At 51.8% G+C, this 57,671-nt stretch carries 41 protein-coding genes and 1 tRNA gene (2 of these 42 cut by a window edge); 1 reads left to right on the top strand and 41 read right to left on the bottom strand.

From position 1 onward, the window contains the following. Positions 1-277, top strand: the 3' end of a protein-coding gene (locus tag UCI88_RS11165; RefSeq protein ID WP_256180101.1) for a DUF362 domain-containing protein. 764 nt of this gene lie to the left of the window's left edge; only the last 277 of its 1,041 coding nucleotides appear in the window; the start codon falls outside the window, past its left edge; it ends in the stop codon at positions 275-277. 217 nt (positions 278-494) lie between these two features. Here the strand turns inward: UCI88_RS11165 and UCI88_RS11160 are convergent, their stop codons facing one another. From UCI88_RS11160 to rsmH, 41 genes are all read right to left on the bottom strand, one after another. Continuing rightward, positions 495-15,182: an S-layer homology domain-containing protein gene (locus tag UCI88_RS11160; RefSeq protein ID WP_256180100.1), complete on the bottom strand. Its 14,688-nt coding sequence runs from the start codon at positions 15,180-15,182 to the stop codon at positions 495-497. Then, positions 15,179-16,873 (bottom strand): ESPR-type extended signal peptide-containing protein, encoded by a 1,695-nt coding sequence (locus UCI88_RS11155; protein WP_256180099.1) that lies wholly within the window; start codon positions 16,871-16,873, stop codon positions 15,179-15,181. The genes UCI88_RS11160 and UCI88_RS11155 overlap by 4 nt, the downstream gene beginning before the upstream one ends. Before the next feature lie 884 nt (positions 16,874-17,757). Beyond that, positions 17,758-17,834, bottom strand: a tRNA-Val gene (locus UCI88_RS11150). A 66-nt stretch (positions 17,835-17,900) separates the two neighbouring features. Continuing rightward, positions 17,901-18,443, bottom strand: coding sequence for a TlpA family protein disulfide reductase (locus tag UCI88_RS11145; protein ID WP_256180098.1), 543 nt, complete (start codon positions 18,441-18,443; stop codon positions 17,901-17,903). Positions 18,444-18,573: 130 nt separating this feature from the next. Then, positions 18,574-19,779, bottom strand: coding sequence for an MFS transporter (locus tag UCI88_RS11140; protein ID WP_330024232.1), 1,206 nt, complete (start codon positions 19,777-19,779; stop codon positions 18,574-18,576). 121 nt (positions 19,780-19,900) lie between these two features. Next, positions 19,901-20,794, bottom strand: coding sequence for a LysR family transcriptional regulator (locus tag UCI88_RS11135; protein WP_256180097.1), 894 nt, complete (start codon positions 20,792-20,794; stop codon positions 19,901-19,903). Between the two features lie 134 nt (positions 20,795-20,928). Next, positions 20,929-21,216, bottom strand: a complete 288-nt coding sequence (locus UCI88_RS11130) for a DUF1292 domain-containing protein (protein ID WP_256180096.1) — start codon at positions 21,214-21,216, stop codon at positions 20,929-20,931. An 11-nt stretch (positions 21,217-21,227) separates the two neighbouring features. Then, entirely contained in the window at positions 21,228-21,644 is a 417-nt protein-coding gene (gene ruvX / locus UCI88_RS11125) for a Holliday junction resolvase RuvX (RefSeq protein ID WP_044504191.1), read from the bottom strand. Between the two features lie 7 nt (positions 21,645-21,651). Further along, the gene (locus UCI88_RS11120) at positions 21,652-21,912 is read right to left on the bottom strand and encodes an IreB family regulatory phosphoprotein (RefSeq protein WP_044504192.1); all 261 of its coding nucleotides are present in this window, start codon (positions 21,910-21,912) and stop codon (positions 21,652-21,654) included. A gap of 45 nt (positions 21,913-21,957) precedes the next feature. Further along, positions 21,958-24,555, bottom strand: a complete 2,598-nt coding sequence (gene alaS, locus UCI88_RS11115; RefSeq protein WP_256180126.1) for an alanine--tRNA ligase — start codon at positions 24,553-24,555, stop codon at positions 21,958-21,960. A 157-nt stretch (positions 24,556-24,712) separates the two neighbouring features. Then, on the bottom strand, positions 24,713-25,471 hold the full coding sequence (locus UCI88_RS11110; RefSeq protein WP_044504195.1) for a C40 family peptidase: 759 nt from the start codon (positions 25,469-25,471) through the stop codon (positions 24,713-24,715). 43 nt (positions 25,472-25,514) lie between these two features. Beyond that, positions 25,515-26,441, bottom strand: coding sequence for a glycosyltransferase family 2 protein (locus tag UCI88_RS11105; protein ID WP_044504870.1), 927 nt, complete (start codon positions 26,439-26,441; stop codon positions 25,515-25,517). 61 nt (positions 26,442-26,502) lie between these two features. Further along, positions 26,503-26,850, bottom strand: coding sequence for a thioredoxin (gene trxA, locus UCI88_RS11100; RefSeq protein ID WP_044504196.1), 348 nt, complete (start codon positions 26,848-26,850; stop codon positions 26,503-26,505). A 118-nt stretch (positions 26,851-26,968) separates the two neighbouring features. Beyond that, positions 26,969-27,610 carry a ribosome biogenesis GTP-binding protein YihA/YsxC gene (yihA, locus tag UCI88_RS11095; RefSeq protein ID WP_256180095.1) on the bottom strand — a complete coding sequence of 214 codons (642 nt, stop codon included), beginning with the start codon at positions 27,608-27,610 and terminating at the stop codon, positions 26,969-26,971. Then, complete coding sequence (gene lon, locus UCI88_RS11090; RefSeq protein ID WP_044504199.1) at positions 27,610-29,943, bottom strand: endopeptidase La; 2,334 nt, start codon at positions 29,941-29,943, stop codon at positions 27,610-27,612. The genes yihA and lon overlap by 1 nt, the downstream gene beginning before the upstream one ends. Positions 29,944-30,015: 72 nt before the next feature. Further along, entirely contained in the window at positions 30,016-31,254 is a 1,239-nt protein-coding gene (gene clpX, locus UCI88_RS11085; protein ID WP_330024228.1) for an ATP-dependent Clp protease ATP-binding subunit ClpX, read from the bottom strand. Positions 31,255-31,270: 16 nt separating this feature from the next. Next, positions 31,271-31,867 (bottom strand): ATP-dependent Clp endopeptidase proteolytic subunit ClpP, encoded by a 597-nt coding sequence (gene clpP, locus UCI88_RS11080; protein WP_044504871.1) that lies wholly within the window; start codon positions 31,865-31,867, stop codon positions 31,271-31,273. A gap of 41 nt (positions 31,868-31,908) precedes the next feature. After that, complete coding sequence (tig, locus tag UCI88_RS11075; protein ID WP_044504201.1) at positions 31,909-33,255, bottom strand: trigger factor; 1,347 nt, start codon at positions 33,253-33,255, stop codon at positions 31,909-31,911. A gap of 200 nt (positions 33,256-33,455) precedes the next feature. Then, positions 33,456-35,882 (bottom strand): phenylalanine--tRNA ligase subunit beta, encoded by a 2,427-nt coding sequence (gene pheT / locus UCI88_RS11070; protein WP_256180092.1) that lies wholly within the window; start codon positions 35,880-35,882, stop codon positions 33,456-33,458. A gap of 19 nt (positions 35,883-35,901) precedes the next feature. Continuing rightward, positions 35,902-36,927 (bottom strand): phenylalanine--tRNA ligase subunit alpha, encoded by a 1,026-nt coding sequence (gene pheS, locus UCI88_RS11065; RefSeq protein ID WP_276535370.1) that lies wholly within the window; start codon positions 36,925-36,927, stop codon positions 35,902-35,904. 277 nt (positions 36,928-37,204) lie between these two features. After that, positions 37,205-38,344: an acyl-CoA dehydrogenase family protein gene (locus tag UCI88_RS11060; protein ID WP_044504204.1), complete on the bottom strand. Its 1,140-nt coding sequence runs from the start codon at positions 38,342-38,344 to the stop codon at positions 37,205-37,207. A gap of 41 nt (positions 38,345-38,385) precedes the next feature. Beyond that, entirely contained in the window at positions 38,386-38,829 is a 444-nt protein-coding gene (locus UCI88_RS11055) for a PaaI family thioesterase (RefSeq protein WP_065360449.1), read from the bottom strand. After that, positions 38,822-39,256: a PaaI family thioesterase gene (locus UCI88_RS11050; protein ID WP_044504206.1), complete on the bottom strand. Its 435-nt coding sequence runs from the start codon at positions 39,254-39,256 to the stop codon at positions 38,822-38,824. Before UCI88_RS11050 ends, UCI88_RS11055 begins: the two co-directional genes overlap by 8 nt. A gap of 414 nt (positions 39,257-39,670) precedes the next feature. Beyond that, positions 39,671-40,249, bottom strand: a complete 579-nt coding sequence (locus UCI88_RS11045) for an outer membrane beta-barrel protein (protein WP_256180091.1) — start codon at positions 40,247-40,249, stop codon at positions 39,671-39,673. Between the two features lie 38 nt (positions 40,250-40,287). Beyond that, positions 40,288-41,337, bottom strand: coding sequence for a glycosyltransferase family 9 protein (locus UCI88_RS11040; RefSeq protein WP_256180090.1), 1,050 nt, complete (start codon positions 41,335-41,337; stop codon positions 40,288-40,290). Next, positions 41,334-42,365, bottom strand: coding sequence for a glycosyltransferase family 9 protein (locus UCI88_RS11035; RefSeq protein ID WP_256180089.1), 1,032 nt, complete (start codon positions 42,363-42,365; stop codon positions 41,334-41,336). Before UCI88_RS11035 ends, UCI88_RS11040 begins: the two co-directional genes overlap by 4 nt. Then, a complete protein-coding gene (locus UCI88_RS11030; protein WP_065360445.1) occupies positions 42,352-42,873 on the bottom strand; it encodes a D-glycero-alpha-D-manno-heptose-1,7-bisphosphate 7-phosphatase in 522 nt (173 codons plus the stop codon). The genes UCI88_RS11035 and UCI88_RS11030 overlap by 14 nt, the downstream gene beginning before the upstream one ends. Beyond that, positions 42,870-43,835 (bottom strand): ADP-glyceromanno-heptose 6-epimerase, encoded by a 966-nt coding sequence (gene rfaD, locus UCI88_RS11025; protein WP_044504215.1) that lies wholly within the window; start codon positions 43,833-43,835, stop codon positions 42,870-42,872. The genes UCI88_RS11030 and rfaD overlap by 4 nt, the downstream gene beginning before the upstream one ends. Next, positions 43,832-45,313 carry a D-glycero-beta-D-manno-heptose-7-phosphate kinase gene (gene rfaE1 / locus UCI88_RS11020; RefSeq protein WP_044504217.1) on the bottom strand — a complete coding sequence of 494 codons (1,482 nt, stop codon included), beginning with the start codon at positions 45,311-45,313 and terminating at the stop codon, positions 43,832-43,834. Before rfaE1 ends, rfaD begins: the two co-directional genes overlap by 4 nt. A gap of 21 nt (positions 45,314-45,334) precedes the next feature. After that, positions 45,335-45,799: a transcriptional regulator NrdR gene (gene nrdR / locus UCI88_RS11015; RefSeq protein WP_044504218.1), complete on the bottom strand. Its 465-nt coding sequence runs from the start codon at positions 45,797-45,799 to the stop codon at positions 45,335-45,337. A 75-nt stretch (positions 45,800-45,874) separates the two neighbouring features. Continuing rightward, positions 45,875-46,912: a cell division protein FtsZ gene (gene ftsZ, locus UCI88_RS11010; protein WP_044504219.1), complete on the bottom strand. Its 1,038-nt coding sequence runs from the start codon at positions 46,910-46,912 to the stop codon at positions 45,875-45,877. Positions 46,913-47,031: 119 nt separating this feature from the next. After that, positions 47,032-47,940: a cell division protein FtsQ/DivIB gene (locus UCI88_RS11005; protein ID WP_256180088.1), complete on the bottom strand. Its 909-nt coding sequence runs from the start codon at positions 47,938-47,940 to the stop codon at positions 47,032-47,034. Then, positions 47,940-48,878, bottom strand: coding sequence for a D-alanine--D-alanine ligase (locus UCI88_RS11000; RefSeq protein WP_256180087.1), 939 nt, complete (start codon positions 48,876-48,878; stop codon positions 47,940-47,942). The genes UCI88_RS11005 and UCI88_RS11000 overlap by 1 nt, the downstream gene beginning before the upstream one ends. Before the next feature lie 3 nt (positions 48,879-48,881). After that, complete coding sequence (gene murC / locus UCI88_RS10995; RefSeq protein ID WP_044504874.1) at positions 48,882-50,270, bottom strand: UDP-N-acetylmuramate--L-alanine ligase; 1,389 nt, start codon at positions 50,268-50,270, stop codon at positions 48,882-48,884. 28 nt (positions 50,271-50,298) lie between these two features. Further along, positions 50,299-51,420, bottom strand: a complete 1,122-nt coding sequence (murG, locus tag UCI88_RS10990; protein WP_044504222.1) for an undecaprenyldiphospho-muramoylpentapeptide beta-N-acetylglucosaminyltransferase — start codon at positions 51,418-51,420, stop codon at positions 50,299-50,301. Positions 51,421-51,453: 33 nt separating this feature from the next. After that, complete coding sequence (murD, locus tag UCI88_RS10985) at positions 51,454-52,821, bottom strand: UDP-N-acetylmuramoyl-L-alanine--D-glutamate ligase (protein ID WP_256180086.1); 1,368 nt, start codon at positions 52,819-52,821, stop codon at positions 51,454-51,456. A gap of 52 nt (positions 52,822-52,873) precedes the next feature. Then, positions 52,874-53,839 carry a phospho-N-acetylmuramoyl-pentapeptide-transferase gene (gene mraY / locus UCI88_RS10980; RefSeq protein WP_044504223.1) on the bottom strand — a complete coding sequence of 322 codons (966 nt, stop codon included), beginning with the start codon at positions 53,837-53,839 and terminating at the stop codon, positions 52,874-52,876. Positions 53,840-53,844: 5 nt separating this feature from the next. After that, the gene (locus tag UCI88_RS10975) at positions 53,845-55,215 is read right to left on the bottom strand and encodes a UDP-N-acetylmuramoyl-tripeptide--D-alanyl-D-alanine ligase (protein WP_256180085.1); all 1,371 of its coding nucleotides are present in this window, start codon (positions 55,213-55,215) and stop codon (positions 53,845-53,847) included. After that, entirely contained in the window at positions 55,215-56,720 is a 1,506-nt protein-coding gene (locus UCI88_RS10970) for a UDP-N-acetylmuramoyl-L-alanyl-D-glutamate--2,6-diaminopimelate ligase (RefSeq protein WP_256180084.1), read from the bottom strand. The genes UCI88_RS10975 and UCI88_RS10970 overlap by 1 nt, the downstream gene beginning before the upstream one ends. A 117-nt stretch (positions 56,721-56,837) precedes the next feature. Next, a complete protein-coding gene (gene ftsL, locus UCI88_RS10965; protein ID WP_302359619.1) occupies positions 56,838-57,206 on the bottom strand; it encodes a cell division protein FtsL in 369 nt (122 codons plus the stop codon). A gap of 40 nt (positions 57,207-57,246) precedes the next feature. Then, a protein-coding gene (gene rsmH, locus UCI88_RS10960; protein WP_256180083.1) for a 16S rRNA (cytosine(1402)-N(4))-methyltransferase RsmH crosses the window boundary here: on the bottom strand, positions 57,247-57,671 show its 3' portion. 508 nt of this gene lie beyond the right edge of the window; 425 of the gene's 933 nt are visible here — the last part of the coding sequence; its start codon lies beyond the right edge, outside the window — the gene reads right to left on this strand; it ends in the stop codon at positions 57,247-57,249.

The raw sequence follows: 57,671 nt of genomic DNA, 5'->3' as shown, positions 1-57,671 counted from the left end.
CATCGTCTTCCTCAACGTCCTGCGCGCCATGTCCGTCGACTGTGACTGCGCCGGTACCTCGGCAGCCAAACCGGTCATCCCCGATTTAGGCATGATGGCTTCGACGGATATCTTGGCCATCGATCAGGCCAGTGTCGACATGGTCTATGATCAGCCGGAAAGAGATAAGCATGATTTGGTAGAACGAATCGAATCCCGCCACGGCCTGCACCAATTGACGGCCATGCGAAAATTAAAGATGGGAAATGACAAGTACCAGTTGATCTCCATCGACTAAGTCCCCTTTCAAAGAGATTAGCCTTCTAAATAGAATACGGCAAAAAGGCCCTGTGCCCCCTACACCATCTTGTCGGTGTCGGAGAAGCACAGGGCCTCTTTTTTGATTTCTAAGTGCTGCAGAACCTATATCTGCAAAAAAATTGCGGCTGCCAAAAGACAGCCGCAACTTTATATGAGAATCAGAAGATCCTCCAGAGGAACCCTTAAAAACAGGATTAGTTTTGCTTGTTTTCCGGAACGATGCGGACACGCTGGATGGTCGGTTTCCCGTCCTTATCCTTAGCAATCGTATCGATGCGGATGTACTTCAGTTCTGCGGAGAATTCGTTGGCCAAGCGATCCAACGTATCGTCGCCCTGGAGGGCTGCATTCGAGGCAGCGCCTGCCATGATAGCACGATAAACAACAGCTGCGAATTCATAACGCGTCATCATGCGGTTACCATCGAAGTTTCCATCCGGATAGCCTTCGATAATGCCGAGCTGATGAAGCTTAGTAACGTATTCGTAAGCCCAGTGGTTAGCCGGAACATCCGGGAAGAGTTCGCTGCCCTTGGACTCAATCGTACCAGGATTCTGGCCGGTCAACTGATTAATCATTTGACTCTGACGATTGACGATGTCTTCGAGTTTCGCTACGTCATCACGGAGGTGTTTGATTTCCTTAGCCATGCCAACGCGAGAATTCGATACGTTGTTGCCCTGACCTAACTTGAAGGAAACACCGGCGTTAATCATGTTTTCACCGCCGCCGATAGTGCCGCCGACCGAGAAGGTAGTATCTTCATTCGGTTTGTAGAAGGCACCGAAAGCACCGGCGTTCGCGCCGCGATAGTGGCCATAGCCGAAGGCGAAGTCCCACTTATCATCAGGATCGAAGTCCTGCGGATGGAGGGCTGCCAAAGCAGCTGCACCGGCACCGACGCGGTTGATGCGGTTATCCAGTTTATTGACTTCTCCGCCCAGGTTGTTGATAGCCTGGTCGCGCAGGGCCAGCTGGCCGCCATTGACGGCTTCCGTCGAGCCCGGAGCTACGGTTCCGTCAGCAACACCGCTTACGACGTTGTTGCCCATGTTGACATTGCTGTCCTGAATGGTGATTGTACGATCGCTGTCTACGGTCTTGATGGTGACACCGCTGTCATTAATCGTCGTATTGCCCGTCGTAACACTGTCGAGGTCTTTCAAGTCCTTAGACAGTTTGATGTCGAGGCCATCGCCATCGCTGTTTCTTACAACACCGATGTTGCCGCTGGACAGTTTAGACGTATCGGCACCGCCGTTGAGTTTCAGCGTATCGCCGAGGCCAACGGTGACGCTGTTGTCTGCGCCGTCGTCGCCTTGGAAGACACGCCCTTTGCTGACCTTGTCATCTACGACTTTCAGCTGATCTTCCGTAGCAGCACGGCCGGACTGGATATTCGTGCCATCCCAGGTGGTATTATCCAATCCTGTGAGGTACGTACCCGTTGCCGGATTGCCGTCGTTTGCCGTGTTTGCCTGGTTGCCCAGAACGGCACCGCCTGCAGAAATCTGGCCTTTAGAGCCGTCCAGTTTGACCTGGTTATCGCCGCTGCCGGCCGTAACGGTGGCACCGTTGCCGTCGATATTGACCTGCTTGGATGCATCACTATTGTCGCCAAGAGTAATGTTATCATTCAGGTTAACCTTGTTATCAGCATCTACGGTGATGTTCTTACCGGACTGAGCTTTCGCTGCGTCGGCTGCTGCATTGGCAATGTTCTTAACATCACCGATGTTAGCTCCATTCGTATCCGTATTATACGTCGGTTTACCGGCAGCATCGAGACCGTCAGCGCCGCTAGCTACGTCTTTGATTTGCGTATTTCCGGCATTGATACCATTCTTATCGATGGAAATACCGGAGTCTTTAATAGCAATCTTATTAGTAGAAACGCCGCTTTGATCGATTGATGTATTACCAGCATTAATAGAACCGTCTGTACCAAGGTCAACATTCTTATTTAAGCCAACTTCAATCTTGCCATCTTTAACAGATGTTACAGTATTGCCGTCACCAGTGATGTTAATCGTGCCACCTAAGTTTTGTTTTACAGTTCCGTTATCGTCAGCACCTAAAACGAACCCGCCGCCATTATCAGCATTTTTAATATCATTGACAGCGTTGTTCAAATCTCCGATGTTAGCTGCGTTATTGTAGTTTTCTTGACCACGTACAGTCGTATCATACATATTACCGTCGATACCGCTGGCTACATTAACAATTTGATTACCACCGTTGTCCAAACCTTTATTAGTAAGGGTTACCGGATTCGAACCGCCATTGATAGTTACACCGCTGTTATTGATAACGGTGTTGCCCATGGTTACGGAACCGGTAGAACCGAGGTTCAGGTCTTTATTGAGCTTAACGGTTAAGAGACCATTGTCGCCATCCTGGCTGGATACGACACCGATGTTGCCATCCGTGAGGTCTGCTTCAGTCTTTGCATTGCCTTTGACATTGACCTGGTTGTTCAGCTTAACCTTAGAGGTATCGCCGAAGTCACCGCCGTACTTCATACCGTCGTCGAGGGTTGCAACCTGATGGTTCGTGCCTTGCGGATCGGTGTAGATGATACGAGTCATGGTGTCACCGGCTGCACCGTTGACGCCGGCAGCGCCAGGCGTGGTATAGATGTCGGTCATGCCGTCTTTGCCGTTGAGCCCGATGTGGCCTTCCAAGCCGTCGACGCCATCGACACCGTCTTTACCGGTGATGCTGACACCGTCTTTACCGTCGGCTCCCTTAATCGAGATACCGTCGTTGCCGTCGATAGCTACACTGTTTCCATCGCTGCCGTTAACACCGATAGATCCGTTCGTGCCATCTTTGGCTCCGATAGAGAGGTTGTCAGACAGGGCTACGGTAATCTTGCCATTCACGGCATCAGCCGTAGTCGTAATATTGCTGCCGTCACCGGCAATTTGAATGGTCTTACCCAGGTCTTGCTTAACAGCTGTGCCGCTGTCATCGGTCAGGCCGAAGCCGCCCGTTGCGTTTTCACTGGTACCATCCGTAATGGCATCGCTTACGGTCTTCAGCTGATCTTCCGTAGCTGCACGACCGCTTACGATATCCGGATCGGATACATCCCAAGTTGTATTGTCTAAGCCGGTTACAAAGTTACCGTCTTCAGCAACTTTACCGACTGTAGTTACACCTTGATAACCGATTACAGCATCGCCGGCTTCTACGGTATTCAAACCGGTAATGTCTTTCGCCAAGCGAACCGTCAGTTTGCCATTTTCACCGTCTTGTTCGGCAACGATGCCAATGTTGTTGTCCGTAGATAACTTCGTAGCATCCGTTTCTCCGCCGACAATATTGACGGTCTTATTCAGTTTGACGGCGGCAGAACCGGTATCACCGGTGTACTTCATGCCGTCATCAAGGGTTGCGACCTGATGGTTCGTGCCTGCCGGATCGGTGTAGATGATGCGAGTCATAGTATCACCATCTTTACCGTTGACGCCGGCTTCACCCGGAGTGGTATAGATGTCGGTCATGCCGTCTTTGCCATTGAGGCCAATGTGGCCTTCCAAGCCGTCGACGCCATCGACGCCGTCTTTACCGGTGATGCTGACGCCATCTTTACCGTCGGCTCCCTTAATGGAGATGCCGTCGTTACCGTCAATGGCAACGCTGTTTCCATTGCTGCCGTTGACACCGATAGAGCCGTTAGTGCCATTTGCTGCACCAATGGAGAGGTTGTCGGCAAGCTTCAGGTCATAGGTAGTCTTATCGCCAACAGTCGTCGATGTAAGTTTTAAGTTGCTGCCAGTATAATTGCCACCAGTACCGGCTTCGGTGCCACCTTCAACGGTGACTGCTGTAGCGGCAGCCTTTAACTGTCCGTAATTGACAGCATCCGTATCATTAACACCGGTGCCTACGTTAGTAATCGTATTGCCGCCGTTGTTGAGGCCGGTACCGGTCAAGGTTACAGGGTTACCCGTGCCTGTGCCGGTTGCAGGTGTAATAGTAACGCCATCGTTGTTCATTACCGTGGCACCTGTCTTAACCGAGCCGGTGTCGCCCAAGTTGATGTCTTTATTGAGCTTAACCGTCAACAGACCATTGTCGCCATCCTGGCTGGATACGACACCGATGTTTCCATCAGTGAGGTTAGCTTCTGTCGTGGCATTGCCCTTGACATTGACCTGATTGTTCAGTTTCACAGCCGAAGTCGTACCAAAGTCGCCACCGTACTTCATGCCGTCACTCAAGGTAGCGACCGTCTGATCACCGACAGTGATACGGTCAACAGGAGTACCGGTTACGTCATCGACGCTAGGACCAACTTTAATATTTACAGTCGTTCCCGGCGTTCCGTCAGCTCCGGCAGGGCCGGTCAAGCCGATGGAGCCATCAGCGCCGTTGATAACGACGGCCGAGCCGTCTTTACCGTTGACGCCAATCTTACCGTCGACACCATCTGTACCGTCAGCACCGTCTTTGGCACCGATGGAGATATCGTTGCTCAAGGCAACCGTCAGTTTACCCGTCGCAGCATCGGCTGTCGTCGTAATATTCTGACCATCGCCGGCAATCTGAATGGTCTTACCCAGGTCTTGCTTAACAGCAGTGCCGCTGTCGTCGGTCAGGCCGAAGCCGCCCGTTGCGTTTTCACTGGTACCATCCGTAATGGCATCGCTTACAGTCTTCAGCTGATCTTCCGTAGCTGCACGACCGCTTACGATATCCGGATTGGATACATTCCACGTCGTGTTGTCTAAGCCGGTTACATAGCTTCCGTCTTGGGCAACGCCGCCGGCGGTGATAACGCCTTGATTACCTATAACAGCGTCGCCGGCTTCTACGGTGTTCAACCCGGTAATGTCTTTCGCCAGGCGAACCGTCAATTTGCCATTGTCGCCGTCTTGTTCGGCAACGATGCCAATGTTGTTGTCGGTAGATAACTTCGTGGAATCCGTTTCTCCGCCGACAATGTTGACGGTCTTATTCAGTTTGACGGCGGCAGAGCCGGTATCACCGGTGTATACCATGCCATCATTCAAGGTGGCTACAGTCTGGTCACCTACCGTAATTCTATCTACAGGCGTACCGGTTACGTCATCGACGCTAGGACCAACTTTAATATTTACAGTCGTTCCCGGCGTTCCATCTGCTCCGGCAGGGCCGGTCAAGCCGATGGAGCCGTCAGCACCGTTGATAACGACGGACGCACCGTCTTTACCGTTGACGCCGATCTTGCCGTCGACACCGTCTGTACCGTCAGCGCCGTCTTTGGCACCGATGGAGATGTCATTGCTCAAGGCTACGGTGATGTTACCGTTTGTAGGATCAGTCGTAGTTGTAATATTCTGACCATCGCCTACGATGCCAAGGGCTTCACCCAAGTCACGATGTACCGTTTCTCCACTATCGGCCGTGAAGTCCATGCCCTTATTAACCAAGGCATCGCTCACATTATTAAGGTCGCCGATGTTGGCTGCATTGGTATCCGTATTGTAGGTCGGGTTACCGTCAGCATCGACGCCGTCAGAGCCGCTGGCTACGTTGGTGATCTGATTGCCGCCGTTGTTCAGGCCGGTGCCGGTCAAGGTTACAGGGTTACCGGTGCCCGTGCCTGCGTCCGGCGTAATCGTAATGCCATCATTGTTCATTACCGTAGCACCTGTGCTGACAGAGCCGGTCGAGCCTAAGTCGATGTCTTTATTGAGCTTAACCGTCAACAGACCATTGTCGCCGTCCTGGCTGGATACGACGCCGATGTTGCCATCAACAAGGTTAGCTTGATTTGTTGCATTACCTTTTACGTTAACTTGGTTATTCAATTTAACAGACGATGCATCCCCGAAGTCGCCGCCGTACTTCATGCCGTCGTCGAGGGTTGCAACGGTTGCACCACCGACCGTAATGCGGTCAATGAGCGTACCGGTTACGTCGTTGACGCTAGATCCGGCTGCAATAGTAGCCGTTGGCTGCGTTCCGTCAGCTCCGGCAGGGCCGGTCAAGCCGATAGTACCGTCAGCGCCGTTGATAGCGACGGCCGAGCCATCTTTGCCGTTGACGCCAATCTTACCGTCGACACCGTCTGTACCGGCTGTGCCGATAGAGATGTCATTGCTCAAGCCAACGGTAATTTTCTTGCCATCAGCATCGGCGGTCGTCGTAAGATTACCGTCACCAGCGATTTGAATGGTCTTACCCAGGTCTTGCTTAACAGCGTTGCCGCTGTCGTCGGTCAGGCCGAAGCCGCCCGTTGCGTTTGCACTGGTACCATCCGTAAGAGCATCGCTTACGGCCTTAAGCTGATCTTCCGTAGCTGCACGGCCGGTTACGATATCAGGATTGGATACATTCCATTCGGTATTTTCCAAACCGGTTACATAGCTGCCCGTTTGAGCAACGCCGCCGGCCGTTGTTTCTGTCTGATGACCGATGGTAGCCTTGCCGGCCGTTACGGTATTCAACCCGGTAATGTCTTTCGCCAGGCGAACCGTCAATTTGCCGTTTTCATCTTCTTGTTCGGCAACGATGCCAATGTTGTTGTCCGTAGACAACTTGGTAGCATCGGTTTCGCCGCCGACAATGTTGACGGTCTTATTCAGTTTGACGGCGGCAGAACCGGTATCACCGGTGTATACCATGCCGTCATTCAGGGTGGCTACAGTCTGGTTACCTACCGTAATTCTATCTGCAGCAGTACCGGTTACGTCATTAGCGCTGGTACCTGCTTTAATGGTGACCGGCGAGCCGTCAGTCGTATTCAAGGCGATGGAGCCGTCAGCACCGTTGATAGCCACTGCGGAACCGTCTGCACCGTTCACGGTAACCGAGCTGTCGGTACCAGTTGTACCGGCCGCACTGTCGGCAGCACTGCCTAAGGTAATCTTATCGGCAAGTTTCAGATCATAAGTCGTCTTATCGCCAACAGTCGTCGACGTAAGTTTCAAGTTGCTGCCGGTATAATTGCCATCAGTACCGGCTGGAGTACCACCTTCAACGGTGACCGCCGTAGCGGCCGCTTTCAACTGACCGTAATTGACAGCATCCGTGTCAGCAGAACCAGCAGCAACGTTAGTAATTCTATTACCGCCGTTGTTGAGGCCTCCGTCAGTAAGGCTTACGGCTGTATCGCCAGTACCAATAGTCATACCGCTATTATTAATTACAGTTGCACCTGTTGTTACGGAACCATCGTCACCTAAGTCTATATTCTTAGCTAATTGAACTTTTAACTGACCGTTAACATTGTTTACACCAATGTTTTTATCAGTCAATTTAGTTGCGTCAGCACCGCCAACGATGTCGAGCTGTTCATTGAGTGTCTTAGCGATGACTTTCGCCGTGTCGGTCTGACCGTCGTCACCGGCATACTTCTGACCGTCACTCATAGTAGCGATAGTTTCGCCGCTTACAGTGATACGATCAATTGGAGTACCGGCCAAGTTATTCACTTGAGTACCCGCTGCGATAGTAGCGGTTGGAGCGGCTGTTCCGTCAGCTCCGGCAGGACCGGTCAAGCCGATGGAGCCGTCAGCACCATTGATAACTACAGCAGAGCCGTCTTTACCGTTGACGCCGATCTTACCGTCGGCACCGTCTGTACCGGCTTTACCTACAGAGAGCTCATTGCTCAGGCCTACGGTAATTTTACCTTTAGTAGCATCAGCAGTAGTTGTAATATTACCGTCGCCGGCGACTTGAATCGTTTCGCCAAGGCTTTGTGTAACTTTTTCACCACTATCATCAGTCAAACCGAAGGCACCGGTACCGGTCGAAATGGCGTTAACCTTATCATTGACAGCTTTTAACTGATCTTCAGTTGCTGCACGTCCGGTTACGGCATCCGGATTCGACGTATCCCAAGCTGTATTGCCTAAACCTGTCAAATAGGTGCCTGTCTGAGATACACCATTAGCCGTGGTTACCGTCTGGTTGCCCAAGACGGCTGTACCGACGGTTACAGAACCGGTGTCGCCTAAGTTGATGTCTTTCACTAACTGGACTTTTAACTGGCCGTTAACGTTGTTGACGCCAATGTTATTGTCCGTCAATTTCGTTGCGTCAGCACCGCCAACGATATCAAGCTGTTCGTTGAGGGTCTTAGCAATGACTTTCGTCGTATCGGACAGGCCGTCATCACCGGCATATTTCAAACCGTCACTCATGGTGGCAACCGTCTGGCCGCCTACAGAGATACGGTCAACGGAAGTTCCGGCCAAGTTATTGGCACTGGTGCCGGCCTGGATGGTTACAGGGGAACCATCAGCTGTATTAAGAGCGATAGAGCCGTTGGAGCCATTGATAGCTACGGCCGAACCATCTGTACCTTTAGTAGTAACAGAACCGTCAGCACCATTGACGACTACGGAAGAACCGTCAGCACCGTTCAGCGTAATAGAGCTGTCGGTACCGGTTGCCCCCGTCGTGCTGTCTGCAGCTTCGCCTAAAGTAATCTTATCGGCAAGTTTTACGTCATAGGTCGGTGAACCATTGGCTGTCGTCCCTGCTTTCACCTGCAGGTTGTCCCCCGCATAGGTTCCATCAGTCGGTGCAGCAGTGCCGCCTTCAACCGTAATTTCAGTCGTTTTCGATTCACCAATCGTTATCTTGCTGATTCTATCTTCCAACTGAGCTACGTTAACGGCATCGGTACCATCCGTACCGGTAGCAACGTTAGTAATCTTGCTGCCGCCGGCATTGATGCCGCCGGTTGTTACAGACGGACCATTAGTGATGGTTAAACCACTGTTATTGATGACCGTGTTGCCGGTAGTTACAGAACCGTTTTCACCTAAGTTGAGGTCTTTATTCAATTTCACGACTAACAGACCGTTGTCGCCATCCTGGCTGGATACGACACCGATGTTGCCGGAAGTAAGGTTAGCTTCCGTGGTTGCTTCGCCTTTTACGTCAACTTGGTTATTCAATTTGACGTTGGAAACGGTACCGAAGTCACCGCCGTATTTCATACCGTCATCAAGAGTTGCGACAGTAGCGCCACCGACAGTAATGCGGTCAATAGGAGTACCTGCCAAGTTATTCACTTGAGTGCCCGCTGCGATGTTTACAGGGGAACCGGAACCGGCATTCAAAGCGATGGAGCCATCAGCACCGTTAATGGTTACGGCAGAGCCGTCTTTACCGTTAACAGCTACTTTACCGTCTTCGCCATCCGTGCCTGTCGTACCGATGGAAACATCATTGCTCAAGCCTACGGTGATCTTGCCATTGGTGGCATCAGACGTAGTCGTGATGTTGCCGTCACCGGCAATATTTAAGGTTTCACCTAAGTTACGGTGTACAGCATCACCGCTGTCGGCCGTGAAATTCAGGCCATCATTGGTTAATTCTGTCTTAGCCGCATCGGTAATATTCTTAATGTCACCGATATTGGCACCATTGGTAAGGTTATTGTACGTCGGGTTGCCGTCATCATCGACACCATCGGAACCGCTGGCTACGTTAGTAATCTGCTTGCTGCCGCCGTCGATGCCCGTCGTCGTGACAGACGGACCGTTGGTGATGGTCAAGCCGCCGGTCGTGAGGGCCGTATCGCCGACTTTCACACCGTCGTTGTTGACAACGGTATTGCCGGTCGTTACAGAACCGGTCGAGCCTAAGTCGAGATCCTTATTCAGGCTGACTTCAAGAGCCCCGTCTTTAACGGTTGTCGTGATGTTAGAAACGCCATCCGGATTATCGGTCGTAGCCGTTCCGTCGGTGACGCCGCCTTTAACGGTAATCGTCTTGCCGAGGTCCTGCTTAACCGTGGTACCGCTGCCATCAGTGAGGCCGAAGCCACCGGTTGCATTTTCACTGGTACCATCAGTAACAGCAACGACTGCGTCGCTTACGGTCTTCAACTGATCTTCCGTAGCTGCACGACCGGTTACGATATCCGGATTGGATACATTCCACGTCGTGTTGTCCAAACCGGTTACATAGCTGCCCGTTTCAGCAACACCGCTAGCTGTAGTTTCTGTCTGCGTACCGATGGTAGCATCGCCGGCTGTTACGGTGTTCAAACCGGTAATATCTTTCGCCAAGCGAACGGTCAGTTTGCCATTGTCGCCGTCTTGTGCGGCTACGATGCCAATGTTGTTGTCCGTAGACAACTTCGAGGAATCGGTTTCACCGCCAACGATATTGACGGTCTTATTCAATTTAACGGCTGCCGTTCCGGTGTCACCGGTGTATACCATGCCGTCATCAAGAGTAGCTACGGTCGAACCGCCTACGGTGACTCGGTCAATGGAGTTACCGTTGACGTCGTTAGCAGCCGTACCGGCTTTAATCGTAACCGGCGAGCCGTCTGCCGTATTCAGGGCGATAGAGCCGTCAGCACCGTTGATAGCAACGGCGGAACCGTCTTTACCGTTGACGGTAATGGAGCTGTCCGTCCCTTCTGTACCTGCGGCACTATCGGCTTTACTACCTAAAGTAATGTTATCAGCCAGTTTCACGTCATAAGTCGTGGCACCGGTCGTTTCTGTTTTTTCGGTAATCTGCAAATTGCCGCCTGTATAAGTACCGTCGGTACCGGCTGCGATGCCGCCGTCAACAGTAACGTTCGTTTTAGCGCCTTCACCGGCAGTTACACCGGCAATTGCCTTAGTCAACTGATCTACGTTAACGGCATCGGTACCGTCAGTACCAGTGGCAACGTTGGTAATCTTCTTGCTGCCAGCATTAATGCCGTCACTAGTAACAGACGGACCATTAGTAATAGTTAAGCCGCTGTTGTTCACAACAGTATTCCCAGTCGTTAAGGAACCTGTTTCACCTAAGTTGATATCTTTATTGAGTTTAACCGTTAACAGGGCATTGTTACCATCTTGGCTGGATACGACACCGATGTTACCTGTAGTAAGATCAGCTTCAGTAGTTGCTTCGCCCTTTACGTCAACTCTATTGTTCAATTTAACAGACGCAATGCTACCAAAATCGCCATAGTATTTCATACCATCATCAAGCGTGGCTACAGTAGCACCGCCTACGGTAATACGATTGATTGGCGTATCCGCTAAGTTATTAACTTGAGTACCTGCGCCGATAGTTACAGGCGAACCGTCAGCCGTATTCAAAGCGATAGTACCATCGGCACCATTGATAGCAACAGCAGAGCCGTCTTTACCGTTAAGGGTAATGGAGCTGTCCGTACCTTCTGTCCCGGCTGCAGTGTCGGCTGCACTACCTAAAGTAATGTTATCAGCTAATTTCACATCATAAGTCGTAGCCCCGGTCGTTTCGGTTTTTTCAGTAATCTGCAAGTTGCTGCCCGTATAGTTACCATTGGTACCGGCTGCAGTACCACCTTCGACAGTAAGGTTCGTCTTGCTGCCTTCACCGGCAGCTACACCTTCAATGGCCTTTGTCAACTGACCTACGTTAACTGCATCTGTATCGGCTGTACCGGCAGCCACGTTGATAATCTTTTGATTGCCATTGTCGAGGCCGGAACCGGTCAAGGATACAGGAGAACCTGTAGCAGGGGTAATCGTAATACCGCTATTATTAACAACCGTATTGCCTGTTGTTAAGGAACCGGTGGAGCCTAAGTCAACGTCTTTGACTAACTGAACTTTTAATTGGCCGTTAACGTTATTGACGCCAATGTTTTTGTCCGTCAATTCACCGTCAGCACCGCCAATAATGTCGAGCTGTTCGTTGAGGGTCTTCGGAATAACTTTCGTCGTATCCGTCTGGCCGTCATCACCGGCAAATTTAAGACCGTCGCTCATGGTAGCAACTGTCTGACCACCTACGGTAATGCGGTCGACAGGAGTGCCGGCTAAGTTATTAACTTGAGTTCCGGCTCCAATAGTTACCGGCGAGCCGTCAGCCGTATTCAAAGCGATCGTGCCGTCAGCACCGTTGATGGCTACAGCAGAGCCGTCTTTACCGTTAACGGTAATGGAGCTGTCTGCACCTTCAGTAGAACCGTCTTCGCTGGCTTTTTCACCAAGGGCAATCGTATTGCTCAGGCCTACGGTGAGCTTACCATTGGTGGCATCAGCCGTCGTCGTAGTGTTGCCGTCACCGGCAATCTGAATCGTCTTGCCCAAATCTTGTTTCACAGCCGTGCCGCTGTCATCGGTCAGGCCGAAGCCACCGACTGCGTTTTCACTGGTGCCGTCGATAATGGCATCGCTAACAGTCTTCAGCTGATCTTCCGTAGCTGCCCGACCGGTTACGATATCCGGATTGGATACATTCCACGTCGTATTGTCTAACCCGGTTACATAACTGCCGTCTTGGGCAACGCCGCCGGCGGTAACAACACCTTGATCACCAATTACAGCATCACCTGCTTCAACGGTATTCAAACCGGTAATATCTTTCGCCAAGCGGACCGTCAATTTGCCATTGTCGCCGTTTTGTTCAGCTACTATGCCAATATTGTTATCGGTAGATAATTTGGAGGAGTCCGTTTCACCACCAATAATATTGACTGTTTTATTCAATTTAACGGCAGCCGTTCCGGTATCACCGGTATAAACCATGCCGTCATCAAGTGTTGCAACGGTCGCGCCGCCTACGGTGACTCGGTCAATGGAGTTACCGTTGACGTCGTTAGCAGCCGTGCCGGCTTTAATCGTAACCGGCGAGCCGTCGGCCGTATTCAGGGCGATAGAACCGTCAGCACCGTTGATAGCAACGGCGGAACCGTCTTTACCGTTAACGGTAATGGAGCTGTCCGTACCTTCTGTCCCCGCTGCAGTGTCGGCTTTACTACCTAAGGTAATGTTATCGGCCAGTTTCACGTCATAAGTCGTAGCACCGGTTGTTTCTGTCTTTTCGGTAATTTGCAAGTTGCTGCCTGCATAGTTGCCATTGGTACCGGCTGCGGTGCCGCCTTCGACAGTAAGGTTCGTCTTGCTGCCTTCACCGGAACTTACTCCTGCAATAGCCTTTGTCAACTGATCGACATTGACAGCATCCGTGCCATCCGTACCGGTTGCAACGTTGGTAATCTTATTACCGCCAGCATTGATACCGCTGGAAGTAACAGACGGACCATTGGTAATCGTCAACCCACTATTATTGATGGTCGTGTTGCCTGTCGTGACAGAGCCGGTTTCGCCTAAGTCGATGTCTTTATTTAATTTCACGACTAACAGACCGTTATCGCCAGCCTGGCTGGATACGACACCGATGTTGCCCTTCGTAAGGTCAGCTTCCGTAGTTGCTTCACCTTTCACGTTAACTTGATTATTCAATTTAACGTTGGAAACAGTACCGAAGTCGCCGCCGTATTTCATACCGTCATTAAGGGTAGCCACGGTTGCGCCACCTACGGTAATACGGTTAACAGGAGAGCCGGTTACGTCATTGACGCTGGAGCCGGCCTGAATGGTAATCGGAGAGCCACTGCCAGTGTTCAAGGCGATAGAACCGTCTTTGCCATTAATAGCTACAGCAGAGCCGTCAGCACCGTTAACGGTAACCGTGCCGTCTTCGCTGCCGCTTGTACCGATACCGATAGTATTGCTTAAGCCAACGGTGATTTTACCATTGGTCGCATCAGCTGTCGTTTTCACATTCCCGTCACCGGCAATCTGAATCGTCTTGCCAAGGTCTTGTTTTACAGCTGTACCGCTGTCGTCGGTCAAGCCAAAACCGCCGGTTGCGTTTTCACTGGTGCCATCGGTAATGGCATCGCTTACCTTCTTCAGCTGGTCTTCTGTTGCGGCACGACCGGTTACGATATCCGGATTGGATACATCCCAATCGGTATTGTCTAATCCGGTTACATAGCTGCCAGTTTCAGCAATGCCACTAGCCGTCGTTTCTGTCTGCGTACCGATTGTAGCATCACCGGCGGTTACGGTGTTCAAACCGGTAATATCTTTCGCCAATTGAACCGTTAATTTAGCATTGTCACCATCTTGAGCGGCCACAATGCCAATATTGTTATCAGTAGATAATTTAGTGGAGTCTGTTTCGCCACCAACGATATTTACTGTTTTATTCAATTTAACGGCGGCTGTTCCGGTATCACCGGTATAAACCATGCCGTCATCAAGGGTGGCGACCGTCGCACCACCTGCGGTAATACGGTTAATAGAGGTACCGTTTACGTCGTTAGCAGCTGTGCCTGCTGCGATAGTAGCTGTAGAACCGTCGGTACCCGTCAAGGCAACAGAACCCGTTGCACCATCAACAGCTACAGAAGATCCACCTGTACCGTTAACAGTAAGGGAGCCGTCCGTACCACTTGTACCGGTGCTACCTAAAGTAACATTATCAGCAAGTTTGAGGTCGTATGCTGTAGAATTAGTACCCGTCGTAGAGGTAATTTGCAAATTGCTGCCTGTATAAGTACCGCTTGTACCGGCTGCCGTACCGCCTTCAACAGTGACCGTAGTCGTTGTGCCTGATCCGCCGCTGACACCGGCGATAGCCTGATTCAATTGAGACACGTTAACGCCATCGGTACCGGCTGTACCGGCAGCAACGTTAGTAATCTTATTACCGCCATTATTAAGACCTGTACTTGTTAACGATACTGCAGAACCGCTAGTTGGTCTGATAGTCATACCGTTACCGCTAACAGTTGTACGCGTACCCGTGTCAGGATTGGTCAAATAGATAGTTTCCAAACCACGAAGGGTTTTATTCAAACGAAGGGTAACCGTATTATCGCTTATGATAGCGCCGATATTAGGATCGGTAGTAAAATCAGACTGATAGTACAGTGTATTGTCGACGCCACCGGTAATCTTCAACGATTGATTTAAAAGCTTCGTAACGGTACGCGGTGTGCCGTCAGAACCATAGGTAGTCGTGTAGCTGCTATCTTTAAAATCACCGGTAGTCGCCAGCATAGTATTCGTCCACTGTTTCATATTTACGGCATCTGTATCATACTGGCCGGCTGCTAAACCGGTAAGTTTACGCGTCAACGCACTTCCGTTGGCTCCGTCAGTACCAATGGAAACGACACCAGCCGAGCTATTCCATACACCGCCACTGGTAGTACGGCATTACCTTTGGTGGAAAGCCAACTGCTCCATGTGCTGTCCTGGTTATTCCAACCGGCACTAGTAGTATCGGTTGCACGCGTTGTAGAGGAACCGGAACCGATGGCCACACTGGTTGCTACATTTGCCGCAGCACCACTACCCAAGGCAATGGCACTCGTTGCTGATGCATCGGTACTGGCTGTTTTACCGATTGCAATACCGGTATTTGCAACAGTAGTCGCTTGATGACCGATAGCGATCGTATCCTGTCCGGTACCGTCAGCACCGGAGTTCGCTTCGCGACCGATAGCAATACTTCTCGTACCGGACGTCTTAGTTAGGTAGCCTATAGAAACAGAACTAGCACCACTGGCTGTATTTTCATAACCGGCTGCAAGTGAGTAGTTACCGGTAGCTTGAGCCGTTCGACCTAAGGCCATGGCTCCTCCACCGCTGGATACAGCGCCATAACCTACAGCCATAGAGCGCAAACCGCTCGCCTGTGCGCTATTACCTACGGCAATAGTGTATTGATTGCTGGCAGTTGCGGCTGCCCCGGCAGCAAGAGAACCTATGGACGTAGCCTTGGCACTGTTACCGACAGCGGTAGTACTAACGGCACTTGCGACAGCACCATCACCGATAGCGGCAGCGCTAATATCAGTTGCCTGACTTGTAGATCCAATAGCTACTGTATGGAACGAAGTTGCTTTAGCCCCGGAACCTATGGCAGCTGCAGCTAGGCCATTACCATCATAGGAAGTCTTACTAGTATCCGTATTACCGGCAACAGCATTATTACCAATAGCGATAGCGTCCGTAGAGTATGAACGAGTGTTAGTACCGATGGACATAGTATTTTCATAGGCCAGCGTACTCCCATCAGGTTGACCGGCATACGCATTCTGACCAATGGCAATACCATGAATAGCATTCGTTCGGTTATTTGAACCTACAATAACTGAATTACCGGCACGACCGTAAGCAATATTGTCATGGCCAATCATGACACGGCCGCCGAGAGCCGAACTGAGGCCCGTGCCATCAGGTGTATCTTCCGACGCAGTGGTGGTCGGAGCAATAGCAGTCTGATTAGCACCGATAACAACATCATTGATACCGTAGGCTAAGGCCGATTTACCAATCGCAACGGCATTGGCACCGCTCTGGGTTACGCCGCCGACTGAATAAGTACCACCGGCGATAGCACCATCGCCCATTGCAATTGCGTAATTAATGGCTGCCGTAGCACCACCGATAGCAATCGTTTCTGTACCGGTCGCAGAGGCATCAGTCCCCAAAGCAAGGGCATCTTCACCGTTTGACGTAGCCGTACCTACAGAAACAGCGCCGGCACCGGTAGCTGTCGCGTTAGCACCTACAGCCATCGTGTCATTGTCTTGAGCCCCCGGATAACGCCCTGCTACAACTCGCTGCGCCGCTTCTGCCGGTAAGGTAACGGTTGAAACGAGTCCCAAGGCTAAGCTGCTTACGACGGCCAGGCTCAGCAAGCTATGGGACACGCGCGCCGTATGCTGCGATTTCGTTTTACTATTTCTCTTGGCAAGCTCGGAAACGACGACGTAGGCGTTTCTCACCTTGCTCCAGACGACCTTATAGATCTTATTCATACAAAAATCTTCCTCCTTAATTAAATCCCAATAACAACTCGTCAAAAAAACAACGGATGCACTCGGAATCTGTCCTGACAGTAGGTATGGGACCTGTCAGGATATGTCAATGATTTGTGATGTACGGTTCCAACAAAAAAATACCGTCTCGGTAATTCGTCCCCCGTTAAAACGCTCAAGCACAAATCAGGCTGCCAACACCCCTTTCTGCTGTGATGTTCTTCCATGAAACGTATACACTTTAACGATAAGTTACACTTCAAAACAAAATTGGGAATGTAATAAAAGCACATTTATAAATACTGTGTTATTCTTTATAATAGACAAAACAACTCCACAAAACGCTTTATTTTATTTTTTATTGAAGGTGTCCACTTAAAATATATTCAAAAAAACGTCCGTAATCCCAATTATTGTTTCATTTCTAATGTGGATTGTTTTAATCTTTGATATAATATATCATACAACAAATAACTTGTAAAGATTATCCATAAAAAATCCGTTCTATCACATAAATATAGATGAAACAAAAGACATATTTTATATACAAGAAAGTATATTATGTGTTAATATATTACATTTTCTACTACAATACAAAGCACTTCGCTCTCACCATCAAAAAGCCAAAAAGCGAGGAAATAACACAATCTTTTCTACAAAAAAACAGCCGAGTTTAGATATATCGGCTGTCTCTGTTATACAGTTATGTATTGTCACAAGGTGTCTGTCATAAGCATTTCTAAGTATAATTGGGACAAAAGTTGTCCATAATAGGGCTATAATTCGCAAAAGTTTTGAATAATTTTGCTTTCGCTAAAAGGACAAAAGAAAAAAACCGGTTGTATCATTACTCAACGAGTCATAATACAACCGGTTTTCATGTATGGTGGGCGGTAATGGATTCGAACCATCGACCCCCTCGATGTCAACGAGATACTCTAACCAACTGAGCTAACCGCCCATACAGTGCACATTTCGTGCGACTCATATAGTATACCTTGTTTTTCCCATCTTGGCAAGTCTTTTTTTATTGAATCTTGGTCAAGGCATATTCAATCTGACGACGGGTCACGAGACCGTCATAAGGCCGGCTCATTTGGCCGCCACGGGCGATGAAGATAACCTGCGGTACGTCGCTGATGCCGTAGTCCCGAAAAAGCTGCCCATCCCCCTTGTAGACAGGAAGATCGTAGCCTTCTTTTCGGCAGTATTCCGCCCCCTCATCGGCATCGGGTCCGACGGGGACGGCGACAAAGGAAATGTCCTGTCCGTACTTTTCGTACATCTCTTCCATGACGGCCAGGTTCTTCAGGCTGTCGTCGCTCCAGACGGCCCAGAAAAAGAGACAGACCGGTTTTTCATTATATAAGCTTTGCAGGCGAACGGCTCCATTCGGACCGTAGAGGCGTTCATCGGGGGCCATCATTTCCGTCTCGGTCCGGCTCACCTCTTCGGCCGCTTCGATCGTCGCCGAGCTGTAGGCATCCGGTTCTTTTTCAGGCCAAAAAAAGAGGCTGAGGATGACGCAGACGGCTGCTAATAGGGAAAGTATCTTTGTTTTTGTAGTCATGAGTTCTCCTTTCGTCCATTATAACCGACTTATGGATAAACTTCAAACACGCCCCAAGGTCCAAAAAAGGGACCGCACCGAAAGTACGGCGCAGTCCCTGAGTCTGGGGAAAATGAAATATATGATACACCTAGGCGTGAATATAGATACGGACGGCACGATTGATGAGGTTGATTTTCCGTCCATAGAAGAGATAATACATAACAAAACAGGCAGCGGCGATGACACCGGCGACGATGTAGAGCTGGGGGAAGGTCAAGATGCCCTGAAGGCTGCCGAGGACGTAAGGCACGACGCCGAGACCGAGGTCAAGGGCAACGAAGTACGTCGACAAGGCCACGCTGATGCGGTACGGCGGCGTCAATTTGATGCAGACGGCCTGTCCGTTCGACATGAAGGTCCCATAGCCGAGGCCGACGAAGACACCGGACAGGAGGAGCTGCCACGACGTTCCTGTAATACTCAGCAGGAAGAGGCCGATGGCCAGACAGATGTAGCACGGATAGAGGACGTAATTTTCTCCCTTACGGTCGAAGACGATGCCCGTCAGCGGACGGGTCAAGGTTATGACGACGGCATAGACGATGAAGAAGAAGGTCCCGGCTTCCACCAAGTTGATTTCCCGGGCATAGGCGGCCAGGAAGGTCAGGACGCTGGAATAAGCAAAGCCCATGAAAAAACCGATGATGGAGATGACCATAACCCGGTATTCGACGTAGTTGTCGAGGGTCATGGCTTTCATCTTGGCGATCTGTTCGGCCGTCAGTTCAATTTCATTGATATGAAGGATGATGCAGCCGATCATGCACAGGCCGACCAAGACGGCGCAGAGGGTAATGATGAAGGTAAAGTTGGTGATGACGATAAGGAGCATGCCCAGGAAGGGGCCGACAGCGGCTGCCAAGCTGGTACTGAGGCCGTAGTAGTTGATGCCCTGGCCTCTTTTTTCAGGCGGGATACAGGAGGCGACGATGGTGTTGGTCGCCGTCGATACGATGCCGTAGGCCATGCCGTTTAAGAAGCGGATGACGTAAAGGATAGCGAGATTCGGGATATAAAAATACAATAAGGTCGTTACGAAATAAAAGATGATGCCGCCATAAAGGGACATGCGGCGGCCGTAGAGTTCAATGGCCTTGCCGAACTGAAGGCGTGCCAAGAGGGTGCCGACGATGAAGATGCCCGATGCCAGTCCTGCTTCCCCTAAAGAGGCGTGGAGTTGGTCTTTAGCGACGACAGCAATGATGACCATTAACAGATAATAGATGAGGTAGACGATGAAGTTGATTCCCGTATCCAGCAGGAAATCCTTGTTCCAAAGTGATTGATTTGACATACAGTAGTCACTGCTCCTTTCGTATTTGCAAGCTAGATTCTACACCTTCCGCCGCCCCTTGTATAACAGAAAAAAAAGATATTTGTCATCGTTTTTTTTGATGACAAATATCTTTTATGACTCACGTTTCAATGTGATAGACGCGGCGGATGTAGTCGACAAATACTTGGATCGCGGCGTACTTGGGATTCGCCTTTTTGTAGACCAGATAGCACGGCAAATGGATGGGCGGATCGAGACGGCAGTAGTCTTTGCCGACACCCATGGCCCGTAAAAACCGTTCGGGCAGCAAGGCACCGATGTGGTTCTGCTGACAGTAGTTCAGCATGGCATAAGGCGTCGAGAACCAAGCTTTCGTCTTCTGAGGCGGACAGCCGTTAGCCGTAAAATATTGGCCCATATAGGCATTCATCTCGTACTGCGGCGAATATTGAGCCAAGGGCTCGGCCGCGACGGCACAGGCCGAAATGGACGGACCGGCGACGTCGAGATCCGGTTTGTAGTAGACGATGTCGTCGGTTCCAAAGAAGACCTTTTCGTAATCGTCGAGGTCAAGGCTCGGCAGATAGAACAAGGACACGATGTCCAGGCGGTCGTCCTTCAGCCATTGGAGCATTTCCCGCACTTCAAGGTTATAGACCCGGAAGGATGCGCCGCTGTGATGGTCCTGAAAATAGGCCAGATGGCGGTTCATGTGGACGTCTCCTAAGGACAGCATGATGCCGACAGCCAGTGGCTGAGCCGTAGCTGCCCTTCCGGGAAGCTCACTGACGACGGCCTCCAGTTCGCCCAGGATATGGCTTATCTTGGTATAGAAGTCCTTCCCTTCCGGCGTGAGATGGCTGCCGCGGTTGGAGCGCTCGATAAGGCGCACGCCAAGGAGTTCTTCGAGTTTCTTCATCTGGGCACTGAAGGCCGATTGGGTGATATTGGCTGCCTTGGCAGCAGCCGTAAAGTTTCCGTACTTACTGTAAATGACAAAGTTCCGCAATTGCTGTATCGATGGCAATTCCATGTTACTCCCCCACTAAAAAAGGGACGTCGCATCCGGGCATCTTGCCGGGGCGCGAGTCCCTGTGTCATCCTTACTGCCATAAGAAATGAGGAAACTGTCCCAAGACCTACGCCGGGACAGTACCTGCTAAATCATTATTCTGCAAAAAGTTCATCGAATGCTGCGTTGGCTGCGTCGAATTCTTCATCCGTCGGAGCAACATAGACTTCTTCGCCGTCTTCCATGTCGACGCGGGCTACGATAGCATCGCCGTCATCGTCATCAGCGTCGTTTTCACTGTCAGGGACTTCGACGAGAAGGGCGAATACTTTTCCGTCCCAGTCGATGCGCTGTACTTCCTGATAGTTTACTTCATTGCCTTCGTCATCCGTTGCGGTAACGATGATAACTTCTTCTAATTCGTTGTTCATTTCTTCCGACATGATAGTCCTCCTTAGTGAGCATGAGCGTCTAAATAATTTTGTAAAATAAGGATTGCCGCCATTTTATCGACAAATTGCTTGCGCTTTTCGCGCCGCACATTTCCTTCCTTTAATACATTCTGGGCCATGATGGTCGTCAGGCGTTCATCCCAATAGACAATATCTACGTTCGGGACGGTTTTCTGGAATCGTTGAACGAATTCTTCGATATGTTTCATGTTATCACTGTAATCACCATTCATATGGCGTGGTTTGCCTACGACGATGCAGTGTACTTCTTTTTCTTTGATCAGTTCGTGCAAGCGGGCGAAGTCTGCTTCATCGGACTTACGGCGAATCGTTTCTACGCCTTGGGCCGTAATCAGCAGGGCGTCGCTGCAGGCAACGCCTATCGTCTTGGAACCGACGTCGAGTCCTAAAATTCGCATGTTCCTCCTATAAGTTCCGCTGTTTTACGTAGGAACGGACTAATTCTTCGATGAGTTCGTCCCGTTCAATGCGGCGGATATTGCTGCGGGCATTGTTGTGGCTCGTAATATAGGTCGGATCACCGGACAGCAGATAGCCGACGATCTGATTGATCGGATTATACCCTTTTTCTTCCAATGCGTGATAGACATCTTCGAGAATCATGGAGGCAACGGTCTGTTCTTCGCTGCGGTTTTGCATAATCATCGTTTCGTCATTAACTGCCATATTCAATCACATCCTTTTTATTCAATTGGCATGACTGCCAAAAATTTATCCTAACAACTGGCGGACGGCATCGGCACCGGCTTTCAGAGCATCGGCTAATTTGCCCGGTTCTTTACCGCCGGCCTGGGCCATATCGGGACGGCCGCCGCCGTTGCCGCCGGCAGCTTGTGCGGCTGCCTTGATGATCTTACCGGCATGGAGGCCTCGCTTTACGTCGGCTTTGGCGACTTTGCAGACGAAGTTAACTTTATCGTCGTGGACCATCCCCAAGAGGACGACGCCGCTTCCGGCCTTATCGAGGACGGAGTCGGCCAAATCGCGGAGGTTATCCATGGAATCAGCCTGGGCTTCGGCCGTGATGACCGAGACGCCACCGATATCTTCCTTGCCGGCTAAGATGCTGTCCATATCGGACATGGCCGCTTCTTTCTTAAGCTGGGCCAATTCTTTTTCAAGGCCCTTGGCCTGAGCGAGGAGGGCTTCTAATTTCGCCGTCGTATCGCCGACTTTGGCTTTGAGCATATCGGCCAACTGCTGCAGTTCACGGGATTCGTTCTTAGCCAGAGCCAAGGCAGCAGCCCCGGTGACGGCTTCGATGCGGCGAACGCCGGACCCGGTACCGGATTCACCGGTAATGCGGAAGGAGCCGATGACCGACGTGTTGTCGACGTGGGAACCGCCGCAGAGTTCACAGCTGAAGTCATCGACGGAGACGACGCGGACGACGTCGCCGTATTTTTCACCGAATAAGGCCATGGCGCCCTTTTCTTTGGCGTCGTCGATGGACATTTCTTCGATGGTGACGGGTATGTTTTTGAGGATTTCTTCGTTAACCAAGTTTTCGATGGCATCGAGTTCGGTCTGGGTAACGGGCGAGAAATGGGTGAAGTCAAAGCGCAGGTGGTCCGGCGTAACTAAGGAGCCGGCCTGGTTGACGTGGTTGCCCAAGACCTTGCGCAGGGCTGCCTGCAGGAGATGGGTTGCCGTATGGTTGCGGGCCAGATTCAGATGACGTGTCTGATGGACGGTGACGTCGACGGCATCGCCTGTCTGAAGGGAGCCTTCTTCGATAGTGGCGATGAGGTATACCAAACCGTTCGGCAGGGCCTTGGCATCGGTGACCTGAGCCTTCCCCTTTTCACCGGAAAGGGTGCCCGTGTCGCCGAGCTGACCGCCGCCTTCGGCGTGGAAGGGGTTGTTGTCGACGATGATCGTCACTTCTTCCCCGGCTGCTGCTGTATCGACTTCGACGCCGCCCTTGCCGATCATGACGATGGACGCCTTCGTTGCCGACGGGTCGTTGACCAGTTTCGACTGGTCGAGTTTCGTCGTATCCGGCGTTGCGACTTTAGCCGATACGTCGGCGCGGGCTGCACGGGCCCGTTCCTGCTGTTCCTTCATGGCAGCTTCAAAACCTTCGGTGTCGATGGTCATACCGTTTTCACCGGCAATTTCTTCGGTCAGTTCCATCGGAAAGCCGTACGTATCATAGAGTTTGAATACGTCGTCGCCGGAGAGGACTTTATTATCACTCTGACTCATCATGTCGTTTAAGAGTTCCATGCCTTGAGCCAGGGTAGCGCTGAATTGTTTTTCTTCCGTATCGATGATCTGTTTGATCAGGTCCTGACGTTCCCGAAGTTCCGGATATTCGTCACCGAGGATGTCCATGACCGTATCGACGAGGCTGCCGAGGAACATGTCGCGGATTCCGAGAAGACGGCCGAAACGAACGGCACGGCGCAGGATGCGGCGCAGGACGTAGCCCCGGCCTTCATTGGACGGCAGGATACCGTCGGAGATCATGACCGTAATGGCCCGGATGTGGTCGGCAATGACCTTCATAGCGACCTTCTGCTGAGGATCGTTGTAATCGCCGTGGCTGATGGCGATGACCTTTTCGATAATCGGGAAGATGAGGTCTGTTTCAAAGTTCGATTCCTTCTGCTGAATGACCGAAGCCAGTCGTTCGAGACCGCAGCCGGTATCGATGTTTTTCTTTTCGAGGGGTTCGTACTTCCCGTCTTTCGTCCGATTGAACTGGGTGAAGACGAGGTTCCAGATTTCAAGGTACCGGTCGCAGTCGCAGCCGACATTGCACGTAGGCTTGCCGCAGCCGCGTTCAGGGCCGAGATCGTAGAAGATTTCGCTGTCCGGACCGCAAGGGCCTTCGCCGATTTCCCAGAAGTTGTCGTCGAATTTGAAGATCCGTTCGTCGGCAAGACCGATCATATTATGCCAGTAATCATAAGCTTCTTTATCATCAGGATAAATGGTAACGTACAATTTGCTCTTGTCCAGTTTGAGTACTTCCGTTAAGAATTCCCAAGCCCAGGAAATGGCTTCTTTCTTAAAATAATTGCCGAAAGAGAAGTTGCCGAGCATTTCAAAAAACGTATGGTGACGGGCCGTGCGGCCTACGTTGTCGATGTCCCCGGTGCGAATGCACTTCTGGCTCGTCGTAACGCGGTACGACGGCGGGACGAGCTTGCCCGTAAAGTACGGTTTGAGCGGTGCCATGCCGGCGCCGATGAGGAGCAGGCTGGGGTCATTTTCCGGAATGAGGGGAAAACTGTGCAGGATCAGATGTTCCTTGCTCTTAAAAAATTGTAAATAGGCCTTGCGGATTTCATTACCCGTCATGTACTTCATAGTTAATAAACACTCCCTCTACATATCTTTCTATATGGGAAAATTATACGCTCATTTCCCCCGGTTCGGCAACCTTTTGACGATAAAAATCTCAAGGACTGCCGTATAAGGAATGGCTAGAGACGACTTGTTCCCTAGCCATTACATCTTATTTTCGGACTCTGGTAGCGCCGACGTAGCGCGACGACCAGTAGCCGCTGTCTAAACTGTCTACGCGGATACCACCGCTGCTGGTAGCGCTGATGAAGTTGTTGTCGCCGACATAGATTCCGGTGTGGGATACACCCGGTTCATACGTCGTAAAGAAAACTAAATCGCCCGGCATGAGGTCGTTGCGACGAACACGCTGACCGACTTCGTACTGCTGATCGGCCATACGCGGAAGTTCAATGCCGTTATGGGAAAAGACATACTTGGTAAATCCCGAGCAGTCAAAACCATCGGGCGTGTTTCCTCCAAATACGTAGGGAACGCCCAGGTACTGGTACGCTGAATTGACCAGTTTATTCCCAAAGGCATCACCGCCGCCAAAGTGTTTATATTTCGATACGGCCTTGTCATTGACCTTGATAGCTTGTGCTTTCTTAGCGACTGGGGGATTATTCTTGGGTGGATTGGCAGGTAACATGGACCGACTGCCTGTCAGGAGATAATAGGTCCAGCCGCCAACGTCGCCGCTGACCTGGATTTTCTTATCTTTCTGATATTTCGACACGGCCTTAGCCGTTTCTTTCGTATATACACCACTGACATTGACCTTGTAGCCCTGGCTGCGCAGTCCCTGCTGAACAGCGCGGACTTGATCGCCCCGACTGCCGACGGTCAGCGTCGAAGCAGCCAGTGCCGGCAAAGCCGTACATACGAAAAGGGCAGTCAATATACACACCTTACTGTGTTTTCTCCACATAAAAACTCCTCTCTGTCTCGAAGTCCATACAACGCAAAGGCATTTATGGTTCTTTTCGTTGACCCAGTTCGGCACGCAGCCAATACAGGGGCCTATGTTTTACCTCTTCAAAGATACGTCCTATATACTCTCCGATGACACCGATAAAAATGAGCTGGATGCCGCTGAACAGGCATTGGACGATCATCATCGTCGTCCATCCCGGAACGACCTTGCCCACTAAATTACTGTAAACGACATGCAGGATCAGAAGTAAACTTAAAATTCCGCTCAACATGCCGATGTAAAAGGAAACCCGTAAGGGTATTTTCGAATAAGCCATGATTCCATCTAAAGCAAAATGGAGCATTTTGCGCATGGAAAATTTTGAACTGCCGGCGTAGCGTTTAGGGGCTACAAAACGAATAAAGGTCTGGTTATAACCGATATCCCCGATAAGGCCGCGGATAAAACGGTCGTGTTCGCGAAATTGTTTAAATGTTTCCAAAACCCTTCGGTCAAGGAGGCGGAAATCAGAGCCGCCGGGCGTAATGTGAACGGGTGACACGGCATTCAAGACGCGATAGTACCATTTGGACGTCTGTTTCTTGAGAAAGCCTGCGTCGTCGGTGGCTTCGCGAATCGTCTGCACGACATCGCTGCCGTCACGCCATTTTTGAACCAGGTCGGGAATCATTTCCGGCGGATGTTGTAAATCACCGTCCATGGTGATAATCGCATCGCCGCGGGCATGGTCCATTCCACAGGTAATGGCCAGTTGATGCCCGAAATTGCGAGCCAGGATAAAGGCCCGGACGTGTTCGTCCTCTTGGGCCAACCGACTGAGAATAAGGGGCGTTGCATCCTTAGAACCGTCGTCTACAAAGATGAGTTCATAATCCATATCGAGTGTCGCTGCGGCTTTCGTCGCCTCCATATAGAACTTCTCGATATTCGGCTGTTCGTTATATACAGGAACGACAATCGACAGTAATTGCCCTTCCGTCCCTCTTTCTTCTAAATTCAATTATATCATCCCAATATTTTTATTGTCAAAACCGGCAAGTCCTGCGTTTTGGTACCAGGGTTGCCAAGAAGTCACTGATTTCGGATCGTGAAGCGTAACCAATGATTCGTTTAAGCGGTTTACCGTCTTTAAAAAACAATAGCGTCGGAACGGCCATGATTTCATATTTTTCAGCAAGCGCGCGGTGATTGTCAACGTTGACCTGTACGACACTGACGGCGTCGCCAAAGCGAGCAGCCGCTTGTCTGACTTCGGAATGAACCATCTTGCACGGTCCGCACCAAGGTGCCCAGAAATCGACGACGACGATACCCGGCTGATGAAAGACTTTTACTGAAAAATCGGAATCACTGTCAAGCGACACGATTGCCATAATTACCTAACCTCCTGTCTAGCCGATAATAAATCACACTAATTATATCAAAAAACACCGCGATTTTCCAGTAAAATCGCGGTGTATCTCGTGTCAACAAGAAAAAATTTATATATTTTTAAGGCTGATTCGTGAAGGCTTGGAGCCGGCTGAAGAGATTTTTAGCCAAGGGACCGAAACCTTCGCTTTTTAAAGACGAGTAAGCCAGAGCCGGCTGTCCCGTCGGAAAGAGCTTATTCAATTGGGCCAGGTTACGGTGTTTTTCATTAGCCTTCAGTTTATCGGCCTTGGTCCCGACGATCTGCAGGGGAACGCCGGACGACGCCAGCCATTCATAGGCTTCGCGGTCGATGGCAAGGCCGGGATGGCGCAGGTCGACGAGGAGGCACAAGACGCAGAGGTTTTCAGAACCCGTGACGTATTCACTGATGAAGGCACTCCAGCGGTCGCGGTTCTTACCGCCCGTCTTGGCAAAGCCATAGCCCGGGAGGTCGACCAGGAAAAACGGCAGGCGCTGCTCCCCTTCTTCTTCATCGCGGCACCGCAGGGCGGCCTTAAAATAGTTGATGGTCTGGGTCTTCCCCGGCGCACCGCTGACCCTGGCCAAGCCGCGGTGGCGGCAGAGTGAATTAATCAGGCTCGACTTGCCGACGTTGGAGCGGCCGAGAAAGGCCACTTCCGGAAGACCGTCCGTCGGATATTGATCGCGGCGGACAGCCGTTGCCGCATACTCAGCCTGAATGATATCGAAGGAGGCCATCAGGACTTCACCAGTGCCTGAGCCAGCACTTCATCCATATGGTGGACGAATACGAACTTGACGTCGTCCTGAACAGACTGGGGCACGTCGACCATGTCGCGGCGGTTCTGTTCCGGCAGGAGGATCTTTTTAATGCCTGCCCGGTGGGCGGCAATGACTTTTTCTTTAATGCCGCCGACGGGAAGGACGGTCCCGCGCAGGGTAATTTCACCGGTCATAGCCACGTCATGGCGGACCGCTTTGCCGGTCAGGGCCGATGTAATGGCCGTAGCCATGGTAATCCCGGCAGACGGACCGTCTTTCGGGATGGCCCCTTCGGGCAGGTGAATGTGAAGATCGGTCTTGGTATAGAAATCTTCGGCAAGGCCCAAAGCTTCGGCACGGCTGCGGATATAGGTAACGCCGGCTTCGGCCGATTCTTTCATGACACTGCCGAGCTGTCCCGTGAGCATCAGGCGCCCCCGGCCCTTGACGGCTACGGCTTCCGTTTCCAGGACTTCGCCGCCGACCTGGGTCCAAGCCATGCCGGTGACGATGCCGACTTCGTCGTCTTTATGAACCGTGTCGGGCAGGAATTTCACCGGCCCTAAGAGTTTTTCCAAGTTCTTGACCGATACGCTGAGGGGCACTTCATCGTTCATGAGCAGGGATTTTCCGATGCGGCGGCAAACGGTGCCGATCATCTTTTCTAAGCGGCGGACACCGGATTCGCGGGTGTAACCGGAGATGATGCGGCGCAGGACGGCATCGGAGAATTTAGCCTGGCTGGCCTTAAGGCCGTTTTCCTTAATCTGTTTCGGTACCAGGTATTTTTTCGCAATCTGGACTTTTTCATCTTCTGTATAGCTTGTGAAGTCGATGATTTCCATGCGGTCCATCAAAGGCCTCGGAATATTGCTGAGAACGTTGGCCGTCGTGATCCAGAATACCTTGGACAAGTCAAAAGGAAGTTCCAGGAAATGATCGCTGAAGGTATGGTTCTGTTCCGGATCGAGGACTTCGAGGAGTGCCGACGACGGATCGCCGCGCATATCGGCGGTCATCTTATCGATTTCATCGAGGAGGAAGACCGGATTCTTGACGCCGGCCTGTTTCATGCCGCTCAGGATGCGGCCCGGCAAAGCACCGATATAGGTCCGGCGATGGCCGCGGATTTCGGCTTCATCGCGGACGCCGCCTAAGGAGACGCGGACGTACTTGCGGTTCATGGCTCTGGCAATGGAACGAGCAATACTGGTTTTCCCCGTTCCCGGAGGGCCTACGAAGCAAAGAATCGGACCCTTGAGGCTGTTGGTCAGCTGTTTTACCGCCAAGTATTCGATGATGCGGTCTTTCACTTTATTCAGGCCGTAATGGTCTTCGTCAAGGACCTTCTGGGCTTCATTGAGGTCCAGTCGGTCTTTTGTTTCTTTCTTCCACGGAAGGGCCATGGCCAAGTCGAGATAGGTCCGGATAATCGCTGATTCGGCCATCATGGGCGGCATGGAATCGAGGCGGTCCGTTTCTTTGAGCAGGGCCTTTTCGATATCTTCGTCCAGTTTCATCTTCTTGATCTTATCGCGGAGTTCCTGGACTTCCGTATCCTTATCGACCTTGTCCCCCAGTTCGTCGTGGATGGCCTTTATCTTTTCACGCAGATAGTACTCTTTCTGCTGCTGGTCCATCTTACCGCGGACTTCGCGGTTTAACTTCGATTCGAGGTTGGCAATGTCGACTTCTGTATCGAGGAGGGATCCGATGCGGCGCAGACGGGCTTCGACGTCGGTCATTTCCAGAATCTGCTGGCGGATGACCAATTTCAAGGGAAGCTGGGACGCTGCATAGTCGGCCAGGACGCCCGGTTCTTCGATGCTCTTGGCAATTTCGCTGGCTTCTTCACCGTCGCGAAGCTTATCGAGCCAATCGAGGAGGCGTTTGAGGATGACCCGGCGCAAGGCTTCTTCTTCCGTCGCATTGCGGCTGACTTCAGCTACCTTAATGGCAGCGCCTTCGAGATAGCCTGCTTTCTGAGAAAAGCCCTGCATGCGGACGCGAGAAATCCCGTTGACCAAGATGCGGACCAAACCGCCCGGCATGCGCAGGAATTGTTCGATTTTAACGACGCAGCCAATGGTATAGACGTCATCAAAGCCGGGATTGTCTTCGTTTTCATCGACCTGGGTCGCCACTAAGAGCTGGCGGTCATGCTCCATGGCATAGTCGACAGCAGCCAGGGACGTATCCCGACCGATGTCGATATGACTGACCAGATTCGGGTAGACGACGAGGCCGCGAAGGGGTACAAAAGGTAAAGACAGAATATCGCGTTCATCCATGACAATGTTTTCTTCCATAATTTCACCTTCTTCTATTGAAAAATAAAACTCATTTCCGGATTAAGAAATGAGTTTTATCATACCACTATATCATTTTGCCTCTTTCAAAACGAGATCCGGCTCGGCACCGTATTTGACGCAAGAATCCGTTACGACGCATTTTTCAACGTCATCGCGGCTCGGTACGTCAAACATGACATCGAGCATGATCCGTTCGATGATCGAGCGAAGTCCGCGGGCACCGGTATTGCGCCGCAGCGCTTCCTTGGCAATGGCCTGCAGAGCGTCCGGCGTAAATTCGAGATCTACGTCATCCATGGACAGCATCTTCTGATACTGTTTGACCAGGGCGTTCTTGGGCTCTGTGAGGATATGTACCATCGCTTCTTCATCGAGAGGATTGAGTGTAACTAAAACGGGCAGACGGCCGATCAATTCAGGAATGAGGCCGAACTTCTGGAGGTCCGTCGGGATGATGTCCCGCAGGAGGGATTCCATAGAGTGTTCGTCCTTGGTCTGAATGTCAGCGCCAAAGCCCATGTTTTTATCCGTCGTCCGGCTTAAGATGGTCTTATCGATACCGTCAAAAGCACCGCCGCAGATAAAGAGGATGTTCGTCGTATCGATTTGCAGCATTTCCTGATGAGGATGCTTGCGCCCGCCCTGAGGCGGAACGCCGGCGACAGTCCCTTCGAGGATTTTTAAAAGGGCCTGCTGGACACCTTCACCGGATACGTCGCGGGTAATCGACGGGTTTTCTGATTTACGGGCAATCTTGTCGATTTCGTCGATATAGATGATGCCTCGTTCGGCTTTGGAAATATCGTAGTCCGCAGCCTGAATCAGTTTGAGCAGGCAGTTTTCGACGTCTTCACCGACATAGCCGGCTTCGGTCAAACTCGTCGCATCGGCAATGGCAAAGGGAACGTCGAGGAGCCGCGCCAAAGTCTGAGCCAACAGGGTTTTACCACTCCCTGTGGGGCCGACCATGACGATGTTTGATTTTTGGAGTTCTACGTCACCTGAAACGGCCGTCGAATTGGTCTGAAGCCGTTTGTAATGGTTGTAAACGGCGACGGACAAGGTCTTCTTGGCAGCTTCCTGGCCGATGACATATTCATCGAGGGTTGCCTTGATTTCGTGCGGTGTCGGCAGATCCTTCAATTCGAACTCTTCTGTATCTTCCGTCTTTTCTTCTTCGATGATGTGCTGCGCTACAGAAACGCATTCATCGCAGATGTAGACGCCGGGACCGGCAATGAGTTTCTGTACTTCGTCCTGAGGACGGCCGCAGAAACTGCAGCGCGGTTCATCATGCTTATCGTTCATGTAATTTCCTCCTGTCCTATTTCGTTTCATGAGTCAACGGGCGGGACAGGATTTCATCGATGAGACCGTAAGCTTTTGCATCTTCAGCCGTCAGGAAGTTGTCCCGTTCCGTATCCTTTTGGATGACGTCCACAGGCTGTCCTGTGTGTTTCGACAAGAGGCCGTTTAATTCTTCACGCATACGCAGGATTTCGCGGGCATGGATTTCGATTTCCGTCGCCTGGCCCTGGACACCGCCCAAAGGCTGGTGAATCATGACCTGGGAATGAGGCAGGGCAAAGCGCTTGCCTTTGGCGCCGGCTGTCAGGAGGACAGAGGCCATGCTGGCAGCGGATCCGACGCAGATGGTCGATACGTCCGGTTTGATATACTGCATGGTATCATAGATAGCCATGCCGGCCGTAACGACGCCGCCGGGGCTGTTGATATATAAGTGAATATCCTTGTCAGGATTTTCGGCTTCTAAAAAGAGGAGCTGGGCGATGATGCTGTTGGCAACGGTATCATCGATGGGGCCGCCGAGAAAGACGATGCGGTCTTTTAACAGGCGGGAATAAATATCGTAACTACGTTCACCCTGCGCCGTCTGTTCAACGACGATAGGTACATACATATTTGTCAAAACAAACACCTCCGGATGACGCGTTTCCGGTATTAGTCTTCAGCCTTTGCAGGTTCTTCAGCTTTTGCTTCTTCTTTCTTGTCTTCGTTGGTGTCGACAGCGTTGCTCAAGATGAAGCTGGCTGCTTTTTTACGGCCAACAGACTGAACCAACATGGGAACGCGGTGTTCTTTCAAAATAATCTTATAAACTTCTTTCGGATCGGCACCGAAGTTCTGGGACATGGTGATGATTTCAGCCTGGAGATCGATGTCTTTTACTTCGATGTTTTCCGCTTTCGAGATGGCTTCGAGGACGAGGTCCATCTTGACGTTTTCTTTAGCAGGTTCGGCATAGCTTTCTTTGAGCTTATCCATATCCTGGTTCATGTATTTAAGATAGTCGTCGAGGTTCATGCGCTGCGTTTCGAGCTTGACCGACAGTTCTTCGATCATCTGATCGATTTTGTCGTCGACCATGACCTGCGGGATATCTACTTCAGCGTTGTTGACGACAGTCTGCAAAACTTCGGCATTGAATTTTTCCAAAGCCTGGTAGGAGGCTTTCGATTCAAGGCGTTTGCGGATGTCGGCTTTGAGGTCGTCGACGCTTTCAAATTTGCCGGCTTCTTTGGCAAATTCGTCGTCGATAGCCGGGAGTTCGCTGCGTTTTACGTCGTTGATTTTAACGGCGAAGACGGCTTCTTTACCGGCCAGGGATTTTTCAAAGTAGTCTTCCGGGAAAGTAACTTTGACGTCTTTTTCATCGCCGGCTTTGCTGCCGATGAGCTGATCTTCAAAGCCCGGAATGAAGCTGCCGGAGCCGATCTGGAGCGGGTAGGACTTGCCTTCGCCGCCTTCGAATGCGACGCCGTCGACGGTGCCTTTGAAGTCGATGACGGCAAAGTCGTCTTTTGCGATTTCCGTGCCTTCCGGAGCGACAACTAATTTAGCGTGCTGTTTCTGAAGGTTGGCCAATTCTTTGGCAACGTCTTCATCGCTTACGTTTACCTTATCTTTGGCAACTGCAATGCCTTTATATTCGCCGAGTTTGACTTCCGGTTTCTTAGTGACCGTAGCTTCAAAGACGACGTCTTTTCCGTTTTCGTCAGAGATAACGTTCAATTCCGGTTCCGTTACGGGAACGATGCCTTCCTGATCGAGGGCGTCGCTGTACGCTTTATTGGCAATCGCTTCAAAAACTTCCTGTTTGACAGCATCTTTGCCTAAGAAGCTTTCCAGTACCATGCGCGGTGCCTTGCCTTTACGGAAGCCCGGGATATTTACGCGGCTTGCCAAGTTTTTGCAAGCGGCTGCGGCCTGTTTGGAAGCGTCTTTCGCAGGCACTTCGATGCGCAGGGTCACTTTGTGCTGGTCTACTTCGTTTACTGTTACGTTCATTCTAAGTATGTCCTCCTTATGGGCCGGTACAGCCCTTAATATCTCTAAAATACCATATTACGCTCTACATCATAACACAACTTTACTTTTTTTACAATATATGAGAATAAAGGACGCCGCGCACAGCGTCCTTTATTACCCTGTTTTCTATTCCTCTCCCCTCTTTAGCCTTCGTCGAGGGGTACGACTTTGTATTCGAATCAGCGAAGCTGGCAGCCGAACTTTTCTTCGAGGTCTTTTACGATGGCATTGACCGGTTCGGTAATATCGGCATCGGTCAAGGTTCCTTCTTCGGAACGGAAGACCAAGGCGTAAGCCAGGCTCTTATAGCCTTCGGGGACCTGTTTGCCCGTGTACATATCGAAGAGGCGGACATCTTCCAAGTAGTCGCCGCCGTCTTCTTTAATGACGCGGACGATGTCGGCGTTGGCCGTTGCTACCGGTGCCAGGAAGGCCAGGTCACGGCTCGAAGCCGGGAATTTAGCGACCTTATGGTAATCGGGCAGGAGGCGGACGTACGGCATGACGGCATCCATGTGCATTTCAAAGAGGTAGACCGGACCGGCGACGTCGTAGTTATCCATGGCTTTGGGATGGAGTTCGCCAAAGTCGCAGAGGACCTTGCCGTCTTTGACGAAGCGAGCGGCTTTTCCCGGATGGAGGGGTGCCCAGTCGGATACTTCGAGGTCGGCCTGAACGCCGAGGCCTTCGAGGATGGCTTCGACCATGCCCTTTACGTCATAGAAATCGTAATTTTCAGCCTTGCCGGGCCAGGAGTTATCCGTCCGCTGGCCGTAGAGGAGGCCTGCGACGCAGTCTTCCTGTTCGGGAAGTTCCGTGAGCGGCAGCTGTTTGGGACGATAAACGGGAGCGATTTCATAGATGCCGACGGAGGCGTTCTTTACGGCCTGATTGCGGACCAATACATCCATCAAGGTCGGGATGAGGGTCGTCCGCATGAGGGGGAAATCTTCCGTGATCGGATTGAGGATGGGAACGGCCTGATAGACCGGGTCGCTTTCGGTAAAGAGCAGCTTTTGGAGCTGGTCGGGATGCATGAAGCTGAAGGTGACCGTTTCGTTGAGGCCGGAGCGGCTGAGGATCGTCGAAATCCGTTCGTTGACTTCGTGGCGGAAGCCCGTTTCCCCTTTTGAAATCGGAGCGGCCGGACGAGTAGAAGGAATGTTTTCATAGCCGTAGATGCGGGCGACTTCTTCGGCGATGTCGGACATTTCCGTGCAGTCGCCGCGGTAGCTGGGAACGACAGCCGTCAAGGCTTCGCCGTCTTTTTCAATGCCGAACTGGAGGCGTTCCAACAAGTCAATCATGTCGGCTTCGGGAATGTCCGTGCCCAAGAAGGCGTTGATTTTAGCCGCCGAAAAAGCGATGCGTCTTACAGCCGGTTTATTCGGGTAGACGTCGACAATGCCTTTGGCTACGTCGCAGGCACCCATTTCCTGGAGGAGCTGAGCGCAGCGGTTGATGGAATTGATGCAGCTGTCCGAATCGAGGCCTCGTTCAAAGCGGCCCGAAGCTTCCGAGCGAAGGCCGAGCATGCGGCCCGTATGGCGGATATTGGAACCTTTGAAGGAGGCGCATTCGAGGATGACCGACGTCGTATCTTTGGTGACTTCCGAATCGAGGCCGCCCATGATGCCGGCAATGCAGCAGGCTTTTTCCGGGTCGGCAATGACCAGCATGTTGTCGGTCAAGGTGCGGTCCGTATCGTCGAGGGTCTTCATTTCTTCCCCGTCTTTAGCGCGGCGGGCAATGAGATGGTGGTCGGCGACATGGTCGTAGTCATAGGCATGGAGGGGAATCCCCAATTCGATCATGGCATAGTTCGTGGCATCGACGACGTTATTAATCGGGCGAACGCCGTATTTACGCAGGCGCTGCTGCATCCACAAGGGCGAGTTGCCGATTTTGACGTTGAGCAAAAGGCGTGCCGTATAGCGGCTGCACAGTTCTTCGTCGTCGATAGAAATCTTGACTTTGCCGTCGATGGGCGTATCGCATTCCTTGACGGAGATTTCCGGGTAACGGGCTTCTTTTCCGCTGAGGGCAGCGAATTCGCGAGACAGGCCGACCATGGAGAAGCAGTCGGCGCGGTTGGCCGTCAATTCATATTCATAGACGACGTCGCGGACCTGCATGTATTCGGCAGCATCGACGCCAAGGGGCGTATCAGCAGGCAGGATCCAGATGCCTTCTTTTTCTTCCGGCAGGAGCAGGCTGTCATCGAAACCGAATTCGTGGGCCGAGCAGAACATGCCGTTCGACAGGACGCCGCGCAGCTTCGAGCGCTTGATTTTGGTACCGCCCGGCAGATGAGCGCCGTGGACGGCGACAGGCACGATTTGGCCGACTCGGACGTTGGTCGCAGCCGTAACGATTTGGAGCTGTTCATCCCCCATGTCGACCTGGCAGACGACGAGTTTATCGGCGTCCGGATGGCGGTCGATCTGAAGGATTTTACCGGTCATTACTTTTTTGATGTCCCGTCCCCAATATTCAACTTGTTCGACAGGAATGCCGGCCATCGTCAATTTATCTGCAAAAGCCTGCGGGTCTTGATTCATATCGACGTCGACATACTCTTGCATCCATGTTAAAGAACTTTTCATTATCTTTTCCCTCCTGAAACTAGAACTGGTTCAAGAACCGCATATCGTTTTCATAGAACAGACGCAGGTCGTCGATGCCGTATTTCAGCATGGCAATACGTTCGACGCCCATGCCGAAGGCAAAGCCCGTAACGACGTCCGGATCGTAGCCGTTCAGCCGCAGGACGTTGGGGTTTACCATGCCGCAGCCGAGGATTTCCAGCCAGCCCGTATGGGAGCAGACACGGCAGCCTTCACCGCCGCACATGACGCAGGAAATATCGACTTCAGCACTCGGTTCCGTAAAGGGGAAGTAGCTGGCACGGAAGCGAACTTTCGTGTCTTCCCCGAAGATGTCGCGAAGGAAGTCTTCGAGCATGCCCTTGAGGTCGGAGAAGCGGATGTTCTTATCGATGATCATGCCTTCCATCTGATGGAAGACCGGCGAATGTGTCGCATCGTAGTCGCAGCGATAGACTTTGCCGGGGGCAATGATTTTAAAGGGTTCATTGGGTTTATGGGACTGAAGAGTCCGAGCCTGCATGCCTGACGTATGGGTCCTCAGGAGGATGTTGTCGGTGATATACATCGAGTCCTGCATATCCCGTGCCGGGTGGTCTTCGGGCAGATTGAGGCACTGGAAGTTATAGTAGTCCGATTCGATATCGGTCCCTTCGACGATGGAAAAGCCCATGCGCAGGAAGGAGTCTTCCATGAGGCGCAGGGTCTGATGAAGGGGATGTTCGTGACCCGTAACCGGTTTACGTCCCGGCAGGGTGATGTCGATTTTTTCCGATTCGATTTTCGCAGCCAGTTCCTTGGCTTTCACTTCTTCCAACTTGGCATTCAGCTGTTCTTCAATGGCATTTCGTGCCGTATTGACTAGCTGGCCGACTTTTGGCCGATCTTCCTTGGAAAAGTTTTTCATTTCCTTCATAATCGCCGTCAGTTCCCCTTTTTTCCCTAAGAACTTGACGCGGATATCTTGGATATCCTGCAAATGTTCGCTCTTGGCGAGCTCTTCCATTACGGCCGTTTTAATGGCCTCAATCTTTTCACTGATCATGGTTTTCCTCCTACTGGCAAGTACATAAAAAATAGACTCCCGCCCCCTAAGGGGCGAAAGTCTTATCCGCGGTACCACCCTACTTGATTCTCTCATATCCTGTAACGGGAACACCCGTCCTGCCTACTCCGTTCAGCAAGAGACTCTAAAGTGAACGCATGAAGCTTCCGTTACCGGGTTCTCAATCCACGACCCGGATTTCCTGTAAACGGAAGTCCCTTCATGCCCTCTTTATCATCGTCATAATAAATCGCTATTCAATTCACGATACATTGTATCAGTAAAGTGTCTTATTGGCAATAACTAAGCGCTGAATCTGGTTGGTGCCTTCATAGATCTGCATGATCTTGGCATCGCGCATGTATTTTTCAACGGGGTATTCCTTGATGTAACCGTACCCGCCCATAACCTGAACGGCATCCGTCGTAACCTGCATGGCGACGTCGGAAGCGTTGCATTTGGCAATGGCAGCTTCACGGCTGAAGTCCATGCCCTGATCCTTCATCCAGCAAGCGCGGTGGACGAGGAGTCGAGCGCCTTCGACCTTCATGGCCATATCGGCGATCATAGCCTGGACCATCTGGAAGGAAGCAATCGGTTTGCCGAACTGTACGCGAACCTTGGCGTATTCACAGCAAGCACGGAATGCCGCTTCAGCAATGCCGACGGAAACGGCACCGACGAAAGGACGAGCGGCATCGAGGGTTGCCATAGCGATACGGAAACCGCTGCCTTCGCGGCCGAGACGGTCTTCGACAGGAACGAAGCAGTTGTCAAAAATGAGTTCCGTCGTGTTGGACGCACGGATGCCCATCTTATTTTCTTCTTTACCGATGGTAAAGCCCGGCGTGCCCTTGCGGACGATGAACGGCGTAAGGCCGCGAATACCGCCGGTTTTGCGGGTATTGGCAAAAACGACAAAGATTTCAGCCAAACCGCCGTTGGTAATGAAGCACTTAGTACCATTCAAGAGATAGCCTTTGCCGTCTTCCGTCTTGGTAGCCCGTGTCGATACGGAGCCTGCATCGGAGCCGGTTCCCGGTTCCGTCAGGGCAAAAGCAGCCAGGTTGTCTTCATTGATGACGTCAAAATAGCGTTTCTTCTGATCGTCGTTGCCGGCCAAGATGACCGGATACGAAGCCAGTGCATTGGCAGCTACCGTCGTAGCGACGCCGCCGCAGCCTTTAGCTAATTCTTCATAAACACCAGCAATGGTAATGGCATCCAGTCCGGCTCCACCAAATTCTTCCGGAATAGCGACGCCCAATAGTCCCTGTGCTGCCAATTTTTCCAAAAGTCCTTCATGGAGCTTTCCCGTTTCATCCATTTCTGCAGCGTAGGGGACGATTTCTTTTTGCACCAAGTCGCGGACGACTTTGATGATATCTTTCTGTTCGTCGTTATAAGCAAAATCCATCTTGTACTAACCAACCTTCCCTGTAATACGTGAATATCATATTAATCGATTTTTTTTAAAATGTAAAAAGACGACCGCCCTTTTACAATGAGACTACCGTCGGCATCGCGGCATTCACATTCGACGACAATCGTATTTCGGCCGTGATGGAGAACCTGTCCGATTCCGGTAATGTGCTCGCCGCTGTTGACACTGCGAATGTAGTTCATATTGATTTCCAAGGTCGTAACCTGAAAACCCATCGTCCGGCAGGCCATCCCCATGAGGGTATCACAAAAGGCTGCCAGGACACCGCCTGAGGCAATATTACGATAATTACAAATGTGGCGGCTAACGTCAAAGCCGACGCGGACGCGGCCGACAGCTACCGTTTCAATGGTGCAGGGCATGCTCTTGAAATACGGCGTTTTGGCATAAATGCCTTCGATGATGGCATGCATTCTGGCAGAGTCGGACAGGCCGACGCCAGTTCTTGGCTCATCCATGGTCCGTACCTCCTTGCTCTTCGCCGCCGTACGGGCCGGTCACGAAGAAGGTTCCCTTCCCATGCGCTAAGTAGCGATCGTCATCATCGTAAAAATCACAAAGAGCGACCATCGTCGTCCGGCCGTTGTGAATGATCTTTGCTTCGGCACGGATGACTGTATCGGCAAAGGCCGGGCGAAGATAGTTCATGCCCAGATCCAAGGTCAGGACCGCCTTGCCGTGGACAGCACAGGCAGCTTCCATCGCCGAGTCGGCCATGGAGTACAACACACCGCCGTACATCGTACCGTTGGGATTATCCCATTTTGAGCCCTTATTCTCAAAGGTGAGAACAGTACACTCCTGTTCAGCCTTGGCTACATGGAACTGCATAAAGGTATCAAAAGGATTTCTTTGAATCTCATGCTCTAACCATTCGCGATCCATTATGACTCCACTCCTTAGGCTAATACATAAATCCCTTATATTTTACTATACGAATAATCATCCGTCAAACAAAAAACAACGATTTGTGCCCCTTAAACTGAACTTTAAGAATGGGAAAAAATAAGGTCCCGCATAGCGGCACGAGCCTTTATGCGAGACCTTATCACTGTGACATGCCTGACCTGGTCTTTACCCCCACACTCGCCTGCCGGGACCCTTGCTCATAGACTGTTGTCCCCCACTAATAGTCCTCTCGCGTTTTATGACGCGGCAGGTCTTACTTCTAGGCCGCACTATGATCAGTACCGCTTTGGGCACCTTACGTGGATCGCTTCGTCTGCGACTGACATCGACTTTCAACCACAGCACATGTCATTGATACATTATACGGGACAGGCTGACAAATTGTCAACGTTAGAACTTATAGCCCATACCGACCTGCCAGCCGCGGACGTCGTCATCGTAGTTGTCGACATCGACGCTGCTGCGGCGATATTTGAGGTGAGCGTCCCATTCCGGCGTAATGTCGTAGCCGACGCCGATTTCATAGGTATTGACGTCATCGCCGACACCGACAGAAGCAAAGCCCTGCCAACGTTCAGAAATAGGAACCTGGCCGCGGACACCGACCTGGTAGCCGTAGGATTTTTTCGTGTTGTACGTATCGGTCTTAACGTAAGAAGCACCGGCATAGGCCGAAAGGTATTCCGTCAGGCGGTAATTGCCGACGAGATAATTTTCGTTGATCTTGTCGGAATCGTCACCCTTCGTATAGTTGTTGATGTACTGGATATTCCAACGATCGTTCAGGACGTAGGTGACGTCGCCGCCGGTAAAGCGGCTGTCGGCATCGCCGTGGCCTTCTTTTTGGTCAAATCCATAGTTGATGTTGGCTTTCAAATCACCGGGCTGCTCGTTTTTGATAGGGGCTGCCCACGCTGCTGACGTAATGGCAAATGCTGCCAATGTCGCCGTTAAAATAAATTTTTTCATGACATGACACCTCCAAATAGAATTCCTTTAAAGTACATTTATGATCTTCCATAATAGCGGCTCAGGAGTTCTTCGCCTGCGGCGATGACCTGGCTCATGGGAATCACCGAAATACCTTTATAGTTACCTTCGCGGATAATTTTCTTCATGCTCTTGCCGACTTCATAATGGTCCGTCGATTCGAGGACGATGGCCCGGTCCGTATAGGGACCGTAGAGCTTGGGATTGCTCGGCCCGTAGAGGGCAACCAGGGGCACCCGTTGGCTGACGGCGATGTGCATGGGGCCGCTGTCATTAGTGATGAACAGGGAGCAGCGGCGGATGGCCGAGGCCAATTCACCGATGGTAAACTGACCGGTAGCGACGATAGGTTTCGAAGCCATCTCCCCCGTCGCTTCCTTCACCATATCGAGATCCATGTCGCCTCCGAAGAAGACGCACTTGAAACCCCGGCGGCCAAAGTAATCAGCTACAGCGGCAAATCGCTTGGCCGGCCACCGCTTCTGAGGAACGGCACTGCCGATGTTAAAGCCGATGAGGCTGTCTGCCGGCGAGACGCCGTGGGATTCATAAAAGGCGGCGGCCTTGTCATCCCAGGCCTTTGAAGTCGGGAACTGCAGCCCATCGCTTCGATAATCGTCGATTCCGAGCTGGGCCAGGACGTTGATGTACATATCGGCGGCGTGGAGATGGATGCGGTCCAGCCGCGTATAGCGGTTCATCAAAGGGCGGGCCAGGAAATGGCTCATGCCGACGAATTTCTTAGCATGGATGACGGTTGCCAAAAAGGACGTCCGTTCATTGGGATGCAGGTTGATCAAAATATCATAGTGCTGTTGATGCAGGCGGCGGCCGATATGCCACAAGGCACCGATTGAATTGTCCTTCCCCTTCTTATCGACAGTGATGACATGGTCGATATCGGGGTTATAACGGACGACGTCGGCAACTTTTTCGTCGACGACGAGGGTGATATCAGACCCCTGGGCGTGGCGGCGCAGGACCTGCAGAAAGGGCGTGATGAGAATGAGATCGCCAAGATGCATGAGAAAGGTGACAATTATTTTTTTCTTGCGTAAATTAATCATGGTTCCACCTTCTTCAGTACCTCTTCAAAAAGGTTCCACACCGTATCGACAGTAATCCGGGCCATGCAGTCCGGATCGTCGACGAGAGGTTCTTCCGGCGTGGCTTTCGACGTCGGCGAAATGACGAGATGGATATAAGCGCTGTCCTGTCCTCCATAAGGTCCGGTCCGTTCAGGAGACGTAGTGCCAAAAAGGGCGATGAGCTCCTTTTTGAGGGCATTGGCTATGTGAAGGGGACCCGTGTCGGCGCTGAGATAAACCAGGCTGTCATCGATGGCCGCCATGAGCTGGCGAAGATCGGTCTTGCCGGTATAGTCAAAAACCAGTCCCGACGCATCCCGTTCTTTAATCCGACGTCCCTTCTCCCGATCGTCATTGCCGCCTAAGATGACAGCTGACAGGCCCTTATCGGTCAGGCGTTTTAAAAAGCGACTCCAATGGTCAAGAGGCCATTCTTTAACATTCCAGCGAGCACCGGGAACGACGGCGATATAAGGCCCTTTGAGGCCGTCTTGCAAAAGGCGCTGACGCCAGGCCTCCTTCTCTGCCGTAATATCCGGCAAGGGAAAAACCAAGTCGTCGACACGGCCGCCTAAGGCCCGAATCGTATCGAGGTAGCGCTCGATGACGTGGTCGTATTTATGAGCCCCGACCAGGCCTTTGCTGACTAAAAAGCTTCCTTCGCGCATTTCCCAATAGCCGTATTTCTCTTTGGCTCCGCTGAGGAAGGCAACGATGGCGCTTTTGGCCAAACCCTGCAAATCGAGGCAGAGGTCGAAATGATAGGGATGGAGTGTCTTGCGCAGTTCCATCCAGTATGACAAGGATTTCAGCCGTTTTTTATCGACATAGATGACGTCATCAATGTAGGGCTTTCCCGGCAGCACCGAGGCAAACTGCCGATGAACGGCCCAGACGATGCGGGCGTCGGGACAATTTTGTCGCAGGGCATGGAGGGTCGGCAGCGAATGAAGAACGTCACCAAGAGAACTCATCTTGATGACCAATATGTTTTTATACGCTTTCACGTTCCTTCCTTTCTGTGACAATAGCCTTTACAAAGGCATCGAGCCTGCCGCCGGTGAATAAGTAGCCGTCCATGCCGGCTCGCCGGCCGCATTCGACGTCACGGGGCATGTCACCGATCATAAAGGATCGGGACAGGTCGATATCGTAGTCGCGGGCAGCTGCCAGGACCATGCCCGGTTCCGGTTTGCGCCAATCGCTCTTTTTATCATACGCTTTTATCGGCGCCCCTTCGAGGTAAGGGCAGTAATAGACGGCAGTAATCGTCCCGCCGGCAGCGGCGGCTTCGCGGCACATCCAATCGTGGAGGGTCTTTACATCGTCTTCGGTGTAATAACCGCGGGCGACACCGCTCTGATTGGTGACGACGATGATGGCATAGCCTTCGGCCGTCAAGTAGGCCAGGGCTTCTTTGGCGCCGTCCATCCATTCAAAATCCTTGATGAATCCGAGGTACGATTTATCGACGTTCAAGACGCCGTCGCGGTCGAAAAAGACAGCCTTTCTCATGCGAAATAGCCGCCGTTCTTTTCGAGGATGCTGCAGTATTCCTTAACGGCTTCCGACAGGATGGTAAAGCCCTTGTCATAGCCGGCTTTCATGAGATTTTCCGTATCGGCCTGGGTGTAGCTTTGATATTTGCCCTTGAGAATATCCGGGAAGGGAACGTATTCGATATGGCCCTTGCCGCAATAATCGATGACGCCTTGGACAAATTCATTGAAGGTATGGCCGATACCGGTACCGCAGTTATAGATGCCCGACAGTTCCGGATGTTCCCAGAAATAGAAGATGACGTTGACCACATCGTTTACGTAGATGAAGTCGCGGATCTGACCGCCGTCTTCATAGCCTGCCGTCCCCTTAAAGAGGGTGATTTTCCCTGTTTCTTGGAGTTCATGGTATTTCTGGAATACCAGGGATGCCATCTTGTCCTTGTGGTTTTCCTGCGGGCCAAAGACGTTGAAATAACGGAAACCGACGATCTGGCTCTTGGCGATAGGCTGAACGCGGCGAACGAAACGGTCGAACTGGAGCTTGGAATACGCATAGGGATTGAGGGCCTCTTCGCACGACGGATCTTCACGGAAGCCGTTTCGGCCGCTGCCGTAGGTCGACGCCGACGACGCGTAGAGGAAGGGAATCTTCCGGCTCATGCAGTAGCGCAAAAGATTCTTGCTGCCTTCATAGTTGTTCTTCATCATGTAGCGGCCGTCGTAATTCATCGTATCCGAGCAGGCCCCTTCGTGGAAGACGACGTCAATGTAGCCGCAGTCAAAGGTATCATCGGCCATCTGTTCATCGAAGTCGGCGTAATCCATATAATCAAAGAAATCGAGGCCCTGGAGGTTGCGGCACTTGCGGCCGTCGGTCAGGTCGTCGACGATGATGATGTCGTCGATACCCCGATTATTCAGTTGCTTTACGATATTGCTGCCGATAAAACCGGCACCGCCTGTTACTATTTTCATATTTTCCCCTTCTTTACCAAATCAGCTATTTTCTGAACGAGTCCCGTCGTCGAATACCCCTCTTCAAAAGAAATGATTTCTACGCGCTTGACGGACTCGCGGCCAATGACTTCATCGGCCTTATAATCGCCGCCTTTGACCAGGATATCGGGACGGAGGACCTCTAAGAGTTCCTTCGGCGTGTCTTCGTCAAAGATGACGACGTCATCGATACATCCCAAGGCTCCGAGCAGAACGGCCCGGTCTTCCTGAGCTACGAGAGGACGCGTTTCCCCTTTGAGGCGCCGTACGGAGTCATCAGAATTGAGGCCGACAACGAGGTGTTGTCCCAGCATGGCTGCCTGCTGCAGATAAAGGACGTGGCCGCGATGGAGAATGTCGAAGCAGCCGTTCGTAAAGACCACGGTTTCCCCTTTCTGCTGCCAATCCCGGATTTTCTTGGCCATCTCATCCCAGGTCAAGGACTGATAAGGCTGCCACCGGACGGGATGCCAATCTTCCCATAATTTCAGGAGCTCATGGCGATGAATGGGATAGGTCCCTACCTTGGTGACGACGATACCGGCTGCGGCGTTGGCGATTTGCAGGCTGGTGCGAATGGACAACTTACCGGCAACGGCTGCTAAAAAGGCAGCGGCTACGGTATCTCCGGCGCCGGATACGTCAAAGACTTCCTGGGCAGTGGCCGGATTGTTCCAGACCTTGCCGTCTTTTCCGACGACGGTGATTCCCTTTTCAGACCGGGTCACCATGAGGTGGGCAAAGGAATACTGTTTATACAGCTCATGGGCTGCTTTGACGACAGCCTGGCCTTCATTGGCAACAGGGGTCCCCAAGCAGTCACCTAATTCTTTCATATTCGGCGTCACGAAATCGGCACCGTTATACTTGCTCCAATCGCTGCCCTTGGGATCGACCAAGACCGGGATATGAGCTTCATTGGCGGCTTCGATGACGCTTTTAGACAAGGAATCGGTAAGAACGCCTTTTTGGTAGTCCGACAGAATAATCCCATCAAGGCCTGATGCCAGCTGCTGTTTCAGCCAGGCGAGAAGTGTTTCCTCTTCCGGTTCAGCTAAAGGCGTCACTTCTTCGAAATCGAGACGAACCATCTGCTGCCGAGAGCCGAGAATACGCATCTTGGTCGTCGTCGCATGGCCTTTTCGCACGACAAGGCCTGAGCCGTCGATGTGGGACTCGGTCAATAACTCGTGGAGCAAGTCGGCGTTTTCATCGTCGCCGATGAGACCGCCCAATAAGACCTGGCAGTCCAAGTTAGCCAAGTTGGATGCGACATTGGCCGCCCCGCCCAAGACGGACGTCATGTGATCGACTTTATTGACCGGCACCGGTGCTTCCGGTGAAATGCGTTCGACCTTGCCAAAAACATAGCGGTCGACCATGATATCTCCGATAACGGCAATTTTCAGGTTCGGCAAGACATGATAAAAAAAGTGGTCGATGTAATTTTCTGTCATAGCGTTCCTCGATTCAATCTCTTATTTTTGTTCTTTCGTACCCATGAGATACTTCAATTCAGCCATAAAACTTTCTAAGTCGGCAAACTCGCGGTATACGGAAGCAAAGCGGATATAGGCAACGGCATCGACAGAGCGAAGTTCGCGCAAAACCATTTCCCCTATTTTTTCACTGGACACTTCCTGAGCCAGTGTGTTGCGGATATTGCGTTCAACCTTGGTGACAATCTCTTCCAGCTGCCGGCGCGTGACTTCCCGCTTGTTGCAGGCCCGAAGCAGGCCGTTGATCAACTTATTGCGGTCAAACAGTTCGTGCCGTCCGTCTTTCTTGACGACGATGAGCGGTACTTCTTCCACCATCTCATACGTCGTAAACCGGCGGCCGCACTGCTGGCATTCGCGGCGGCGGCGGATAGCTTTGCCATCATCGGTTGCCCGTGAATCGGTTACTTTTGTATCTGCACATTGGCAAAATGGGCATCTCATCCTTCTTCCTACCTTCTTTCCGACGATATTTTCAAAAAAAGCGGGTCCGCCGGGATCCGCTTTTTTTCATGCTGATTATCTCATCCACGCAGGAATTTCTACGCCGCCGGCACTATCTTTTTTATCGCCGGATTTTGTCGTTCCGCCCGTTCCCTGTCCGAAAGAAGGAATCGAAGACGGTTCTTTACCGAAACCCGTAGCGACGACCGTAATGCGGATCGAATCTTCCATGTCCGGATCGATGACCGAACCGAAGATGATGTTGGCTTCCGGATCAACGGCTTCAGCCACTTTTTCAGCAGCTTCGTTGATTTCGTACAAGCTGACGTCCGGACCGCCGGTGACGTTGAGCAGGATGCTCTGAGCGCCGTCGATGCTCATTTCTAAGAGGGCACTGTGAATAGCACCGTCAACAGCTTCGACTGCACGGTTTTCACCGGAACCGATGCCGATACCCATGATGGCTTCGCCCTGGTCGGACATGATCGTCTTGACGTCGGCAAAGTCGAGGTTGATGAGACCGGTCGTCGTGATCAAGTCGGAAATGCCCTGAACGCCCTGGCGGAGTACGTCGTCAGCGACGAGGAAAGCATCTTTAAGGGGCGTCTTCTTGTCGATGATCTGGAGCAGTTTATCATTGGGGATGGTAATGATGGTATCGACTTTTTCTTTCAAGTAGTCGGCACCCTTTTCGGCAACTTCTCTGCGGCGCTTGCCTTCAAATAAGAACGGTTTGGTAACGACAGCGACCGTGAGGGCGCCCATTTCCTTAGCACATTCAGCTACGATAGGGGCTGCACCGGTACCGGTACCGCCGCCCATGCCGGCCGTAACGAATACCATATCGGCACCTTGGAGAGCCTTGATGATTTCTTCCTTGCTTTCAAGGGCAGCCTGTTCACCAACCTGAGGATTGGCACCGGCGCCGAGGCCGCGTGTCAATTTTTCACCGATCTGAATTTTGACATCGGCTTGGGATACTTCCAACACCTGGTCTTCCGTGTTGACCGAAATGAACTGGACCCCCTGCAAACCGCTTTCTATCATACGGTTGACAGCGTTGTTACCGCCGCCGCCGACACCAATTACTTTTATATTCGCAAACTCTGCCATATCGCATTTTCCTCCTTCGGACTCTATACGCACACCTTGTGCAGTAGGATTCTTTATTATTTTACACTATCTTCGAAAATTTATCTAGCTGTTTTTAAAAATCAAGGCCTCCAGCCTGTTTATTTTGCCTTAATAGCCGGTGCTCTGAGGTCGGTATCGATATACTGTACATTGATCCCGTTGCTTTGAGCTTCGGTAAGTAAGGTTTCGGTCATCTTGGCCCGTTCAGCCGGGTCATCTCCCTTACCGAGGCGGATAGGAACGGAATCAGTCGTATAGGCGACGATACTTTCGGGATTACCGACGTTTACTTCGGCAATCGTTTTAAGCAGGTCCGGCGGCAGACTCTGAAGGTATATCATAGCCGCTTGAAGCGTCGGATCGTCAATCGTATCGCCAAGGAGCAGGTTGTCCACTTTTTTCCCGGTCATGATGGGCAGGGAAACGCCTTTGATCTGCGGTTCCAAATCGATGACCCGTCCCGTCTTATCGACGTAAGCGAAACCATAGAGCGTCGTAATGATAGCTGCCGGCTTGCGTTCGGTCATCTCGATGTGAATGGTCGCCGGAAATTCCCGGGTTACGGTGGCCTCGGCAATGCGCAGGTCTTTTTTCAGCCGCTCTTCGATGCCGGCTGTCGACAGTTGGACGACGTTGACGTAGGAATAAGCGCCGGCGGCGCGGTAAACATCGTCAAAGGACATGTTTTCATTGCCGTCGACGATGATTGTGCCAAAGGGAACCGGTGCCAGCCGCAGGAACAGCCACAAGGCAAAGACGCCGAGGACGCCTAAGATGATCGTGCATCGGCGCCGGCGGGCACGCGCTTTTTTCTGCTGCTTTCTTTTTTTCTTCAGTCGGGCGGCCTGCCGTATCTGCTGACGGCGGCGTTCCTCTTCTTCAGCCAGTCTCATATCCTCATCGCTGCGCAAGGGATCCCTGTCCAGATGAGGAGGCACAAAGACATCATGAGGATCATTCGGCACTACCGTTCGCGGCCGCCTTCCCGGATATGGATGCTGTTTCATCAGAATTTACCTACCGATGCTTCGAGCAAAATCTTTTCGCACAAATCTTCAAAAGAAAGTCCCATGGCCCGTGCTGCGTCGGGGACCAGGCTGGTCGCCGTCATTCCCGGTACGGTATTGATTTCAAGGACAAAGGGATGGCCTTCTTTATCGGTCATCATATCGACACGGGACACACCGCTGCAGTGGCAGAGGCGGAAGACTTTTAAAGCCAGGTCCTGCATCTCTTTTGTGAGAGCCGGTGAAATGGGAGCCGGGCAGATGTGCTTGGCAATGCCCGGTTCATATTTTGAATAGAAATCGTATTTCCCCGTACTGGATACGATCTGAATGACCGGAAAGGCCAGGTCGTCCATGACGGCAACGGTAAATTCATCGCCGTCGATGAAGGCTTCGGCTACGATGGATGTGCTGTACTTAAAGGCTTCTTTAAGGGCCGATTCCAGTTCTTCCCGGGCGGTGACGATGACCGTTCCGATGCTCGATCCCTGGCCGGACGACTTGATGACGACGGGCAGAGAAAACTGCTTTTCAATATCGGCGATGATCTCCTTGCGGTCCTGATTGGCAAAGTAGTAGGCAAAAGGAGCCGTGGCAATGCCGGCGCCTTTAAAGGCAGCCTTGCTCATAACCTTATTCATGCCGACGGCACTGGCCATGACGCCCGGACCGGTATAAGGGATGCCCATCATTTCGCACAGGCCTTGGAGAACACCGTCTTCGCCGTAGCGGCCGTGAAGGGCGTTGAATACGACGTCGATTTTCTTTTCTTTCAAGGTTGCCGCCAAGGTATGCGGAACGAGTTCAATCGTTTCGATGGCATAGCCTTTTTTCTTCAGTGCTTCGGCAATGGCAGCTCCCGTGCGGCGCGATACTTCCGCTTCTGTCGAAGGGCCGCCGACGACGACGGCAATCTTTTTACCTTTCATGTCTTCCATGCGTTATTTCTCCATTTCTTTCGCTTCGGCAATATATTGTTCGCCGACTTTATAAATATCTCCGGCGCCCATGGTGATGACTAAATCGAGAGGCTTGGAGTTTTCTTTCAAATAGGCAATCAAATCCTCTTTATGAGGAATGTAGGTGACGTCCTGTCCCGTCGTCTCCTTGACTTTTTTGGCAATGAGTTCGCCCGATACGCCGGGAATGGGATCTTCACCGGCACTGTATACATCGGTTACGATCAGTTTATCGGCCTTTGCAAAGGCACTGCCGTATTGTTCGAGGAGGAGCTTCGTCCGCGTATAGCGGTGCGGCTGGAAGAGACAGACGACGCGGTGGGTCCCCATGTCGCGAGCCGCCGTCAAGGTCGCATTGATTTCCGTCGGATGATGAGCGTAGTCATCGACGACCCAAACGTCACCGACAAAGCCCTTGGTCTGGAACCGGCGCTTAGCCCCGTGGAAATGGCTCATGGCAGCGGCTATCTCCGCAAAGGGAAGTCCGCAGGCATCGGCCACGGCCGTCGTCGCCAAGGCGTTTAAGACGTTATGCCGGCCCGGTACGTTTAAGACCATGTCGCCCATCTTTTGGCCGCCTTTATAGACACTAAAGTGAAGTTTGCCTTTCAGGTAATGAAGCTCTCTTGCCTGGTAATCCGCCGGCTGTTCGAGGCCGTAAGAAACGTAGCGCCGCCCGATGGAAGGAGCCATGGCGCGAATCTTGTCGTTTTCAAAGCACAAGACGGCCAGTCCCTTTTCGGGATCGAGTTTCTGGATGAATTCCTTAAAAGCGGCGATGACGTTTTCAAGGGAGTTATAGTGATCCATATGGTCGGCATCAATGTTGGTAACGACGGCGATATACGGATGCTGCTTGAGGAAGGTGCCGTCGCTTTCATCGGCTTCGGCAATGACGTACTGCCCCTTCCCTAAGATCGAGTTGCTGTGCAAATAGTCGACTTCCCCGCCGATGACGATGGTCGGGTCCTGTCGGCATTCTTCAAAGACCTGGCCCAGCATGGACGACGTCGTCGTCTTGCCGTGCGCACCGGCAACAGAAATCCCCTTTCCCCAACTCATGATGTGAACCAGCGCATCGGAACGGTGGATGACCGGAATCTGCCGACGCCGTGCTTCGACGAGTTCGACGTTGTTGTCGCGGATGGCCGACGAAATGACGACGACCTGGGCGTCCTGCAAATTTTCAGGGCTTTGTCCAATGCAGATACGGGCTCCGCGCTTGGCAAACTGCTCCGTTACAGGCGAGGCTTTGAGGTCTGAGCCGGATACGTGATATCCTTTTTCAATAAAAACATTGGCGATTGCCCGCATTCCGGCTCCGGCAATCCCAATAAAATGAACGTTTGTCACATCGTTCAGATTAACCATAGGTTTATTCCACACCCTTCTTCTCCTGTTACGGACGACGGTTTCGGGCAATCGACAAGGCCAGTTCAGCAATATCCTGAGCTGCCTGGGGCTTACCCATCGAACGGCTGGCTTTGCCCATGGCTGCCAGGGCCGACGGATCGTCTTTTAAATGAATGATTTCTTCCAATAGTTCCCGCCCGGTCAGCATCTTATCGAGAATCATCTTGGCGGCGCCGCACATGACCAGAGCCTGTGCATTGTAGCGCTGATGATCTTCCGCTGCATAGGGATAGGGAATAAGAATCGACGGTACGCCGCGAACGGTCAGCTCGGCAAGACCGACGGCACCGGCCCGGTATACGGCCAGGTCGCAGGCAGCCAAGGCTTCCGGCATATGGTGAAGATAAGGAATGATGCGGCTCCCCTTACCGTAGCGGCCGCGGCATTCGATGCCCGACAGCTGTTTTACGACGCGGTCATATTCGTGATCGCCGGTAACGTGGAGAATCTGTATCGTATCGTCGTTGCGAAAATGTTTATGAACCTCGATCATCGCCGTGTTGATGCTGCGGGCACCGCGGCTTCCTCCGGCGACGAGGAGGGTGAATTTATGGGGATCCAATCCCAGTTTTTTCCGGCCCTCTTCGCGAGTGACCGTCAAAATATCCTTGCGGACGGGATTGCCTGTATAAACGAGAATGCTTTTTCTGCGAAAGCGCTCGGCAGCTTCTTCATAACCGAGAGCGACGCGATTGACAAAGCGGCTCAAAATCGTATTGGTAACGCCGGGAATGACGTTTTGTTCCTGGATCAATGCCGGTACACCGCTGAGACTTGCGGCTAGTAAGACCGGGCCGCAGACGAAACCGCCGGTACCGATGACGACGTCCGGTTTAAATTTATGGATAATGCCTTCTGCCTTAATCAGACTGGCTGCCGTCTTCCCGAGGGTAACCAGGTTGCGGACGGAAATCTTCCGTTCGAGGCCCCGCACGTCGAGGGTGACGAAGGGCAACCCTTCTTTTGGAATCAAGGTATTTTCCAGGCCGATTTTGGAGCCGACGTAGAGAAATTCGGTAGGCTCGATGTCGGCAATCGCCCGGGCAATGGTAATAGCCGGGTAGATATGGCCGCCTGTGCCGCCTCCGGAAATTATAACTCGACGCATGTTCCTGCCTCCTGTCGTCTGTTTTAAATAGTATCAGATCGCGTTGACAATGCCCTTAAAGACACGGCCACGCTGTTCAAAATTGTCATACATATCAAAGCTCGAGCAAGCCGGTGAAAGGAGGACGGCCTGAGGAGCTTTGGCAATACTGCGGGCTAACATAATCGCACCTTCCATACTATAACCGGTTCGGCGGATATCTGCAATACCTGCTTTTTTCGCGGCTGCTTCAAAGCGGTCGGCGGCATCGCCGATGAGGATCAGTGTATCGACGCGTTTGGCCGCTAAGGCCATGAAGTCATCGAGGGGCGTCTTTTTATCGTAGCCGCCGGCGATGAGAATGAGATGGCCCTGGGGAAAGGCATCCAAAGCCTTCATCGAAGCATCGACATTGGTACCCTTGGAGTCATTATAATAAGTCACATCGTGGATGGTCCGGACTTTTTCAAGCCGGTGTTCAACCCCTTTAAAGGTTTTTAAAACTTGTCTAATGACGTCAAGGGAAGCCCCGGCCGCATAGGTCAAGAGAATCGCCGCTAAGCAATTCTGTATATTATGCTTGCCAAAGAGATGGAGCTCCGATTCAGCACAGACGACGGTATCCTGTCCTTCATGGCGCAGAATAAGGTCGCCGTCCCGATAAAAGGCTCCTTCAGGGACCTCGCCGTTTGTCGAGAAGTACAGGACGGTACCGGTCATGGAATCGGCCATGGCCCGGACGCGGTCATCATCGTAATTGAGGATGGCATAATCGTCTTTGTCCTGATTGAGGAAAATTCGCTGTTTCGCAGCACTGTAGGCTTCCATCGTGTGATGACGGTCCAAATGGTCCGGCGTGATATTGAGGATAACCGCCGCCTTGGCCTTCATCGTACGCGTAAATTCGAGTTGGAAACTTGAAAGTTCGGCCACGACGACGGCGTCTTTCGGAAGATCCTTTGCCTGTTCTGAAAGGCCGTAGCCGATGTTGCCGCCGACGACGGTCTGACGGCCCGTAGCTTTCATGATTTCCCCCACCAGGGTCGTCGTCGTCGTCTTACCGTTAGTACCGGTGATGCCGATGATGTCAGCATCGGTAACGCGGCAGGCGACTTCGACTTCGCTCCAAATGGGAAGCCTTTTCGCAGCAGCGGCTTTCATAATGGGAATTTCCGGAGAAATGACCGGCGACGGTACGACGACATCCATGCCGTCGAGGAGGCTCGTTTCCTGACTGCCGAAGACGAGCTTTACGCCGTGAGACGCCAAGTCCGGCCATGGCTTTTCGCTCACATCGATGGCCTTCATATCGTTGAGGACGACCGTCCCCCCGTGATCTGCCAAGGCCAGTGAAGCGGCACGACCACTAATGCCCGCGCCGATGACTAAAATTTTTTTTCCAGAAAAATCCATGATGCTCATTACCTACACCTGCTTTATGTAAAATATGGTCTTAACAAGGAGAAAAGACTGTTTACTTTCCTGCCATGACGACGATAATCGCCAAGATAGCCATTAACGCCGAAAAACTCCAAAAAACAGTAACTACTTTCACTTCGCTCCAACCGGATAATTCAAAATGGTGGTGAATGGGACTCATTTTGAAGACCCGGACGCCCCGTGTTTTGAAGGAAATAACCTGGATGATGACCGACAAGGCTTCGAGGACATAGAGACCGCCGGCCAAGATGAGCAAGAGTTCCGTCTTGGTCAAAATGGCCATAGCCGCTAAGGCACCGCCGAGAGCCAGAGACCCGGTATCGCCCATGAACATTTTAGCCGGATGCTGGTTATAGAACAAGAAGCCCAGGCAGGCGCCGGTCAGGGCCGTACTGAAAATGGCAAAATGAGTATACCCCAAGGCGACAGCGATGACGACGTAGGCAACGGCCGTAATCGAGCATGAACCGGCTGCCAATCCGTCGAGTCCGTCCGTCAGGTTGACGGCATTGCTGGTTCCGACGATCATGACGAATACGAAGAGATAGTAGAACAAGCCTAAGTCAACGGTCGTCGACGTGAAAGGAATCCACAAGGTCGTGGGAAAATGAAGGAAGGCTTGGAGGATGTAGCAGAAAACGGCAGCCATGACGAACTGGCCGGCCAGTTTCTGTTTTGCCGTAAGGCCCAAATTGCGGTGTTTAACGGCCTTGATGGAGTCATCCAAAAAACCGATGACGCCGTGACCGAGGGTCAGGAATAAGGCCAAGGCCTTTCTGATTTCCATCGGATCAAAGAGGAGGCAAGCCACGGTCAGCGCCGTCAGGATGAGAATGCCCCCCATGGTCGGTGTACCGGCTTTATACTTATGGCTTTCCGGCCCTTCTTCTCGTTCAGACTGGCGGGCGTGGAACTGTTTCAGTTTTTTGATGACGAAAGGTCCCAGGACAAGGCCGATGACCAAGCTGACGATGAAGCTGAAAATCAGCATTTTAAACATTCACATTACTTCCTTTCAAAATAGGGCAGTATTTTTTCCATAGCAAAGCTGCGCGAGCCTTTCAAAAGGACGGTGTCACCGTCCCGGAGCAAGGCCTTCAGCTGACGGGCCGCCGCTTCATGAGAATCGGTCATATAGACGGCTTTCATGCCGGCATCCTGTGCCGCACGGGCGATATCTTCAGCCAGATTCCCCATGGTGATGAGGGCGTCGAGCTTCATATCGGCAACCAAGCGGCCGATGGCCCGATGCTCTCTTTCGGCCCAGTCGCCGAGTTCTCCCATGCCGCCGAGGACGGCGATTTTGCGGCCCTTTGTCAGGAGATCCAAGGTACGGATAGCTTCGGCCATCGAAGCCGGATTGGCATTATACGTATCGTTGATGAAGGTATAAGGCCCGAGGTGCAGGAGTTCCTGGCGCATGGCCATGCCTCGATAGGCAGAAAGTCCGGACTGCAGTTCCGCGTCACTGAGACCGGTCAGGTATCCTGAGGCAATGGCCGCCAAGGCATTATAGACGTTGTGGCGGCCAATGACCGGAACGGAAACATCAAAGGTACGGTCGAAGCAGCGGCAGGTAAAGCGAACCCCTTTTTCGTCACAGACGACATTCTCGGCCCGGATCTGAGCCGAATCATCGATCCCGTAGAGGACAGACCGACCTTGGCAGAGATCCTTCATCGGTGCGACAAAAGGATCGTCACCATTTAAGATGGCCGTTCCTTTGGCATCGAGGCCTTGGACCAATTCAGACTTGGCCTTGGCAATATTTTCCTGAGAACCTAAGAGTTCGATATGGCTCTTGCCGACGTTGGTGACGACGCCGATAGTCGGCTCGCCGATATCGACCAGTTCGGCAATCTGCCCGAGGCCGCGCATGCCCATTTCGACGACGCAGGCTTCGTGGTCAGCCGTCAACTGTAACAAGGTTTTAGGCAGTCCGATTTCATTATTATAATTCTTTTCCGTCTGCAATACCTTATATTTTTCACTCAAGACGGCGGCAATCATATTGCGCGTCGACGTCTTCCCTACTGAGCCGGTTACGGCAATGACGGGAATGGAAAAACGGCGGCGGTGAAAACGGGCTAAATCCTGATAAGCTTTCAGCGTATCAGAAACGACGAAAATCGGGACCGCAGCCCCCTTATATTCCGGCCGCAGTTCAGAGACGACGGCACCGGCCGCGCCAGACGAGAGTGCCTTTAAGACGAAGTCATGACCGTCAAAAGAAGTCCCCTTAAAGGCGACGAAAAGGGAGCCCTTTTCCACCGCCCGGGTATCGGTGCAAACGTCATGAAAAAGCACGCTCCCTATAGAAGAGAGCAGACGGGCTCCCGTCGCTTTCTGTACTTCTTCACTGGTAAAATCAGCCATTATTTATCTCCTCGATGCAGGTCGCGAACGGCATTGCGGGCTTCTTCGCGGTCGTCAAAGTGAATCGTACCGTCATTTAAGATCTGATACGTTTCATGACCCTTACCGGCAATGACGATGATGTCATTTTCTTGTGCCAGTTCGACGGCTCGATAAATGGCTTCACGACGGTTGACGATGACTTCATGATGCTGTCCCGCCTTAAGCCCTTGTTTAACGCCTTCTTCGACTTCTGCTACGATGGCATCGGGGTTTTCCGAACGCGGGTTATCCGAAGTGACGATGGGAATATCGGCAAGTTCTGCGCCGATGCGGCCCATGATGGGGCGCTTGGTCCGGTCGCGGTCACCACCGCATCCAAAGACGGCAATGACGTGGTTGGGGTTCATGGCCCGTGCCGTTTCCAAGGCCTTTTCAAGGCTGTCCGGCGTATGGGAATAGTCGACGACGATAGCAAAGGGCTGGCCGGCTTCGACGAGTTCAAAACGGCCGGCTACGGAGTGGAAAGTCTGAATGGCCTTGTCGATAGTGGCTTCGTCGATGCCTTCGGCATGGGCCGCACCGATAGCAGCCAGTGTATTGTAAACGTTGAACAGGCCGGTAATGTTCATATTGAGATGGACATTGACAAAAGGACCGACGACGTCGAAGGACGAGCGTTTCAGTTCGACATTTAAATTCGAACCTTTGAGGTCGGCATCTTGTTCAACGCCATAGGTCAAAACCTGGCAGTGGCAAGCATCGAGAATCTGTTTAGACCAGGGATCGTCGACGTTTACGATAGCCGTTTTATTGTCTTTGACATGGTCGGCAGCGGTCAGGCTCTGGAAGAGCTTGGCTTTCGCGGCGACGTAATTTTCCATGGTCTTATGGAAATCGAGATGGTCCTGAGTAAGATTGGTAAAGACAGCCGTATCGTATTCGATACCGGCGACGCGGTCTAAGGCCAAGGCGTGGCTGGACACTTCCATGACGACATGGGTCATGCCCTTTTCATACATCAGGGCCAAAAAGCGCTGGAGTTCGACGACGTCCGGCGTCGTGTTGTGAATGGGCAGTTCTTCATCGTCGATAAGGGCGTGAATCGTGCCGATGACGCCGACATGATGGCCGGCAGAACGCAGAATATGGGCAATGATGTGGGTCGTCGTCGTCTTGCCGTTGGTACCGGTGACGCCGATCATGCGCATCTTTTTGCCGGGATAGTCATAAAAGAAAGGGACCATGTCTTCTAAGGCATGGTGGATATCGGGGACCTGGATCTGGACCGTTTTCGACGGCAGGTCGAGGTGTTTCGTCGTCAAAACAGCGACGGCCCCTTTTTCGACAGCCTGCGCTGCAAAAGCAGCCCCATCGACATGAGCGCCGGAAATGCAGACGAATAAGTAGCCCGATTCGATGTCCCGGGAGTCCGAAGAAATACCGGTAACTACCGTATCGGCACTGCCGCTGAGATTATAAATTCCTTTAAGTTGTTTGCAAAGTTCACCTATTGTTTTTGTCATTATTATAGAACCTCCTTGACGGTTCATTTCATTGTACTGTTCTACATTGTACAGCTTTATCGGATAAATAACAATGAGGTCGTCGCACAAAAGTGCGTCGACCTCTCATTTAAGCAATTATCGACGGTTCCCCTTTGCGGCCTGATCGCTTTGATTCCCATAGAGAATACGTGACGGTGCCACCATTCCCAGCTGTTTCGTCGCCGTCGTATAAATTCGTTCCGGCGTTTCCAATTTGGAAATTTGGACCCGTAACTGCTCATTTTCACGTTGTAACTGCTGTGCTTGAAGTTTTAATTCCATGAGTTCGCCACTCTGCTGATACGTCCAAGACGTAATAAGATTAGAAGCGATGGCAATCGCTGCGATCATTCCAATGGGAACCAGAACATATACGGCACCCTGCTGGACAGCCTGTACCGCAGCTGACCTCCACAGGGGAACGCTTCTTTCTTCATGTAAATTTCCGACTTTCCTTGCCAGCATACGCAACACATCCATTTCAATAATCATTAGCTTGGCTCCTTCATTTACGGATACCGACGCGAAGTTTTGCACTGCGGGCCCTCGGATTCAAATCCAGTTCCTCCGGCGACGGTAAAATGGGTTGTCGCTTTACTTTTAGGATGGCCTGATGATGGCAGGTGCAAACCGGCATATCGGGCGGACAGATACAATCGGTCGCCAAAAGACGCAGCGTCTGTTTTGCAATACGATCCTCCAGTGAATGGAAGGTAATGACACACAAACGTCCTCCGCGCTTTAAACGCTGAGCGGCATGTTCCAAGGAATCCTTTAAGATTCCCAATTCGTCATTGACTTCGATTCGGATAGCCTGAAACGTTCGCTTCGCCGGGTGCGGCCCGTCCTTACGAGCGCCGGCCGGGATGGCTTTTTTAATAACGTGAACCAGTTCTTCCGTCCGTTCTAAGGTTTTTTCCTGACGTTCTT

The organism is Megasphaera massiliensis, from assembly GCF_036305205.1.
In the GTDB taxonomy this organism is placed as follows: domain Bacteria; phylum Bacillota; class Negativicutes; order Veillonellales; family Megasphaeraceae; genus Megasphaera; species Megasphaera massiliensis.
Note: the sequence above shows the minus strand (reverse complement) of the source record. Positions and strands in the feature narration are given on the sequence as shown.

What these genes read in the sequence shown, in the direction of transcription:
- UCI88_RS11055 (WP_065360449.1), bottom strand. Translation starts at nt 38,829, where the DNA reads ATGGATGAGCCAAGAACTGGCGTCGGCCTGTCCGACTCTGCCAGAATG.
- trxA (WP_044504196.1), bottom strand. Translation starts at nt 26,850, where the DNA reads ATGGCAATCGTGTCGCTTGACAGTGATTCCGATTTTTCAGTAAAAGTC.
- UCI88_RS11040 (WP_256180090.1), bottom strand. Translation starts at nt 41,337, where the DNA reads ATGATTAATTTACGCAAGAAAAAAATAATTGTCACCTTTCTCATGCAT.
- UCI88_RS11155 (WP_256180099.1), bottom strand. Translation starts at nt 16,873, where the DNA reads ATGAATAAGATCTATAAGGTCGTCTGGAGCAAGGTGAGAAACGCCTAC.
- UCI88_RS10970 (WP_256180084.1), bottom strand. Translation starts at nt 56,720, where the DNA reads ATGACAAAAACAATAGGTGAACTTTGCAAACAACTTAAAGGAATTTAT.
- UCI88_RS11000 (WP_256180087.1), bottom strand. Translation starts at nt 48,878, where the DNA reads ATGGAAGACATGAAAGGTAAAAAGATTGCCGTCGTCGTCGGCGGCCCT.
- pheT (WP_256180092.1), bottom strand. Translation starts at nt 35,882, where the DNA reads ATGAAAAGTTCTTTAACATGGATGCAAGAGTATGTCGACGTCGATATG.
- UCI88_RS11120 (WP_044504192.1), bottom strand. Translation starts at nt 21,912, where the DNA reads ATGGCAGTTAATGACGAAACGATGATTATGCAAAACCGCAGCGAAGAA.
- rfaE1 (WP_044504217.1), bottom strand. Translation starts at nt 45,313, where the DNA reads ATGACAGAAAATTACATCGACCACTTTTTTTATCATGTCTTGCCGAAC.
- UCI88_RS11050 (WP_044504206.1), bottom strand. Translation starts at nt 39,256, where the DNA reads ATGGATCGCGAATGGTTAGAGCATGAGATTCAAAGAAATCCTTTTGAT.
- yihA (WP_256180095.1), bottom strand. Translation starts at nt 27,610, where the DNA reads ATGGCCTCCTTCGATATCATTCAGGCTGAGTATGCGGCAACGGCTGTC.
- mraY (WP_044504223.1), bottom strand. Translation starts at nt 53,839, where the DNA reads ATGTTTAAAATGCTGATTTTCAGCTTCATCGTCAGCTTGGTCATCGGC.
- UCI88_RS11145 (WP_256180098.1), bottom strand. Translation starts at nt 18,443, where the DNA reads ATGACTACAAAAACAAAGATACTTTCCCTATTAGCAGCCGTCTGCGTC.
- alaS (WP_256180126.1), bottom strand. Translation starts at nt 24,555, where the DNA reads ATGACGGGTAATGAAATCCGCAAGGCCTATTTACAATTTTTTAAGAGC.
- pheS (WP_276535370.1), bottom strand. Translation starts at nt 36,927, where the DNA reads ATGATCAGTGAAAAGATTGAGGCCATTAAAACGGCCGTAATGGAAGAG.
- tig (WP_044504201.1), bottom strand. Translation starts at nt 33,255, where the DNA reads ATGAACGTAACAGTAAACGAAGTAGACCAGCACAAAGTGACCCTGCGC.
- ruvX (WP_044504191.1), bottom strand. Translation starts at nt 21,644, where the DNA reads ATGCGAATTTTAGGACTCGACGTCGGTTCCAAGACGATAGGCGTTGCC.
- clpP (WP_044504871.1), bottom strand. Translation starts at nt 31,867, where the DNA reads ATGTATGTACCTATCGTCGTTGAACAGACGGCGCAGGGTGAACGTAGT.
- UCI88_RS10975 (WP_256180085.1), bottom strand. Translation starts at nt 55,215, where the DNA reads ATGGCTGATTTTACCAGTGAAGAAGTACAGAAAGCGACGGGAGCCCGT.
- nrdR (WP_044504218.1), bottom strand. Translation starts at nt 45,799, where the DNA reads ATGAGATGCCCATTTTGCCAATGTGCAGATACAAAAGTAACCGATTCA.
- ftsZ (WP_044504219.1), bottom strand. Translation starts at nt 46,912, where the DNA reads ATGGCAGAGTTTGCGAATATAAAAGTAATTGGTGTCGGCGGCGGCGGT.
- clpX (WP_330024228.1), bottom strand. Translation starts at nt 31,254, where the DNA reads ATGAACGATAAGCATGATGAACCGCGCTGCAGTTTCTGCGGCCGTCCT.
- UCI88_RS11110 (WP_044504195.1), bottom strand. Translation starts at nt 25,471, where the DNA reads ATGTGGAGAAAACACAGTAAGGTGTGTATATTGACTGCCCTTTTCGTA.
- UCI88_RS11140 (WP_330024232.1), bottom strand. Translation starts at nt 19,779, where the DNA reads ATGTCAAATCAATCACTTTGGAACAAGGATTTCCTGCTGGATACGGGA.
- murG (WP_044504222.1), bottom strand. Translation starts at nt 51,420, where the DNA reads ATGCGTCGAGTTATAATTTCCGGAGGCGGCACAGGCGGCCATATCTAC.
- murD (WP_256180086.1), bottom strand. Translation starts at nt 52,821, where the DNA reads ATGAGCATCATGGATTTTTCTGGAAAAAAAATTTTAGTCATCGGCGCG.
- lon (WP_044504199.1), bottom strand. Translation starts at nt 29,943, where the DNA reads ATGGAAGAAAACATTGTCATGGATGAACGCGATATTCTGTCTTTACCT.
- UCI88_RS11045 (WP_256180091.1), bottom strand. Translation starts at nt 40,249, where the DNA reads ATGAAAAAATTTATTTTAACGGCGACATTGGCAGCATTTGCCATTACG.
- UCI88_RS11130 (WP_256180096.1), bottom strand. Translation starts at nt 21,216, where the DNA reads ATGTCGGAAGAAATGAACAACGAATTAGAAGAAGTTATCATCGTTACC.
- ftsL (WP_302359619.1), bottom strand. Translation starts at nt 57,206, where the DNA reads ATGCTGGCAAGGAAAGTCGGAAATTTACATGAAGAAAGAAGCGTTCCC.
- UCI88_RS11005 (WP_256180088.1), bottom strand. Translation starts at nt 47,940, where the DNA reads ATGAAACAGCATCCATATCCGGGAAGGCGGCCGCGAACGGTAGTGCCG.
- UCI88_RS11030 (WP_065360445.1), bottom strand. Translation starts at nt 42,873, where the DNA reads ATGAGAAAGGCTGTCTTTTTCGACCGCGACGGCGTCTTGAACGTCGAT.
- rfaD (WP_044504215.1), bottom strand. Translation starts at nt 43,835, where the DNA reads ATGAAAATAGTAACAGGCGGTGCCGGTTTTATCGGCAGCAATATCGTA.
- murC (WP_044504874.1), bottom strand. Translation starts at nt 50,270, where the DNA reads ATGGTTAATCTGAACGATGTGACAAACGTTCATTTTATTGGGATTGCC.
- UCI88_RS11060 (WP_044504204.1), bottom strand. Translation starts at nt 38,344, where the DNA reads ATGGATTTTGCTTATAACGACGAACAGAAAGATATCATCAAAGTCGTC.
- UCI88_RS11135 (WP_256180097.1), bottom strand. Translation starts at nt 20,794, where the DNA reads ATGGAATTGCCATCGATACAGCAATTGCGGAACTTTGTCATTTACAGT.